We start from the raw sequence: 57,671 nt of genomic DNA, 5'->3' as shown, positions 1-57,671 counted from the left end.
CCAATTAATCCTATTATATGGTCTCCATGTAAATGAGTTATAAGTATTAAATCTATATTTTTAAATCCACAATTGTATTTTTTCATAGCAACTTGTGTACCTTCACCACAATCTATAAGTATTTTACTACCCTTATAATTTATAAAAAGGGAAGATAGAAATCTATTAGGCATAGGAACATTGCCACCACATCCTAGTAAAGTTAAATCAATCATTTAAATCTCCTTTTAAATTAGTATTTAGAGGTATTTCTTAAAAAATATTTAAGAAATTTTATATAATATGTAAAAATAAATAGTAAAATCTATTGTAATATTAATATTATATATATTTTAACCATTTAGTATAGTATTAGTAAATAGAAAGGGGAGTATTATGCAAAAAAGAAATGCTTTGGGATTTATTTTGTGTGCTACTTTATTTATATGTTGTGGGTGTAGTAGTGAAATAAATAAAAGTAGTACAACTTCTAAAATCAATACAGTAGGCAAAACTGAAACGATTTTAGTAAATAAGGAGAAAAATACAATAAAAGAGAGGTATGACGTACCTAAGGGATATGAAAGGATAAGCGTAGAAGAAAATAATTTTGGGGAATTTTTAAGAAATAGCAAATTAGAAAAATACGGCGAGAAGGTAAAGTATTATAACGGAAAAACAAAAAATAAAGAAAATGTATACGATAGTGTTTTCGATGTAGATATAGGAGATAGAGATTTACATCAATGTGCAGATGCTGTGATGCTTTTGAGGGCTGAATATTTATATCAAAACGAAAGATATGATGAAATAAGTTTTGAGTTTGTAAATGGATTTAAGGCTGAATACAGTAAGTGGAGAATGGGGTATAGAATAAATGTCGGTGAAAATTCGTGTTCATATTATAAAGGTGCACAACCTGATAATTCATATTCGACTTTTAGAAATTATATGGATTTAGTTTTTGCATATAGCTCTACATTATCTTTAGAAAAAGAATTAAAAAGTGTAGATATAAATGATATGCAAATAGGAGATGTATTTATAAAGGGAGGTTCTCCAGGTCATTGTGTAATAGTAGTAGATATGGCGCAAAATAAATCTACAGGAGAAAAAGTATTTATGCTAGCACAAAGTTATATGCCAGCACAACAAACACAACTTCTTATAAATCCAAACGACAAAAATTTAAGTCCATGGTATAGCTTAGATTTTGGAGATACTTTAAATACACCTGAGTGGACTTTTAAAAAAGATCAATTAAAAAGATTTTAATACAAAAACTGATTTTCTATTTTATTTGTAGGAAATCAGTTTTTAATTGCACCCATACAATTACTAATTTATACTAAACTGTATTGAAATAAAGGCCATATAATATATAATATGCTTATATGATTGTTAAAAATTATATAATTTTTATTATAATTAATAATACAATACAAATTTATACATTAAAAATAGGGGGACAAAATGGAGAAAATGAATAACAAAACAGTTTACACACCAGGGCCATCAGAAGTTAGAGAAAATGTAAGATTAAAAAGAGCAGAAAAGACTACTAATCCTGATGTAGACGTAGATTTCTGTGAGTTTTATAAAAATACATGTGACAAAATGGCGAAAATCTTAAAAACACAAAACGATGTTTATATTTTAAGTGGAGAAGGTATTTTAGGATTAGAAGCAGCGTGTGCATCACTTACAGAAAGCGGAGATAGAGTTTTAGTAATTGATAATGGTATTTTTGGAAAAGGATTTGACGATTTTGTAAAAATGTATGGAGGAGAAGTAGTTTATTTCTCTGATGATTATCATAAAGCTATTGATGTAGAAAAATTAGAACAGTTCTTAGAAAAAGATCACGATTTTAAATACGCAACAGTAGTACATTGTGATACTCCTACAGGAGTTTTAAATGATTTATCAAAAATAGGACCATTACTTAAAAAATACAACATACTTACAGTTGTAGATTCAGTTGCCGCTATGGTTGGAGAAAATATCGAAGTAGACAACTGGCAACTAGATATAGTTTGTGGTGGGTCACAAAAGGCTATTTCAGCTCCAACAGGTCTTACAATTCTGTCAGTTAGTGAAGATGCTAAAAAATCTATGAAAAGTAGAAAAACACCTATTGTAGGATTTTATTGTAACTTAACAATATGGGAAAATTATTATAGAGATAAATGGTTCCCATATACAATGCCAATAAGCGATATTATGGGGCTTGATGTAGCATTAGACAATATATTAGAAGAAGGCATTGAAAATGTTCAAAATAGACATTTTAAAATAGCAAATGCGACAAGAAATGCAGTAAAAGAATATGGACTTAATTTATTTTTAGAAGATGGATATTCAAATACTGTAACAGTAGTTGATATTGAAGAAGAAATTGGTGCAGGAAACTTAGTAAAACATCTACTAGAAAAATATAATGTAGTCATGACGACTTCATTAGCTAAATATACTGGTAAAATACTTAGAATTGGGCATATGGGAGAAAATGCAAAATACGAAGCTATAGTACCTATTCTTAATTATGTAGATTTAGGCCTTAAAGACTTAGGATTTAAAACAGATAAAAATTTAGTAGATTTATTTAATAAATATTATAATGCATAGAAAATAAATTTAAAATATATATAAAGGGGAGAGGAAAATGCAACAAGTAGAACAAACAAAAGTCAATACTAAAGACTTAGTAGAAACGGCGCTTTTAGTTGCGCTAGTTTATATAGCGACGAGATTTATAAATATAAGACTTCCAATAGCGGCATCTGGAGGATTAGTTCATCTGGGAAATACAATGTTGTTTATTTCAGCAATAGTTTTTGGACCTAAAAAAGGAGCAGCAGCAGGGGCATTTGGAATGGGTCTATTTGATTTATTATCAGAATGGGCAATGTGGGCTCCATTTACATTTGTAGTAAGAGGAATTATGGGATATATAATAGGAAAAATAGCTTGGTCTAATGGAAGAAACGGCGATAATATGCTTGTAAATATTGCAGGAATATTAGTATCAGGAGTTTGGATGATAATAGGATATTATATAACAGAAGGTGTTTTATATGGAAACTGGGTATCTCCAGTTATGTCAATACCGGGAAATATAACTCAAATAGTAGTTGGATTAGTAATTGGAGTTCCAGTTGCTAAAGCATTAAAAAGATATATTAAATAAAACGATTTAAAATACCTTAAGAAAGGTTATACTTATTTACAGTTTAAAAAATAGAATTATTTATGTGAGAATTTAAAAAGGAGGTAAATACCTCCTTTTTGAATTTTGAAATAAAAATGTTTTTATTTCATTCTATCTTGTTTATATAAATTTCTAATATTGTAACAACCAAGAATTACACAAAATATTGCAATAGCTATCTTTGCCATACCTTACCTCCAAATATAATTAACAAGAATACTCATCAACATCATTAAATAATTTGTTTAATACTTTTTTTATTATATCATAATTAAAACCTTTATAAGCCAAATGATTGCCTATTTTTTGATATGCTTTTCTTGGATCTTCATTTTTTAATCTATCGTATCTTTTTTTACCTAGATAAAGAGCATTTTCAAATTCTTTATCTATATCTATTTCATCTATTGCATTTTCAATAATATTTTTATCTATACCTTTGTTGTATAAATTTTGTTTTATTTTATTTTTTCCGTATTTGTTTAAATTGACATTAGTATTTACTATTCGACTTGCTAAATCTTCATCGTCTACAAATTTGTATTTTTGTAAAAATTCAATAACCATATCTATAGTATCTTCTTCGTAATCTGAAGATAGTTTTTGTCTTATTTGTTTTTCTGATTGACTTGCCTTTGAAAGTATTGATAATGCTTTATTTTTAGCTTTCATATACATTTCATTGTCTAGTATACTTTTTAAATTATTAGGGTCGATTTCTTGTCCTTTTTTTAAATTAAAAGTAAATACAAGTTCTTTATAAATTGCCATAAAGAATTTTTCATCAACATATATATTAACTCTATCATCTCTTTTTTTCTGAGATTCTATTTTTGTTATAATTCCCATGTTTATTCTCCTTAATTTTTGTTAATATTTATATTATACTACAGAAGATTATTGACAAAAAACAATCATTTTAAATAATAATTTATGAAATAGTAAGATAATAAAGATTTTTGTACCCGACATAATTAAAAATGATATAATACTATTATATTTGTAAAAAAAGGAGAGTATTGATGAGTATTTACGATTTAGTTATCGAATCTAAATTTTATAATAACGATAAGATAGCAGATTTTGAAAGAGATTGCGAGGGACTAAGAGTAGGGGTTTTGGGAGGGACTTTTGATCCAATACATTATGCCCATTTGGCAACTGCAGAATTTATAAGATGTAAATATAAATTAGACAAAATTATATTTATACCATCTGGGGACCCGCCACATAAATTATGGAATATTACTAACAAATACGATAGATATAATATGGTATTATTATCAATTGCTAAAAATAAAGATTTTATAGCATTTAATACTGAAATGGAGAAAAAGGGAAAAACATATACTGTAGATACACTTAGACATCTAAAACAAAATTATCCGGGGGCACAATTTTTCTTTATAACAGGGGCAGATGCTATATGTGATATAGAAGAGTGGAAAGATGTCGAAGAAAACTTTAAATTAGCTACATTTATAGCAGCTACTAGGCCGGGAATAAGCCTGCTTAGAGCACAAGAACAAATTGAAAAACTTGAAATAAAATATAATGCAAACATAATAAGCGTATATGTTCCATCTTTAGATATTTCTTCTACATACATAAGAGACCAATTAAAAAGAGGTAATTCAGTAAGGTATTTAATCCCTGAAAATGTAGAAAAATACATATATGAGAAAAACTTATACGGGGTTGGAGATGAATAATTTGGATATACATAATATAGATAAAGACAAAATAATAGAAAAATTAAGCACAATGCTAAAACCAAATAGACTACAACATTCGATTAATGTTGCAAATTGTGCAGTTAAACTGAGCGAAATATACAGCTATGATAAAGATAAAGCTTATTTAGCTGGGCTTGTGCATGATTGTGCAAAATACTTTACAAAAGATCAAGTAGATTTTTATGTAAAAAAATATAACATAAAATTAGACCCACTAGAAACAAACAAGATAGCACTATCTCATAGTGTTATAGGGTCTTTTGTAATTCAAGATGTATTTAATATACAAGATATGGATATAATAAATGCAGTGAGATATCACACGACAGGAAGAGAAAATATGTCTACACTAGAAAAGATAATATTTATGGCAGATATGATAGAAGAAGGTCGTAATTTTCCAGGAGTTGACGAGCTTAGAAAGCTATCATTTAATGGACAGCTAGATAAGGCATTGATTACTTCATTAAACAACACAATAAAATTTGTAATAGAAAACAATCAATTAATTCATCCAAGAAGTGTAAGCGCTAGGAATTATCTTATGCAAGAAAATATTTAAATTTGTTGGTTCAAGTCTAAATATATGATATAATAGATGAATATGTTGTTTTATAATGTATGAATTATACATTATATATATAAAAACAATTTTTTTGAAAGTGAGGTAACTAAATGACAGTTGAACAAATGGTCAAAGTTGCGTACGATGCAATTGACGATAAATTAGGCCAAGATATATCGATAATTAATATAGGAAAAGTTTCTAGTCTTTGTGACTATTTTATAATAGCTACAGCTTCTTCATCTAGACAAGTAAAAGCTATAGCTGATAGTGTACAAGATGCATTCACAGCAGAAGGTATAGAACCAAGAGCTAAGGAAGGATACGACACACAAACTTGGATATTACTTGATTATGCAGATATAATAGTACATGTATTTGATGAAGAAAATAGAGAATTCTACAACTTAGAAAAACTATGGAAAGATGCTCCATACGTAGATGTTGACACATTAAACTAAAAATGATAATATATTGAATTATAGCGAAAAATTTGAAATTTTGTGTATAAACTGAAAATTTTATCAAATAAACTAAAGTAGTAGGTAATAGAATTTATTCAGAGAGCTAATGGTAGGTGTGAATTAGTTAAATAATATTTCCGAACTTGTTAGTATTAAATTATTTGGCCGTAGTTGGCTTAAAGACTATCTAAGTGAGTCTTTTTATAGGCTAATTAGGGTGGTACCGCGAAGAATATATCCTCGTCCCTAAACAAATTTTGTTTAGGGCGAGGATTTTTTTATTATACAAATAACTTGGAAATAAAAAACATTATATTTATTAAACAAATCAGAATTAGGAGGTAACATAATGAGCGTTTACAAGTTTAAAGATGTTGAAACTAAATGGCAACAAAAATGGGAAGAAACAAACCAATATAAAACAGATACAAGAGATACATCAAAACCTTTATACTACACATTAGAGATGTTCCCTTATCCATCAGGGAAAATACATATGGGTCACGTTAGAAACTATTCAATAGGTGACGTTGTAGCGAGATTTAAAAAAATGGAAGGATACAATGTTCTACATCCAATGGGATGGGACTCATTCGGTCTTCCAGCAGAAAATGCTGCTATAAAACACGGAATACATCCAGCAAAATGGACTTATGAAAACATAGATGACATGAAAAACCAATTAAAATTATTAGGTTTAAGTTATGACTGGGAAAGAGAAATAGCAACTTCTAATCCAGATTACTACAAATTTACACAAGAAATATTCTTAAAATTCTTAGAAGCAGGTCTTGCATATAAGAAAAAATCTTTCGTAAACTGGTGTCCATCTTGTGAGACAGTTCTTGCAAATGAGCAAGTTGTTGGTGGACAATGTGAAAGATGTGACGCTGTAGTAGTTAAAAAAGAATTAGAACAATGGTACTTCAAAACAACTGAATTTGCTGAAGAATTATTAAATGACTTAGACAAATTAGAAGGTTGGCCAGAAAAAGTTAAAACAATGCAAAAAAACTGGATAGGAAAATCTCATGGTGCTGAAATAGTATTCGATATAGATGGTTCAGATGACCAAATGATCGTTTATACGACTAGACCAGATACAGTTTATGGAACAACTTTCATGGCATTAGCTCCAGAAAACCCACTAGTTAAAGAATTAGTTGCTGGTACTGAATATGAAGCTGATGTAGATAAATTCGTACAAAAAATGCATACTCAAACTGAAATAGAAAGAACTTCTACTGATACAGAAAAAGAAGGTATGTTCATAGGAAAACACGTAATAAACCCTATAACAGGAAGAAAAGTTCCTCTATGGATAGCAAACTATATATTAATGGACTATGGTACTGGTGCAATAATGGGTGTTCCAGCTCATGACGAAAGAGATAAAGAATTTGCTACAAAATACGGTATAGAAATAATAGACGTTATAGATGAAGACGGTAAAATGATAAATTCTGAAGAATTCAATGGAATGGATGCTACAGAAGCTCAAGATAAAATAACTGAAAAGTTAGCTAAAGAAGGAAGAGGTAAAAAGACTGTTAACTACAGACTTAGAGACTGGTTATTATCAAGACAAAGATATTGGGGTGTTCCAATACCAGTTGTTTACTGTGAAGAATGTGGTATAGTTCCAGTTGACAAAAAAGATTTACCAGTATTACTTCCAACAGATGTTGAATTTACTGGAAAAGGTGAATCTCCACTTACAACTTCAAAAACTTTCGTAAATACTACTTGTCCAAAATGTGGTAAACATGCGACTAGAGATGTAGATACAATGGATACATTCGTTGACTCATCTTGGTATTTCTTAAGATATATAGACAACAAAAACCAAGAAGCTATGTTCGATTCAGAAGTAGTAAACAAATGGATGCCAGTTGATCAATATATCGGTGGTGTAGAACATGCTATAATGCACTTACTTTACGCTAGATTCTTTGTAAAAGCATTAAAGAGAGTTGGCATGGTAGACTTTGACGAACCATTCAAAAACTTACTTACTCAAGGTATGGTATTAATGGATGGTAGCAAAATGAGTAAATCTAAAGGTAATACAGTATCACCTCTTGAAATAATAGACAAATACGGTGCTGATACTGCTAGATTATTCGTATTATTCGCAGCTCCACCAGAAAGAGACTTAGACTGGTCTGAACAAGGTGTTGAAGGATGCTTCAGATTCTTAAACAGAGTTTATAGATTAGTTGATGAATTAAAAGATATAGCTAAATCAGATGCAAAAGTAAATGTTGCAACTAAAGAAGATAAAGCGATGAGATTTACTATACATTCAACACTTAAAAAAGTTACAGATGATTTAAGCCATAAATTTGGATTTAATACAGCAATAGCTTCATTAATGGAGTTAATAAACGAAATGTATAAATACAAAGAATTAGATACTAGAAATGACGGAATAATCAAAGAAGGTATCGAAACTATAGTAACTATACTTGCTCCATTTACACCACATGTAGGTGAAGAATTATGGCAAATGATAGGTAAAGAAGGAAGTATATTTGATATAAACTGGCCACAATTTGACGAATCTGCTTTAGTTAAAGATGAAGTAGAAGTAGTAGTTCAAATAAACGGTAAAGTTAGAGCTAAATTAAGCGTAGGTGCAAACATGACTAAAGAAGAAATGGAAAAAGTAGCTTTAGAAAATGATAAAATACAAGCATCTATAGGCGACAAAACTGTAGTTAAAGTTATAGCTATACCTAAAAAATTAATAAACATAGTTGTAAAATAATCTTTTAAACTTAAATAATTAAATAGATTAACTATATAAATCAAAAGGATGTCATATATAATGGCATCCTTTTTTTGTTAAAACTGAAATTTTATAAAAAATCATAAAAATATATAATGAAAAATAAAATATGGGCAAACTAGAAATGAAATCAATTTTTAAGAATAAAAAATTGTCATAGAAAATAGAAAGAAAAGAGGTTCTAAAATGAAAAAAATCCTTTACACATTAGTAATCATCTTATTTATAGCAGGATTTTCGGGAGTTTGCTCAGCTGACAATGATAAAGATGTATCTGCAGATAGTTATAAATACGACTATGAAGATATTATAATAAAAAAGGGTAATAAATCTGAAAAAGTTGTTGCACTTACATTTGACGATGGTCCTGATGAAGTATTTACTCCACAAGTTTTAGATATCCTAAAAAAATACGATGTAAAAGCGACGTTTTTCTTAATAGGAGAAAAAGTTCCATACAATAAACAAATAGTTAAAAGAGAAAAAGAAGAGGGGCATGAAATAGGAAACCACACATACACACATATAAATGCAGCTAAAAAAACAAAATCAGAAATTGAATCAGAAGTTACAAAAACTCAAGAAGCAATAAAAGAAATAACAGGAGAATATCCGACATTATTTAGACCACCATACAGAGCGCTAAGTAGAGACTTATGTCAGGTGGTAAAATCTAAAAATATGAATATAATACTATGGTCTAATATAGACGTAAGAGATTGGTCTAATCCAGGGGTAAATACAATAGTGAGCACTATAGATGAAAAAGTCGAAAATGGAAATATAATAATTTTACACGACTACAACACTGTTAGAAACGACAAATCTCAGACAATACAGGCTTTAGATATAGTAATTCCAAAATTAAAAGAAAAAGGATATAAATTCGTAACTATTTCACAATTGATGGAACATATAGATAAATAAAACTAAATATATAAAATAATATAAAAAGAGATGTTGGATAATTAAATTCTGACATCTCTTTTATAAAATGCATTTTTTAGGTATAATGTAGAAAAATACTTTTTTAGGAGGCAGATATGTATGAATTAATGATAATACTTTTAATAGGTATTGATCAAATTGTAAAGAATTGGGCTTTAAATGAATTAAAATATAAAGGGGCTATTACTGTAATAGAAAATGTATTTAACTTGACTTATGTTGAAAATAGAGGGGCAGCATTTGGATTATTTGAGAATAATCAAATGATATTTGTAGTAGTTGCACTAATTGCATCTATTGCTGGACTTTATATGTTACATTCTAAAAAAATAAATTCAAAGATATGTAAGTTCTCGATTGTATTAATTATAGCAGGGGCTTTGGGGAACTTAATAGATAGAGTTAGATTAGATTTTGTCGTAGATTATTTTGATTTTGTATTTATATGGAATTATGTTTTCAATTTAGCAGATTGTTTTATAGTAGTAGGTACAATATTACTTTGTATATATGTAGTATTATTTGACTCAAATACAAAAAAACAATAAACTAGATAAGTATTAAAAATAAAATTTAGATGTATATTTAAATAATATACAATAAATATTAAAAAGAAAGTGAAATAAATATGAACAATAAAGAAAATATTCAAGATGAAATAAGAGAATTCTTAGTTCTAGGAGACGAAGAAGGAGATAGACTAGATGTTTATTTATCTTCACAATTAGGAGATATGTCTAGAAGCTATATTCAAAAGATAATAAAAGATAAAAAAGTAAAAGTAAATAATAAAATAGAAAAAGCAAAATATGCTGTAAAAGAAGACGACCATGTTGTTATAGAAATACCAGCACCAAAACTTTTAGAAATAGTACCACAAAATATACCGATAGATATAGTATATGAAGATGACGACTTACTAATAGTAAATAAACCGCAAGATATGGTAGTTCATCCTGCACCGGGAAATTATGAAAACACTTTAGTAAATGCAATCTTATATCACTGCAAAGACAACTTATCATCTATAAATGGAGTAATAAGACCTGGTATTGTACATAGGATTGATAAAGATACTTCGGGAATTTTGATGATAGCTAAAAATAATAATTCACACAATTGTCTAGCAGAACAACTAAAAGACCATTCAATAACTAGAGAATATGAATTTATATGTCATGGAGTTGTAAAACAAGACAAAATAACTGTAGATAGACCAATAGGAAGAAACCCAAAAGATAGACTTAAGATGGCAATCGTAAAAGATGGAAAAAGAGCAGTTACTCACTTTGAAGTTATACAAAGATATGATAACTTTACACACATGAAAGCTAGTTTAGAGACTGGTAGAACTCATCAAATAAGAGTTCATGCAGCTAGTATAGGGCATCCACTTTTAGGGGACCCTATATATGGACCTAAAAATTCAAAAATAAAATGTAGTGGTCAGACACTTCATGCAAGAAAATTAGGATTTATACATCCAACAACTAAACAATACGTCGAGTTTAACTCTGAATTGCCAAGTTATTTCGTGGAAATACTTAATAAAATAAAATAACTATTGAAATAATAAACTTAAAATTATATAATGTTATTTAAGTAATAAAGAACTCGATTAAAATTAAAATTTAACATAAACGTAAAAATATAGATATACCTTTAATTGATACAGAGAGATCATAAGGCATAGATGTACTTTTGATGCGCGAAAGTATAACTTCCTGTCTTGTGCAGGAAGTTTTTTTTGTTGAAATAAAGATTCTCATATTTATACGGTAATACTAAAGAAAAGGAGGCAGACATGATAGAAAAAGCTAGATTAATGGATGAAAAAGCAATCGCTAGGGCTATAACTAGAATAAGCCATGAGATAATAGAAAAGAACAAAGGTGTTGAAGATGTTATCTTAATCGGTATAAAAACTAGAGGTGTACCTATAGCAAATAGAATTGCGACAAGAATAGAGCAAATCGAAGGACACAAAGTGTCAACTGGAGAAATGGACATCACATTATACAGAGATGACCTAAAAGAAATCCAACATGAACCTGTAATAAACGGTACAAATATAGACGTAGACATAAACGACAAAATAGTAGTTTTAGTAGACGATGTTTTATATACAGGAAGAACAGTTAGATCAGCTCTAAATGCTATTATGGACTTAGGAAGACCAAAAGCTATACAATTAGCAGTATTAGTAGATAGAGGTCACAGAGAGTTACCAATAAGAGCAGATTATGTAGGTAAAAATGTACCAACATCAAAACAAGAAATAATCTCTGTTGAGTTATTAGATATAGACGGAGAAGATTCTGTAAAAATAAAAGAATAATAAAAATAATAAAATTTGAGAAATAATAAACGGAATTAAATTTATATAATATTTGGAGGTATATATATGAGAAAAGCGGCTTTATCACTTCAACATTTACTTGCGATGTTTGGATCGACAGTATTAGTTCCACTATTAACAGGATTTGACCCATCAGTGGCAATATTCTGCGCAGGTATAGGAACATTAATATTCCATTTTTGTACAGACTGGAGAGTACCAGTATTTTTAGGTTCAAGTTTTGCCTTTATAGGTGTAATAAATCAAGTTTCAGATGCATTTAACGGAGATTTAGCTTATGCACAAGGAGGAATTATAGTAGCAGGATGTTTATATATCATAATGTCTTTAATTGTTAAATTCATAGGTGTGGAAAAAGTAAAAAAATATTTCCCACCACAAGTTACAGGTGCAATGATAGCAGTTATAGGTTTAAACTTAATTCCTTCAGCAGTAGATATGGCAATGACTTATTTACCAATTGCAATAATTACTTTAGCAGTAGCAATAGGAATAAATCAATTTGCAAAAGGTAGCATAAAACAATTTGGTGTAATAATAGCAGTATTTACAGGATTAGCACTTAGCTTCATATTAAAACAAGTAGATATTACAACAGCAAGTCAAGCTAGTTGGTTTGCAATACCAAACTTTAGACTACCAAAATTCAGTTTAGAGGCAATTTTAATGATAGCACCAGTAGTTCTTGCAACATTTATGGAACATATAGGTGATATAACTACAAATGGAACAGTTGTTGGACAAAACTTTATAGAAAATCCAGGTCTTAATAGAACTTTATTAGGTGATGGACTTGCAACAATATTTGCAGGATTTGCAGGTGGACCTGCTAATACTACTTACGGTGAAAATACTGCACTTTTAGCAATAACTAAAAACTACGACCCAAGAGTTTTAGAGTTAACAGCAGTATTCGCAATAGTATTATCTTGTGTAGGTAAATTCGGAGGCTTTTTACAAAGTATACCACAAGCCGTTATGGGTGGAATAAGTATATACCTATTCTCTATGATAACTTATGTAGGGGTTAAGAGTATAAAAGACAGCAAATGCTATGAAGGAAATATAAAAAATGTGATAATAATGGCAATAGTACTTATAATAGGTCTTGGAACTTCATACTTAAGTACTTTTGCAGGAATAGAAATCGGAATACCACTATCACAAACTTCAAGCTTAACAGGACTTAGCTTAGCTGCTATAGTCGGGGTTATTTTAAATAGAGTTTTAAACAATTCAGAGTTTAAAGACCAAGAAGTAGAAGTAGAGACAGCAATAGCTGAAAGTAAATAATCGAGAAATAGTACTAATTAAAAATCACAAATTATACAACTTGTATAATTTGTGATTTTTTTGTGGATATTTTCATCTAATTATCATAAATAAATATTATAATTTACTTATAGATGTTAGGTTTTGTTGGGAGAGATTTAGATGAAGATAAAAAGCGTAGTGATCAGCAATTATAAATCTTTAGGAGACGAAAGAAATACTTTACTCTTAGAAGATAATATAACAGCTCTAATAGGAAAAAATGATTCGGGGAAAAGTAATATTTTAGAGGCTTTGGGCAATATGTCATTTACACATTATATTAATACGGAGTTTTTTAGCAAAAAAAATAGATATACAAAAAAGAGTATAGTTATAACATTAGAATTAAAATTTACGGAAAGTGAATGTAAAAAGTTTTCAATAGAAAATAAGAAATCAAAAACTATATTTAAGTTTTATTCGAGTGATGATATTGAGTTTGAAGGTGGATTTTCATTATTATTTGATCAGGATAATGAGCTAAAAAATGCAATTTATTATTTAGAAGATAATTTATTGAGCTACTTTAAAATTTACTCTCAATATACGACTAAAGAATTTATTGAAAGTATAGATGATAAATTGGATAAATTAATAGAGATTGACAGTAGGATTTGGACTAAATATAAAAAAAGTTTAAATGAAATACTAGAAGTATTAATTTTGCAGCAAAAAGACATGGCTTATGAAGGATATAATGAAGAATGTTACACACTTATAAGGCATATTGAGACGATAAAGAGTAAAATTAAAAAGAAATACAAAGTGCTTCCAGTATTTTATTATAGAACTAATGAGGAAGAACTACAAAGTATATATAATGTTGAAGAAATAAAATCAGCGATAAAAAGCAAAAAAGGGCTTTTATATAAATTTATGGTCATTACAAAAGCTCCATTAGATGAATTTATAAATTCTATAGATTCAAAAGATGAAAATGAGCGAAATAAGTGTAGAAGTAGTATTAAAGAAAAAGTAAAGTATAATATACAAAAACAATTCAATTATTTTTTTGAAAATAATATAGATACAAAGATAAAAGTCAACTTTGATAATGAATGTCTAAAAATATATCTAAAGACAAATGACAATCAAATTAATTTAGAAGAAGAAAGCAATGGTCTTAAATGGCTTTTCAACTTGTTTATAGAACTTTTATACGAGGATTTAGAAAATAAAACTATAATATACTTATTAGATGAGCCAGGGGTATATCTTCATGTAAATGCTCAAAGAGAATTATTAACATTATTAAAAAGTCTATGTAATAATGGAAGTCAGGTTGTTTATACAACACATTCTCCATATATGATAGACACAGAAGATATAATAAATGTCAGAGCTATAGAAAAAGATGAAAATGGAATAAGTCATATATTTAATAATGCGTATGACAATAAGTTTAACTCATCTTCAAAAAGAGAAACATTGACACCTCTTTTAAAAGCAATTGGAGCAGATATAAAATACAATTTAGGACCTCGATTAGATAAGCTAAATATAGTAACAGAGGGAATTACTGACTATATGTATTTTACAGCTATGCTAGATTATTTAGAAGTGCAAGAAGAGAAAAGGCCTTATATTTTGCCGTCAGTAGGAGCTGGCAATGTAAATGCACTAGTATCTATATTAATTGGTTGGGGATGCAATTATAAAGTTGTATTAGATTATGATAAAGCGGGTGTTATAGAGTGCAACAAGCTTATTGAAAATTTAAACTTACGATTGAATAAAGAAGTATTTTTTATAAATTGCAAAAAAACTATGGCAGAAAAAGAATTTATAAGAAATCCAGAATTTGTAGAGACTCTTATAAGTCAAGAAGATAAAAATCAACTTTCAGTAAGATATGAAGAAAACAAAACTATGGCAGCAAAAGAATTTTACGATAAAGTAATAGCAAAAGATATAGTTTTAAGTGAAAAGACTGTCAATAACTTTAGAAAATTGTTTATAAATCTGAAAATAATAGAATAAATACAAATTAACAGCTACTTAATGGTAGCTGTTTTTTGTTGACAAATAAAATGCATTATTGTATTATTATCTTAGTACAATGATTGTAAAATATTGTTGTATATATGAATAACACATAACCCCTTTGTTAAATATAATAGAGGAGAATGATATAAGAGCTTTATGTTGAATATATTAAGATGAATAGATAGAACTATATGACAAATTTGTAAGCTAATTGTAAGTTCAAAATATAGAGAGAAGTGATATATTATATATAGAAATAAATAATTAAAACGAGATATTTAAAATCTTCATAAAATTGTAAGTTTTTTATTAAGAAAATCTTATGATTGTCTATTTATAATAAATAATAGAAAGTGGATATAAGGGTAAGGATATATGGAGGTATATTTATGAAGGATTATAAAAATTTATTTTTTAAGATATTAAAAAACGGGGGATTATTTTTGATATTAATAATATTTACATTTTACTTTGTATTTAAAGATATGGATTTAAATGCAGTGGCTAAAACTATATCAAATGTAAATATAATGTATATATTAACAGCAGTTACATGTATGTGTGTATTTTTATTATGTGAAGCTAGTAATTTTAGAAGAAACCTTAGTGCTTTAGGATGTAAAACAAATCTCCTAAAATGTATTAATTATTCAGTACAAGGATTTTTCTTTAGTTCAATTACACCTTCAGCTTCTGGTGGGCAACCGATGCAAGCTTACCAAATGTATAAAGATGATATAAAAATATCTCACTCTACACTTGTATTATTTGTTGAATTTATATTTTTCCAAACAGTAACTATAATGTACGCGATAATTGGATTTATAAGCCAACGTTCGCTTTTAGCTGGAAAAGTTAATTCTCTTATGATTTTATTTACTATAGGACTTATATGTAACTTTGCTATGCTTATGGCATTAGTATTAGTTTTATTCTATAGTGAAGGTGTTAAAAAAATACTAAATGTAATAGTGGGATTTTTAAAATTCTGTAGATTTAAAAAAGCAGATGTATTAAAAGAAAAAGTAGACTCAGTAATAGATGACTATAAAGAGTGTGCTATGTATATAGTTAAAAACAAAGGAATAATGGTTAAAACTTTTATAACAAAATGTATACAAATATTTGCACTACACAGTATACCTTATTGGATTTATCGTTCATTTGGGTTTAATGAGTACTCAATATTTGTATTTATAGGAGTTCAAGCTGTATTATTTATATCAGTTTCTGCACTGCCTCTTCCAGGATCAGTAGGGGTTAGTGAAAGTGGATTCTTAACTTTATTTAAATTATTATTCCCTGTCACAGTATTAAATGAAGCTATGCTACTTAGTAGAGGGGTAAGTTTCTACTTATTTGTATTCTTGTGTGGAATGTTTATATTAGTTAAAGGATTTAAAGATTCTAGAGAAAAAAGACTTGCAAGAATACGAGCAGCAAAAGAAGCCAAAGAAAAGAAAGTATACAAACAAAGAGTTGTTCAACAAATATAATAAAAAGAGTCGGCAAATTATGCCGACTCTTTTTTTGGATAAACTAAATAAAGAGCAATATTTCTAAGTTAAAAATAACCTTAGTTTGACACAGTAATCCAAAGAGATTAAGATTTAATTATAAAGATAAAAATACAGTTCTGGTTGGTAGTCCAGACGCGGATAATCCGTCAGTAACCTGCCTCCTTGATTGTCCATTCTTTATATAAAATTTAAGGAGTATGAAAATACAAAATTATTTTTATACTCCTTTTAAAATTCTTAAATATAAATATGGATTTTGATTTTATAAATTATAAATCAAATGATATTTGCTCACTTTGGAATTTACTTTTATATTCTGAGATTATTTCCTCCATTTTATAAGTTATTTCTAACTCAGAGCATTTTTGTTCAAAATATTGTTGTAAAGATTTATAGTTTGGACTGTTACATATATATTTATCGCCATATAAATTCTGATATTTAGATACTAAATTTGGGAAATTTTCTCTTAGTTTTTTATAATAATAAAATCGTTGATTAGCTCTAAGGGTAACTCCGAACATAGGATAAATAAAGTTAGCACCTGATTTATAAGCTTGATTTATTATTTTATCGATATTATCTTTAGTATCGTTTATAAATGGAAGTATGGGCATCATAAGTATGCCTGTATAAATTCCTGCTTCTCTTAATTTTTTTATCGCCTCAAATCTCTTAGATGATACACATACATTGGGTTCGATTATTTTGCTTAAATTATCATTACCACAAGTTATACTAAACTTTACAATCACGGGAGAGTGAGTATTTATTTTTTTTAGTATATCGATATCTCTCAAAATTAAATCAGATTTTGTCGCTATAGCTACGCCAAAACCGTATTTATCGATTAATTTAAGTGATGATCTTGTTACTTCGTATTTCTTTTCAAATGGATTATATGTATCTGACATAGCTCCTATTTGAATAACTCCACTATGTCTTTTTGATTTAAGTTGCTTTTCTAAAATAGATATACAGTCTTTTTTTATTCTAACTCTGTCAAAGTCGATTATATTATAACAATTACTTCTGCTGTCACAGTATATGCAACCATGACAGCAACCTCTATATAAATTCATATTGTAGTCAGTCCCAAACCAATGGGAATTATCATATTGTATTTTTGATAAAATTTCCTTGGCAATAATAAATTCCATAATATATTTAAAGTTTTAAACTTTATATCCTTTCATAGATTTATTTATATTATAGACCAAAATATTGTTTTAAGGCAGCATTACCTCTATTTCATCATTTATGGTAATGCTTTTAATATCTTTAGGATTTAAAATCTTTGAAAAACTTGCATAAGATTGAGAATGACCAAATAAATCTCTTCCAATAGTTGAATAAGATGAAGTATTTGATATAAAGAAATCATCGCCAGAATATTCTGTTGAATCTTTCATTGTAACTTTACTTATAAAGTAATTATATTTACCATTGCTTTTAATTCTTACAGAAAGAGGTGATAAAGTGACTGTTTTAACGCGAATTCTTCTATTGTCTACTTTATAAGATTTATTGATTACATAAGTTTTTGATGTATCTTTGCAATTTAATTTAAATTTTAAAGTCCAACTTCCTTTTATTAAATTTACAAAATCGCCGTACTCATCTTTATTCTTATTATAAGGATAGTAACCAAAATCTTTAAAACTAAGTCTTATATCGCTATTGTTTATATCTTCTTCTTCCATAGTAATTAAAAGTGTAGAAGTATGAGAATCGTCATCTTCGGATTTTATAGACTCAAATGTCGCACTAGAAGAAGGTCTATAATCGCCATTTGATTTAACTTCAAAATTAAAGTCATTAAATGTTTTTAAAGAATGTGAAAATTCATCTTTTGTTTTTAACTTTAGTATTATATACAATGAGTTTTTATCACTGATGACTTGGGTAGCAGTTATTCTTAGCCCTTTGGATTCTACAGACTTATTTATATTTGCACCAGAGCCATTTATAAGAGATTCATTTTCTTTATTTATATTTAATAAATTAGCAAGTTGAGCATCAAATGAAAAGTAATCTGCAGCAAATGATAATGTAGAAATCATAAGCACAGAAGCTAAAATTATAGCTACAGTCTTTTTAAGTGATATTATTTTGCTCTTGCTTTTACTTTGATTGGATGAATTTTTAATTTTATCCATAGTCATATTAAAAATCTTTTCTTTTTCATTTTCACAAAGTGGTTTTTCATTATCTAGGTATTTGTCTTCATCTATATTATTTAATAATTTATCAATCTTTTTCATAAATAATCCCTCCCTTTATCAACTCTTCTTTTAAAATTGTTTTACTTCGATAAAGTATATTTTCAACTTTCTTTTCGCTTAAATTTAATTTTGATGCAATTACTTTTACTTTTTCAAAGTAAAAATATCTAAGTATAAAAATCGATCTATCAGGTTCTTTAAAATTATCTAATGTAGTTTTAATTATTTTCTTATTATGTAATTTTGAGTATTCATCTTCCATGTCTACATCTATACCTAAATCATTTTCTTCTATCTCAAATAGAGAAGTATTAGAGTTAGATGTTTTAAGTTTGTCGAAACAAGTGTTTCTTGCAATTGCATAGATATAGCTTTTTAATGATTTATTTTTCTCATGGTTAAAATTGTAGATATTTTTCCAAAGCTTAAAAAAAGTATCTGATATAGCCTCTTCTATGTCTTCGCTATTTAAATTTATAAGTATATTTTTACAAATTGTATTAATAGCAGGACCATAAACATCGATTGCCATTTTTATGCCGTCTTCAGGAGATTTTTTTAAAAGTTTGATGATTTTTCTCTCCTTAAATTTTTCCATTTAAAAACCTCCATTTTATTTTTATAGATACATTTTAATACAAGTATTAATTTAAGATAATTACCTTTTCATATATCAATACTTGTAAAAATAATTTTTCACTCAAAAATTTTGAAAAAAATTTAAAAATAATGTAACGAAATGTATATTTTATTATACTACTATATGAAACACAAATTTCTAGCTAGAAAGATAGGGGGATAAATGAAGCAAATTGAAAAGTTATACGATTTATATTCCAAAGATGTATATAGATTTATTTATTCACTTAGTTTTGATGAAGAAGTTGCAAAAGATATTATGCAAACAACATTTTTGGAGTGTATAAAGAGTATAAAAAACTTTAAAGGCAATTGTAGCGAAAAAACATGGTTATTATCTATATCAAAAAATCAATATTATACATATTTAAAAAAACATCCTAAAACACAATCGATTTATGAAAGTGATTTTGATGAGGTTGAGGAGTTCACACAAGATGATATGTATAAATACCGTGAGATATTAAAAGTTATAAACAGCCTAAAAGAGCCACAAAGACAGATAATGATACTTAGGCTTATAAATGATTTAACGTTTAAGGAGATAGGAAAAATTTTGGGTAAAAGTGAGAATTACTGTAGAGTTAATTTTTTTAGAGAAAAGAAAAAAATAGTGAAACGGTTTAAAGATTAAAAAATATAGCAAAAGCAGGTGATAAAATGAGTAAATTAAAATGCAATATTAGTGAAGATTTAATGCCACTTTATATAGAAGATATTTTAAGTGAAGAAAGTAAAAAAGATATGGAGTTGCATCTAGAAGAATGTGAAAATTGTAAAAAAATTTATAACGAGTTAAAAGAAGATGTAAATTTAGAATATGAAAAAAATATTGATTTAAAAGAAGATGAATACGAAAATTTAAAAACAGATACATTAGATTCTATTAAAAATTATTTAAACAAAATAAAGTATATTTTAATAATATTTTCAATGGCTGTATCTGTTGGAATAAGTATATTAGGAAATGGATTTTTAAGCACAATACCATGGATTATAATAATACCTTTTTTACTTGGACTTTTATATAAAGAAAATATTTTTATAATATCTACAGCACTTATTTTTAATATATTATTTAATATTATTTTACAAAAATCAGATTATATAATTTTTAATAGTATATTTATTTTATTGTGGACAGCTGTAGGGTTATTTTTAGCAAGTAGTATAAAAAATTTAAAAACAAATTAGTGAGGTTAGAATATGAAATATATAAAATTAATTATAGCAGTTTTTTTAAGTGGAATTGCGATATATTTTTATAGCGGATTTTTTGGAAATCCAATTGAATATATAAAAGCAAAATACGCATTTGAAGATTATATAGATAAAAATTATAATGGAAAACTTGAAATAGAATCTATTTCGTTTGATTTTAAAAGGGGAGGTTTTTTTGCACAAGTTGGGGACGGTAATTATAAAACTAAGTCATATTTAGATTACTACTATGATCGTAGTATAGGAGATGGATATTACCAAGATACAATTACTAATATGCAAGATGAGATTAATAATTATATATCTTATAATATCGAAAAAGAAACAGGGATAAAAAGATATTATATGATATTAGAACCAACAATTAATATTAAACAATATAAATATAAAGTAAATGATTTTTATAGCGGAGAAGAACCGATAGATTTAACCTTAAACCTTGGATACACATATGATTTTTATGAAAAAAAAGCAAAAAATAGTAAAAAAGATAAATTTCCATATAAAAATAAAGATGAATTTTCAAAAGATGCTTATAAAATAGTAAAAACTCTTAAAAAAATAAATTATGATTTCAGCAATATAAAAATTTATTCTTTTAAAGCAGATGGAAATAATGCATATGAGGTTAATATAAAAGATTTAAATAGTATAAAATCAGAAGCTGATTTAAATGAAATAATAAAAAATGTAGATTACAGCAAATAATAAGGATAAAATAATATTATATAAATAAAAGGGGGTGCCTACATGCAAATTAAAAATGTAGCTATAATAGGGGCAGGTGCAATAGGAGGAGTATATGCATATTCTCTACATAAACTTTTAGATTATAATTTCGCTTTTATAGCAAATGGAAAGAGAAAAGAAAGATTAGAAAAAGAAGGGCTATATTTAAATGGAGAACAATTTTATCCAAAGGTAGTATCTTCAGATGAGGATATAACTTTTGATTTAATAATAATAAGTGTAAAAAATTATCAACTTCAAAGTGCTATAGAAGATATAAAAGATTTAGTACATAAAAATACTATAATACTTCCATTATTAAATGGTATAGTTGCAAAAGATATACTGCAAGATGCTTTTAAAGATAATCAAGTTTTATATGGACTTGTTATAAAGATAGATGCTGTAAAAATAGGAAATAAAATAACTCAAACAAACAGCGCAATAATACAATTTGGAGATGCGAATAATAAAGAAATGAGCGAGGGAGTGCTTGCTGTAAAAAATCTATTAAATGATGCAAAAATAAACAATCAAGTATTTGAAGATATGATAAAGACAGTTTGGACAAAGTGGATGCTAAATATAGGATTAAATCAAGTTTCTGCTATATCAGCAGCTACATATGGAGTGATTAAGAATACGCCAGAGCTTTTAACTTTAGTAGATAAAGCAATGAAAGAAGTTATGAATGTATCACAAGTTTGTGATATAAACTTAGGAGATAGAAATTGGCAGAGTGTTCAAGATGTAATAAATACACTTAGCGGCGATGGCAAGACATCTTTATTACAAGATGTTGAAAATAAAAGAAAAACAGAAATTGAATACTTTTCGGGGACGCTTATTAAACTAGCAAAAGAGCACAATATAGAAGTTCCAGTAAATGAAGTTTTATATAATTTCATAAAGGCCAAAGAAAAATCTTATACAAAATAGATATATTGAAAAATATGAGTAAGAAACTTTTTAAACCTTATACATATAATAAATATAAAAGTTTTAAAGGAGAGAAAAGATGGATAACTCATGTCAACAATATAATTTAAATCAGCTTTTTGCACCTTATGATCCACAAAGACCGGCAGCATATGCGAGAATAAGAGGTGGGAAATTAGCACCTTGTATAGACGGAAATGTATTTTTTTATCAATTAGAAGGCGGGGTTTATATAAAAGCTTATATAACTGGTATACCAGATTCTAATAAAAATGGTCAACTAACTAGATTTCACGGATTTCATATCCATGAAAATGGTGACTGCCAAGTAGGAACAGAATATAATCCTTTCCCAAATACAGGCAGCCATTTTAATCCATCAGAAGAGAAACATCCATTTCATGCAGGGGATTTGCCTCCAATATTAGCAAGTGATGGAATAGGAATATTATCTGTATACACTTCTTATTTTACTGTAGCAGATATAATAAATAAATCAGTAGTACTTCACGAAAATTATGACGATTTTACAACACAACCTTCTGGAAATTCTGGGGCAAAAATAGCTTGTGGTAGAATACTACCTTATAATTATTAAAATAAAATTAAAAAGAAAATCTAATTCAGAAAAAATACTTATCTTATAATAAGTCTGAAATAGGTTTTCTTTATTTTTTAGAAAATTACTAATATAAATTTTAATTAAAAAGAATCATTACCTAAGCTATATTTAATAATATTGTAATATAAAAATAGTATATAATTATAAAAAGAGAGGAGTGATTGTTATTAATAATTTAAATTATGTATTGTTGAGATTAGGAGTACTTTTATTAATATTAATAGGAATATTTATATTTGTTACATTGTCGATTGTAATTTTTGCAAAAAAATTTAATTGTGAGGAAAAAGTATTTAATGGAAGAATTTTTTCTTTTTTAGGCAACAGAAAAGAGTTTAAGGAAGGCATAAAGCCTAGCATAACAGATGGGGCATTGATTTATACAATATCATTAATAGCCCTTATATATATAGGTAGCTTTATGCAATTATACTGGGGAACTATAGGACTTATAGCTACTGAAGTTATGATTTTATTAATACCAGTACTTTACGCAATTTATATAAAAGCAGATATAAAAAATACTTTTAGTTTAAGAATGATAAAAATAAGATATATTTTAGGAAGTATTATAGTATGGTTTGGTGGATATTTAATAATAAATATAACGACACAAATCTTGCTTTCGTTATTTCCAGAAGGGGCGGATGTATTACAAGCTGTAAATAGCAGTGTTATGATGGATTCGTTTATCGCAAGTTTAGTTGTAGTTGCTTTAATTCCTGCAATATGTGAAGAAGTTTTATTTAGAGGTTTTTTACTTAGCTCATTTAAAGGGAAAAGTAAAAAGTCAAAAATTTGGGCTATTATAATAGTAGGAATATTATTTGGCATAATGCATCTAAACTTTATAAGAATAGTTCCAACAGCAATGCTAGGAATATTATTTGCATACTCTGCATTAGCAACAAAATCAATTTGGACTAGTGTATTTATGCACTTCTTAAATAATGGATTTTCTGTATGTGTATTATACTTAAATGAAAATTATCTACATATACCACTAGATACACCAGTTAATTATACAATGCCACAACTATCATCAATAATAATGACAGTGTTAATAGGAGGGGCATTTATATATCTAGGAAGTTTATGCTTTAAAAATAAAAAAGATATTATAGAAGCTTAAAGTATATAATTAAAAAGGAAACTACAGTAAATAAACTGAGTTTCCTTTTTTTTAAACTTCTCTTAATTTTGATACAATTTCTTCTTCTGGTGTTACATATATAGTGTTATTTGTTTCATAAATAACCATTCCTGGTTTTGAACCGCTTGGTTTTTTAACATGTTTTTTCATAGTATAGTCTACAGGCACTTGTGAAGACATACGTCCTTTACTAAAGTATGCTGCAAGCATAGCTCCTTCAAGCAATGTATTATCCGGAACCTCGACTCCTGCACATTTTATGATAACATGAGAGCCTGGAATATTTTTTGTATGCATCCATATATCTTCAGGATCTGCAATTCTTAAAGTAAGGTAGTCGTTTTGCTTGTTGTTTTTACCTACTAAAATTGTAAATCCATCAGATGATATAAATTTATTCGGCTTAGTAGTTAAATCCATTTCCTTTTTAGCCTTAAATTTACGAGGTGCTCTCGCATACCCAAGTTTTATTAATTCTTCTTTTATATCTTCTAAATCTTCAAGATTTTCACAGTTTTCAATACTTAAAAGGACGTTTTCTAAATATTCTATTTCGTCTTTACTTATAGCCATTTGCTCAGTAAGTTCTTTTTTAGCAGTTTTTAGCTTGTTGTATTTTTTAAAGTATTTTTGAGTATTTTCTGATGGCGTAAGGTTTTCATTTAATTCAATTGTCATCTTAGCCATGTTTTCATCATAGAAGTTATCCACTTCTATGCTCTTCATACCTTTTTGTATCATATATATATATGCAGTTAGAAGTTCGCCTTTTACTTTATATATATCAGCATTATCAGCTTGTTTAAGTTCTTTTTGTTGTTTCTTTTGTTTATTATAAAGTCTATCTAATTTTATAGATATACTTTTTCTAAGGTCAGAAGTCTTTTGATGAACTCTATCTTTAAAATCTTTTGTGATGTAGTAGTCTTCTACTATTTTTGAGATACTTTCATCATGTATAAATTTAAATCCTTCATAGAAAGTTAGATCAATACAATTAAAGTCTACAACTTTATCTACTTTTTCATTTATTATCATACAAGGATTAAATTCGTTGTTTTTAACTTTAGTAAATATATCTGAGAATGTTCTGTATAAGTCAGCAAGTTCATCTCTAGATAAGTCTTCACCTTTAGCAGCAAATTTTATATTTGATCTATAACATATTTCTTTTGCAACAGTAGAACTTATTCCTAAAAATTTGCTGTAAATTGCTTTAGAAATAGGACCATCAAATTCTCTTAAAGTATTTATAAAAGATTTGATAGAACAACCTTTTACAGGGTCTATTTTATCTTGTGCAGGAGGAAGAGTATAAGTCATAGTAGGTAGAATTTGACGTGCTCTACTCACACTAGGCGGAACTCTTTTTATTGAATCTATTATAGTTGAATCTTTATCATGAGTTAGAATTATATTACTATGTCTACCCATTATTTCAACATATATATTTTTAGTACTTTTATCTTTTAATTCATCATAAGACTCAATACTTATTTTTATAATTCTTTCAAAACCAACTTGAGTTATATCAGTTATTATACCTCCTTGAAGATGTTTTCTAAGCAACATACAAAACATAGGTGCTTTTAGAGGATTTTCTTTATTATATTTATTAGCTATATAAACTCTAGGATTTGATGAACTAGAACTAAGAACAACTTTGAAGTTTTCTCTGTTATTTCTTACATAAAGAAGTATTTCATCATTTTCTGGTTGATGAACTCTATCTATTTTACCGCCAACTAATTTCGAATTTAATTCATGGGCGATTGAATTTACAACTAAACCATCTAATGCCATAGTTTCTCCTTTCATTGTTAGATAATATTCAGTTTTCTATACTACAATATATCTCAATCTATAATTATTATCTAAGTCTTTTTTAATTATGTTATTTACATAATAATTATATACATATGAATTGATATTTACTAGACTTGTTTTACTTATTTATTTAAATAAGATAAAATAAATATAGATATAAAGATAAAAAATCTAACTGCATATATACTTTAATTTGGAATTATATGAAAGCTTTAGATACTAAAAATTATAAATAAATTGATTATTATGTAGCATGATTGGAAAAAAATATAGATAGGATATTTAAATTTTTATTATTAATTTTATATTATCAAAGATGATTTAATTATTAAAAAAAGAATATATTAAATAAGAAGTTATATGTAAATATTGGCAAAGGACTAGATAAAATTTCCTAAATATTTATTTTTAAATAAAAATAAGGTATAATTATATGTTAGAAAATATCAAAGGGGAATTAAAATGAGATTTTGGAAATTACATGGAATAGGAAATGATTTTGTTGCAATAGATGGAAGAGAAGACAATATAGATAATAATGATTATGGAGATTATGCAAGACGTGCATGTCATAGAAAATTTTCTGTGGGGGCAGATGGTCTATTAGTAGTAAAAAACTCAGATATTGCAGATATTGAGATGGTATATTATAACTCTGATGGTTCTAGAGCTGCTATGTGTGGCAATGGGCTTAGATGTTTTGTAAAATTTGTTTATGATAATAAAATAATAGAAAAAGACGAGTTTGATGTATATACATTAGATGGCATTAAAAGAGTTAAATTAAATTTAAAAGATAACGAAATACAAACTATTAAAGTAAATATGGGCAAAGGAAGCTTTTTAGCTAAAGATGTTCCTGTAAATACAGAAATAGATAAATTTATAGAACAAAAAATAAACGTACTTGATAGAGAATATACAGTTTCATCAATACTTATGGGCGTTCCACATACAATTGTTTTTGTAGATGAGCTAAATATGGATGAAGTTTGTAAATATGGAGCAGAAATAGAAAATCACGAGATGTTTCCACAAAAAACTAATGTAAATTTTGTACAAATAATAGACGATAAAAATATATTAGTAAAAACTTTTGAAAGAGGATGTGGATATACATTTGGATGCGGAACAGGAATGACAGCCTCAGTAATGGTGAGTAACTATCTTGGAAAAGTAGGAAAAAGTGTAAATGTAACTTCTGAAGGAGGAAGTGTACAAATCGATTTAGAAGATGGATTTGCATATATGACAGGTCCAGCTGTGAAAATATGTGAAGGAAACTTGGAGGTATAATATGGCAATTAGTATGACCGGATTTGGAAGAGGAGAAGTAAAAAACGACAACTATCAATTTTTAGTAGAATGTAAAACTATTAACCATAGATATTGTGATATAAATATGCGTCTTCCAAGAAAAATCAACTTTTTAGAAGATAAAGCTAGAAATTTTATAAAAGATTTTGTAAAAAGAGGTAGAGTTGATTTATATGTAAAGCTTGACTTAATAGGCTCAGAGGATGTAAACTTAAAATTCGATGATAATTTAGCAGACCAATATATAAATATATTGCAAACTATTAGAGATAAATATACTTTAGCAGATGATATATCTGTTATGAATGTTGCAAAATTTCCAGATATAATAAAAACTGAGGAAAAAGAAGAAGACGAAGATGAAATGTGGGCTATGTTCAAAGAAGCTTTAGAAATAGCTCTAAATAAACTAGTCGATATGAGACAACAAGAAGGTAAAAAATTAGAAGAAGATACTCTACGAAGATGTGATATATTATCTGGTTATATAAATGAAATAGAAAGATTGTCTGATACAGTAGTTGCTGATTATAGAGATAAATTAAATACAAGAATAAAAGAACTATTAGAAAATCCAAACGAAATAGACGAAAATAGAATGGCACAAGAAGTAGCTATATATGCAGATAAAAGTTCTATAACTGAGGAAATAGTTAGATTTAATTCTCATATAACTCAACTTAAAAATACAGTAGTAAAAGATGATTCAGTTGGTAGAAAAATGGATTTTCTTATCCAAGAAATGAACAGAGAAATAAATACTATGGGATCTAAATCTTCTGATATAAATATCACTAACTTAGTAGTTGAAGTTAAAAGTGAGCTTGAAAAAATCAGAGAGCAAATTCAAAATATAGAATAGTATTTACATAGCAAAATAGAAAGGGAGATATAATAATGATTAAGAAAAAAGGATTATTATTAGTTATTTCTGGTCCATCAGGAGCAGGCAAGGGAACTGTCTGCAAAGAACTATTAGAAAGAAATCCTGAGTTTAAACTTTCAGTATCAGCTACTACTAGAGCTCCTAGAGAAGGTGAAGTAGATGGAGAAAGTTATTTCTTCTTAACAAAAGAAAAATTCAGCGAGATGATAGGACAAGGTGGGTTTTTAGAATACGCACAAATTTATAGTAACTTCTATGGAACACCAAAAGGGCCTGTAATGAAGTACTTAGAAGAAGGTAGTGACGTTATTTTAGAAATCGAAATGCAAGGTGCTAGACAAGTAAAAGAAATGTACCCAGAAGCTGTACTTATATTTGTTTTACCTCCTTCGCTTGAAGAATTAAGAAATAGACTTACAACTAGAGGTACGGAAACTGAAGAGCAAGTAAACGAAAGACTTAGTACTTCTCTTGAAGAGATAAAACAAGTAAAAGATTATAACTACTTTATATTTAATGAAAATAATAAAACGACAGAATCTGCAAAAATTATAGAAGATATAATAGTTGCAGAAAAAAATAAAGCTAGCAGATATGAAAAAGCAATAATTAAAAAGTTTGAGGAGGAATTATAAAATGGTAAAACCATCAATAAACGACGTATTAGAAAAAATAAGTAACAGATATTATTTAGTTGGGACTGTAGCTAAGAGAGCTAGAGAAATAGTAGACGGTTCTGAATTATATGTAGAAAACAAACAAGGTGAAAATAAACCAGTTTGTTTAGCAACTGAAGAAGTAGCAGAAGGAAAAATAACTTACAGATTATTAACTCCAGAAGAAATAGAACAAAAAGAATTAGAACATCATTTAGAACAAGAAAAACAACAAAAAGAATTAGAACAAGACTAATTTCAAATAAATTTTAAAATCCCTATAGAATTAACAAGGAGAAAAGTATGCTAAAAGGAAAAACTGTTGTAATAGGAGTAAGTGGCGGAATTGCAGTATATAAAGTTTGTGATGTAGTAAGCAGATTAAAAAAATTAAATGCCAATGTACATGTTATTATGACAAAAGGTGCATGTGAATTTGTAGCTCCCCTTACTTTCCAAACAATGAGTCAAAATTATGTAGTGAGCGATATGTTCCAAGACCCAAAAACATGGGATGTAGAACATATATCACTTGCAAAAAGAGCTGATTTATTTTTAGTTGCTCCAGCAACTGCAAATGTAATTGGGAAAATAGCATGTGGAATTTGTGACGATATGCTTACAACTACAGTAGCTGCTACAAAAGCAAAGGTACTTATAGCTCCAGCTATGAATACTAATATGTATGAAAATCCAATCATACAAAGAAATATATCTACATTAAAAGAATATGGATATAATTTTGTTGAACCAGCAAGTGGTAGACTTGCTTGTGGGGATATTGGAAGTGGAAAACTTGCTTCACCAGAAGATATAGTTGAAGGTGTAGTAAATCTACTTAAATATGAGCAAGATTTAGTAGGTAAAAAAATAATGATAACTGCAGGCCCAACTATGGAAAGTTTAGACCCTGTAAGATATCTTACAAATAGATCAACTGGAAAAATGGGTTATGCTATAGCTAAAGTCGCAGCAGCTAGAGGTGCTGAAGTTACTTTAGTATCAGGTAAAACAGACATTAAACCACCATCGAATTTAAAGAAATTTATAAGTGTATCATCAGCAGAAGATATGTATCAAGCTGTTATATCTAATTTAGATGAAAATGATGCAGTTATAAAAAGTGCCGCTGTTGCAGACTATAAACCAAAAACATACAGCGATAATAAAATAAAGAAAAAAGATGGAGATTTAGTTATAGAACTAGATAGAAATAAGGATATTGCCTACGAAATCGGAAAAATTAAAAATGACAAGATATTAGTAGGATTTGCAGCAGAGACAAACGACATAATCGAAAATGCAAAAGCTAAGATTGCTAAAAAGAATATGGACTTTATAGTTGCAAATAACTTAAAAGAAAGTGGAGCTGGATTTGGAACTGATACAAACATCGTAAGTATCATAGAAAAAGACGGCAGCATGAAAGAATATCCTATGATGACTAAGGAAGAAGTTGCGTCAGTAATTTTAGACAAAATTAAAACTTTACTAGACAATAAGTCTTCTCTTTAAAAGGACTAATTAATTATATAAATTTTAATAGACTATAAAGAGGAAATCATATGATTTCCTCTTTTAGTAATGAAGATAAATGAAAGGAGTGCGAGAATAAAATGTATGTAAAAGTAATAGTTAAAAATAACAGTCAATATACAGACAACCTATTTACGTATAAAGTGCCAGAATTTTTACAAGATGAAATATGCTTGGGGCATAGAATTCTTGTACCCTTTGGAAAAGGAAACAAACCTATAGAAGCATATGTATTCAGAATAATGCATAACAATGATGAAAAAGTAGAGACAAAATATATCTATGATATTTTGGACGAAAGACCAATATTAAAAAGAGAAGATTTAGAGCTTATTCATTGGATGAAAAATAGATACTTATGCACATATATGGATTGTATAAATTTAATAATTCCTAAAGGATATAAACTAAATAATTATAAATTAATAACGCTACACCCATCACTTAAAGGTATTGATGCATATGAATTATACGATTTAAGTGAACAGCTAAGTGATAACAAGAAATTTGTATTTCAAAAGGTTTTAGACAATAAAGGAAGTATAAAACTAGATAAATTAGTTGAAAAGAAAATAGAGTATTCTACACAAGTTGCAGAAGATGAAGAATTATACAACATAAAAGATAAAAAGACTTTAAAAAGAAAAGTTGCTGACAATTTAAATAGTCTTTTATATAAAATGAAAGAAGAATCACTAATAGATTTAAAATGGGAATACAAAAGCATAAAAAATGAAATAAAAATATGTTATGTGTCATTAAAAATGAATTATGTGGATATGATGTTTTATATAAAAGAAAATAAAATAAGACTTGGCGAAAAGCAAAAACAAATTTTAGAGTTCTTAAAAAATAACGAATATGTAGAGATTAATGATTTAATTGAATTATTAAAAGCATCAAAATCTAGTATAAATTCTTTAAAAGAAAAAAACTTAGTTGAATTTAAATACGAAGATTTTTACAGAAAATCAAAATCAAACTTTAATTATCAAAATAAGGATGTAGTTTTAAACGAAGAACAAAATCATGCTATAGAAAAAATAACATCAGAGATGTTCAATCAAGAGAAAAAGCCTTATATGATACATGGGGTAACAGGAAGTGGAAAGACAGAAGTTTATATGGAAATTATAGATTATGCACTAAAGCAAGGACTTGACAGTATAGTTTTAGTTCCAGAAATATCTTTAACACCACAGACTATAGCTAGATTTAAAAATAGATTTAAAGATATCGTAGGAGTATTTCACAGTAGATTATCTGAAGGTGAAAAACACGATGTATTTAGAGAAATAAAAAAGGGTAATATCAGGATTTTAATAGGAGCAAGATCTGCTATATTTGCACCATTTAATAGTTTAGGTGTAGTTATAGTAGATGAGTTTCATGAGAGCTCTTATAAATCAGATAAAAATCCAAAGTTCTCAACTCTAGAAGTAGGAAGATACTTAGTAAATAAAAGAGATATAACTTTAGTATTAGGTTCTGCTACACCATCTATAGAAGAGTACTACAGAGCGAAAAGTGGCGAATACGAGCTTATTGAGCTTAAAAAGAGAGCCAATAATAAACCTCTTCCAAAAATTGAAGTAGTAGATATGAAAGAAGAACTTAAATATGGAAATAGAAGCTTTTTAAGTAATAGATTGAGACTACAAATTGAAGAAGAAATAAAAAACAACAACCAAGTTATTTTATTTTTAAATAGAAGAGGATATTCAAGTTTTGTTTCATGTAGAGAATGTGGATATGTCTTTAAATGTAAACACTGTGATATCTCACTTACCTACCACAAAAAACAAAATATAGGTAAATGCCATTATTGCGGGTATGAAGAAGTTATACCACAAAAATGTCCAGAGTGCGAAAGCAAATACGTAAAGGCATTTGGACTAGGTACAGAAAAAATCGAAGAAGAGATAAAACAAATATTTGAAGGTGTAAGAGTTTTAAGACTTGATAAAGATACTACTTCACAAAAACACGAACTTGAAAATATATTAAATAAATTCCAAAATAGAGAAGCTGATATACTTATAGGGACGCAGATGATAAGTAAGGGTCTTGACTTTAATCATGTAACATTAGTAGGAATATTATCGGCAGACATGATGTTAAATTTCCCTGATTTTAAGAGCTTTGAAAATACATTCCAACTTGTGACACAAGTTTCGGGAAGGGCAGGGCGTTCTGAAAAAGAAGGAAAAGTAATACTTCAAACTTATGACAGTCAAAGCAGTGTTATAAAGAGAATAGTCGACTATGACTTTGAAGGATTTTACGAAGATGAAATAAAAATTAGAAAACTATTTAATTATACACCATTTAATAATATGCTCAGTGTAGTTATAAGTGGAAAAAATGAACTTATGGTAAAGAAAAATATAACAACTCTTTATAACAATATAGTTTATTTACTAAAAGAGCGTGGAATACAAGATTTTGAATTTATTTTAGGTCCAAATCCATGTTCAATATCAAAAATAAATTCAAATTATAGATGGCAAATATTATTTAAAGATGATAATATTGAAATTAATTTATTAAAGGGTATAATAAAATATATATGTATAACTAAAAGAGATGTTGTATTCGACAAAGAGGTTAACATATCAATAGATATTAATCCAAATAGTATTTTATAATTTATAAAATTTAATGGAAAATGTAGGAGGAAGAAAAATGGCATTAAGACAAATAGTGAAAATAGGGGAACCTGTTTTAAGAAAAAAATCTAAAGTAGTTAAAGAGATAAATGATAGACTTATAGACTTATTAGATGATATGGCTGATACAATGTATGAAGCTGATGGTGTAGGTCTTGCGGCACCACAAGTAGGTATACTAAAAAGAGTAGTTGTAGTAGATATAGGAGATGGACTTATAGAACTTATAAATCCAGAGATAATAGAAGCAGAAGGTGAATACCTAGACAATGAAGGTTGCTTAAGTGTTCCTGGAGAAAGTGGAGATGTATTAAGACCATACAGAGTAAAAGTTAGAGCTTTAAATAGATTTGGTGAAACTATAGAAATTGAAGGGGAAGAATTATTAGCAAGAGCTTTCTGTCACGAAATAGATCACTTAGACGGAATATTATATGTAGACAAAGTAGTAAAATAGGAGTTGATTTATTTGAAAATATTATTTATGGGAACACCTGATATAGCTAGTGGGTGTTTACAAGAACTTATAGATAAAAAATACGATATAATAGGTGTAGTTACACAACCAGACAAACAGGTTGGTAGAGGTAAAAAAATAGTATTCTCACCTGTTAAACAAGTTGCAATAGAAAATAATTTACCAGTATATCAACCGGTAAAAGCAAAAGAAGAATCTTTTATAAAAGAAATAAAAGACTTAAATCCAGATGTTATAGTTGTAGTAGCATATGGTCAAATACTATCTAAAGAATTTTTAGAAATACCTAAACATGGATGTATAAACGTGCATGTATCATTATTACCAAAATATAGAGGAGCAGCTCCTATTAACTGGGTAATAATAAATGGAGAAGAAAAAACAGGTGTTTCAACTATGTTTATGGATGAAGGGCTTGATACAGGAGATGTAATTTTACAAAGTGAATTTGCTTTAGATGATGAAATTACAGCTGGTGAACTTCACGATAAAATGACAGTAGAAGGTGCAAAAGTGCTTTGCGAAACTTTAGACTTAATAAAAGAAGGAAAAGCACCGAGAACACCACAAAATCACGATGAGTTTTCTTATGCTCCAATAATGGATAAAAATTTAGGTCACGTTGACTTCTCAAAATCTGCTAAAGAAGTACACAATTTAGTAAGGGGAGTAAATCCATGGCCAAGTGCATATACTAACTATATGGACAAAAAAATGAAAGTTTGGAAGACTAAAGTGCTAGATGAAAAGAGCTCAAAAGAGCCTGGTACTATATTAAAAGTTGACCAAGATGGTATAAAAGTAGCTACTAAAGATAATGTTATCTTAATAAGTGAAATACAAATGCCAAACAAAAAAAGAATGGAAGTAAAAGAGTTTATAAAAGGAAATACTTTAGAAGTAGGAAGCGTACTTCAATAAAGCAAGGAGTGTTTAATTATGTACTATCCATATTATTATGATCCAACATACCTAATACTAATTCCCGCTATAATACTTACGATGTACGCTCAATTTAAAGTGAGTTCAACTACAAATAAGTATTTTAGGGTTAGAACACAAAGGGGATATACTGGAGAACAAACAGCAAGAGAAATTTTAAATGCAAATGGAATATACGATGTAAGAATTGAAATGACAAGAGGTACTTTAAGTGACCACTATGACCCTAGAAATAAAGTCTTAAGACTATCACAGGATGTATATAGAGGAACATCTATAACTTCTGTAGCTGTAGCAGCTCATGAATGTGGTCATGCAATTCAACATGCGAGAGGTTATGCACCACTTACTATAAGAGGGGCTATAGTTCCTGTTGTGAATTTTGCTTCAAGTGCATCTTGGATTTTAATAATGTTGGGGTTATTTATGACTTCTTCTACATCTCTTTTAAAAATAGGAATACTTTTATTTTCAGCCACAGTAGTATTCCAATTAATAACTTTACCAGTTGAATTTAATGCATCTCACAGAGCATTAATTCAAATAGAAAATTTAGGTATAGTTAGCCGTGATGAAAGAAGAGAAAGTAAAAGAGTGCTTGATGCAGCTGCATTAACTTATGTGGCAGCGGCAGCTACTGCATTACTTCAATTATTACGATTAATTACAATTGCGAATCAAAGAGATGATTAGCATTAATATATGGTAATATAATAAGGGAATGTTACTAAGTGGAATTTAAATATAAATTTGCTATGTAACAAGCCCTTAATTTAATTAAGGAGAAAATTTTTATGAAATCAAGGAATTTAGCTTATAAGGTTTTATTTGACATCGAAAAAAATGAAAATTACTCAAATATGGCTATAAATAAGTACTTTAAAGATTGTGATTTAGATAGCAGAGATAGAGGTTTTGCGACAGAAATTATATATGGTGTTGTTGAAAATAAAATATATCTAGATTACATAATAGACAAGTTATCAAAAATAAAAAGCAATAAATTAAATCTAAAAGTAAAAATACTTCTTAGAATGGGGATATATCAAATACTATTCTTAGACAGTGTTTCTGATTATGCTGCAGTCAACGAAACTGTAAATTTAACAAAAAAACTAGACAATAGGTCTGCTGGATTTGTAAATGCAGTTTTAAGAAACGTTATAAGACAAAAAGAAGATATAGGCGAAGTTAAAATAAAAGATACTGTAGATAATTTATCTACTAAATATTCATATAACAAATGGATAGTTAGAAACTGGATAAGCAAATTTGGTAGAGAGTTTACAGAAGACTTATTAGAAGCAAATGCAGAAAGACCAAGTCTATACTTAAGAGTAAACACTTTAAAAACAAATAGAGATGAATTAATATCATTATTAGAAAAACAAGATGTACAATGTGAAAAAGTTCCTTTTATACAAGAAGCTATAAAAGTAAACAACCTTAAAAATATAGAAAACAACGAACTATACAAAAAAGGATTATTTACAGTACAAGATATAAGCTCTATGTTAGTCGGTAAAATATTAAATCCACAAAAAGACGCTAAAGTTTTAGATGTATGTAGTGCTCCAGGCGGAAAAACTACTCACATAGCGACTCTTATGGAAAATAGCGGACAAGTAGTATCAAGAGATATATTTGAGCACAAAATAAAACTAATACAAAACTCTGTAAATCGTTTAGGACTTAAAAACGTAGATGTAGAATTATTTGATGCTCTTAGCTTAGATAAAGAAAGCATCGATAAATTTGACTATGTTCTTGCAGATGTTCCTTGTTCAGGTCTTGGAATAATAAGACGTAAACCAGAAATAAAATATAAAGAAAAAGAAGAAATAAAAGATCTTCCTAAACTTCAAAAACAAATACTTCAAAATGCAGCTAAGTATGTAAAAGTAGGCGGAACTTTAATTTATAGTACTTGTACAGTACAAGATGATGAAAATATAGAAGTAGTTGAGAATTTCTTACAAAGCAACAAGAGATTCCAATTTGAAAAGATTGAAAATATAAATATAGATCTAGAAAATGAAGATAAAGGATATCTAAAAATTTATCCAAACATACACGGTATGGATGGATTCTTTATAGCTAAATTAAAAAGAGTAAGGTAGGTAGCATCATGGAAAATAAAAAAATAGCTCTAAAAAACTTTACTGAAGAAGAATTAAAAGAATTTATGAAAGAAATTGGAGAAAAACCATTTAGAGGGACTCAAATTTATTCATGGATATACAAAGGTGCAAAAACTTTTGATGATATGAAAAATATTCCTAAATCTCTTAGAGAGAAGTTAGAAAAAGTTTCTTATATAGGTAACTTAGATATTGAATTAGTGTTAAAATCTAAAGTAGATAAGACAAAAAAATACTTATTTCTACTAAACGATGGAAACATAATCGAGTCAGTAATGATGGAATATGAAGATAGAGTTACAGCATGTATATCAAACCAAGTAGGATGTAGAATGGGATGTAGATTCTGTGCATCTACAATGGATGGACTTATTAGGAATTTAGAACCATGGGAGATTTTAGATCAAATAATAAAAATCCAAGAAGATACAGGAAAAAGAGTATCAAACTTAGTCCTTATGGGAAGTGGAGAACCGCTTGATAACTTTGAAAATACTAAGCAATTTTTAAAAGTTGTAAATGATAAAAATGGTCTTAACATAGGATATAGACATATAACACTGTCTACTTGTGGAGTAATACCAAAAATGTATGAATTGGCGGATTTAAATATACCTATTAATTTAGCATTATCTCTGCATTCACCTTTTGACGATAAAAGAGCAGAAATAATGCCAGTGGCTAAAGCTTATAAAGTAAAAGACTTAATAAAAGCGTGCCAAAACTACATTGATAAAACTAATAGAAGAGTAACATTTGAATACTCTTTAATAAAAGGAGTAAATGATTCAAAGGCAGAATCTGATGAAATAAGTAAACTATTAAAAGGTATGTTATGTCATGTAAATTTAATTCCTATAAATAAAGTTGAGGAAAGAGATTTCGAAAGACCAGATAAAACTTATATTTATAAATTTAGAGATGCCTTAGAAAAAAATAATATACCAACTACTGTAAGAAATTCCATGGGTTCTGACATTGGTGGAGCATGTGGACAATTGAGAAGAAAACACAAGTAGGAGAAGGGGGTAACAATATGATTTTTAGTTTAGCGTCTGATATAGGCAAAGTTAGAAAAAATAACGAAGATTTTGTAGATGCAAAAATCATATGTAAAGATGATGAAACAAAAATAGGCATATTTGCCTTGGCTGACGGCATGGGAGGTCACAATAAAGGTGAAGTCGCTAGTCTAATGGCTGTAAATGGCATTATTGAATTTTTATCTGAAAGTTTATCTCAATCAGGAAATATAAAAATAGACTATTTTGATGACATTATAAAACAAGCATACAATCAAGTAAATTATAGCATACTTGAAAAATCCAAAGAAGATGAATCATTTAATGGTATGGGGACGACTCTTGTCACTGTAGTAATATATAACGATGATATGTATGTAGCCAATGTCGGTGATAGCAGATGTTATATAATGAGAGATGAAGAGCTAAAACGAATAACAATAGATCACTCTGTAGTAGAAGATTTAGTAAGGATGAATATTATATCAGAAGAAGAAGCTATGACACATCCAATAAGAAACCATATAACTAGAGCTATGGGAACAGATGAAATGGTTATAGTAGATATATTTAGAAAAAAGCTAAAGCCTCATGATAAAATTTTAATGGCTACAGATGGACTTACAGGATATGTTTTAGATGAAAAGATAGAAGAGATTTTGACAAGTGATGATAATATAAATGTAATAACTAATAACTTAATAGAATTTGCAAATGATGTATCTGGCAAAGATAATACATCTGTTATATTAATTGAGCAAAGTTAGGACGGTGATAATGTGGAACAAACAATTTTAGGTAATAGATATCAAATTATTAAGAAAATTGGCGATGGGGGAATGGCTTTTGTATATCAAGCAAAAGATAAGCTTTTAAATAGAATTGTAGCTGTTAAAGTTTTGAGGCCAGAGTTTGTCGATGATAAGGACTTTTTAGCGAAATTTAAAAGAGAAGCAGAAGCCGTTGCTAATATAACACATCCTAATATAGTGAATGTATATGATGTAGGTCAAGAGGGGAAAGTTCACTATATAGTAATGGAATATGTAGATGGACAAAATCTAAAAGAAATAATAAAAAACGAAGGTGTTTTAGATGAATATACTGCTCTTGATATTACAAAGCAAATAGCTCAAGCACTGAGCGCTGCTCATAAAAAGGGCGTAATTCATAGAGATATAAAACCTCATAATATATTGATTTCTAATGAAGATAGACAAGTTAAAGTTGCGGACTTTGGTATAGCTAAAGCTGTTTCAAATTCAACAATTACTAATATAGGAAGTATAATTGGTTCTGTGCATTATTTCTCACCAGAACAAGCAAAAGGTCAGCCAGTTGCTAATAATGCAGACTTATACTCTCTAGGTATAGTATTGTATGAGATGTTAATCGGAAGAGTACCATTTAGAGGTGATAGCCCAATTTCAATTGCACTTCAACATATAAATGAAGAAATTGAATTTACACAAGAAGAAAAGACTAAAATACCTCACAGCATAAGAACTTTAATAAGCAAGATGACTGAAAAATCTCCTGAAGATAGATACCAAAGTGCAGAAGAAGTAATAGAAGATATAGATTACATAGAAAAAAATATAGATTTAGATTTTATAAAAGAGTACGACAATTATGTGACTCAAAAAATAGATCAAGATAAATTACTTGCAAAATCTAAAAGATATAACACAAATAGAAACTATTATGAAGAAGATTTAGAAGACTATTCAGATGAATACGAAGATGAAGAAGATTATTACGAAGAGCAAAAGCCAGTAAGAAAAAGTAATAAAAATAATGTAAGCAAGAAAGCTAAAAAGAAAAAACGCAACAACACTAAAAAAATAATAATAGGAGTTATAGCTTTAGCAGTTGTTGTAGTAGCGTTATTTGGAGGTAAGCTAGCTATAAATGCTTTCCTTAATAACAATACAAGTAGCAACGGTCAAGTAGAATCTTTTGATGTGCCTAATTTTGTTGGAATATCAATTGATGATGCTAATAAGCAAGCAGCTAAATTAGGATTAAACATACAAACTACAGAAGAATACAATACAGAGGTTAAGGCTGGATATATAATATCTCAAAGTCCACAAATGGGAAAAGTACAAACTGGAGATACTATAAATGTAGTTGTAAGTTTAGGTGGAAAGGCTGCAACTGTACCAAATTGTGTAGGTATGTCATATGAAAAAGCTAAAAAACTTATAGAATCAAATAATTTAAAAGTTGGTTCTAGAAGTTATGAATACAGCGATTCGTATGAAGAAGGAGTTGTAATTTGGCAAAATCCTTCCTCTGGAACAAATGGCGTAATGCAAAATACAACAGTTGATTTAGTTATAAGTAAAGGTAAAAAACCAGAAGATAATACAACTAAACCAGACGACAATAATCAAAATAACTCAGGAGATAACAATAATTCAGATAACTCAGGAGATAATAATGACAGTAATACAGATAATCCAGGAGATAATAATAACCCAAATAACCCAGGAGATAGTGGTAATACTGACAATAATGGTAGTAGTGGGAATACTGAATCTCAACAAAATGCTAGTATAAGAAAAGGTGATTATTGGGTTTAGGAGTATTTAAACCAAATAATTAAAAATTTTAGGAGGGCTTTAATGATAGAAGGTAGGATAATAAAAGGTATTGGAGGCTTTTATTACGTAGATACAGATAATGGTCTGTATGAATGTAGAGCTAGAGGAATTTTTAGAAAAAATAAAATAACGCCTTTAGTTGGAGATTTTGTAAAAATAAGTGTAGTAGATGAAGAAAATAAAAAAGGTGTAGTAGAAGAAATAGCAGAGAGAGAAACAGAACTTGTTAGACCTCCTATTGCTAATGTAGATAAGGCATTAATAGTATTTGCTGTTAAAAATCCAACGCCTCATTTATCTTTATTAGATAGATTTATAGTTCTTGCAGAGAGAGAAAATTTAGAAATTGTAATAATACTTACAAAAATAGATTTAGATGATGACAATACTTTTGAAAAAATAAAAAATATCTATGAACCTTGTGGATATAAGGTTATAGGGGTTAGTAATTTAGAAAAGAAAAATATCGACAAAGTAAAAGAAGAATTAAAAGACAATACAGTTGTTTTTGCAGGACCATCAGGAGTAGGAAAATCTAGTTTATTAAACGAAATAGATAAGAACTTTAAGCTAAAAACTGGTGATGTCAGTGATAAGATAAAAAGAGGTAAACATACAACAAGACATGCTGAATTATTTGAATTAGAGTTTGGTGGTATGGTTGCAGATACTCCAGGGTTCAGTTCTTTAACACTTGACGATATAGAAGATGTAGACTTAAAAGACTATTTTATCGAATTTGACAATTATGATGATTGTAAATTTGGATCAAGATGTATACATCAGAATGAACCAAATTGTGCAGTTAAAGAAGCTGTCGAAAATGGAGAAATACCAAAAGAAAGATATGAAAGTTATATACAATTATTAAATGAAATTAGACAAGGGAAGAGGAGATATTAGATATGATTAAATTAGCACCATCGATTTTATCAGCGGATTTTGCAAGGTTACTAGAAGACGTAAAAAAAGTAGAGAAAGCAGGGTGTGAATATCTACATATAGATGTTATGGATGGGCATTTTGTGCCAAATATAACTTTAGGACCGGCTATAGTTAAATCGCTAAGAAAAGATGTCAACATGGTATTTGATGCACATCTTATGATAGAAAATCCAGACAACTATATAAAAGAATTTGCAGATGCTGGATGTGATATAATAGTAGTTCATCAAGAAGCGTGTACACATCTTCACAGAACTATTCAAAATATAAAATCACATGGAGTAAAAGCGGGAGTTGCTTTAAATCCTGCTACACCGATAGAAACTATAAAATACGTATTAGAAGATGTAGATATGGTACTTTTAATGTCTGTAAATCCAGGATTTGGTGGACAATCATATATACCAGTAGTAACAAAAAAGATAAAAGAATTAAGAGCATTAATTGATGAAATGGGACTTGATATAGATATAGAAGTAGATGGAGGAGTTAAGCCATCAAATATATCTGAAGTTGTAAATGCTGGTGCTAATGTAATCGTAGCTGGTTCTGCTATATTTAATGCAGGTGATATAGACGAAGCTGTTAAATCACTTAGAGAAAATGCTAGTAAGTAGGGTGATTAAAAGTGAAAGTTTGTATAGTATTAAATGGAAGTATCAACGACTACAATAAAACAAAAAATATAATTAAAAATCAAAACTACGATTATATTATAGGTGCAGATGGTGGATGTAATCACTTATACAAAATGGATATACTACCGAATTATGTTATAGGTGATTTGGATTCTATTAATGATAAATTAATAAAATATTATGAAGATAAAAATATAATATTTAAAAAGTTTCCAACTCATAAAGATGAAACAGACGCAGAAATATGCATATATTTAGCAAAAACATTAAATGCTACAGAAATACATTTTATTGGAGCTTTAGGCGGTCGTATAGACCATGCATTATCTAATATAGGGCTTATGTATTATGTATTAGAAATGGATATTGAACCTAAAATATTGACTAGTGAAGAAGAGATGTTTATTATACACAATAATACAAAAGTCATAAAAGGAAAAAAAGGGGATACACTTTCTATATTAGCGCTTAAGCAAGATGCTATTAATGTAACTTTAGAAAAATTAGAATATCCTCTAAACAAAGCTAGGGTTTCATATTTATCACCACTAGGGATTTCAAATGTTATGTTAGAAGATGAATGTAATATAACAGTAGAAGATGGATATTTATTAGTTATAAGAAATTTAAATGTATAGAGATAAAATAAAGGTCAGTTTAAAATAAACTGACCTTTATTTATTTGAATTTATAACTTTATCTACTAGTGGTATATCTGCAGGGGCCCAAACAAGTGATTTTAAATTTTCTTTTTTTAGATAAATCAACTTAGAATGTTCATCTGCTATAGGTTCTCCTTCTACTAAAATACATTTTAGTGCAGTTAAACTAACTATGATATTTTCATATTCATGTATATTTTTACCGATGATTTCAGTAGCTTTAACTGAGCATTTTAATTCTTCTTTTATTTCGCGCTCGATAGCCTCATGCTCACTTTCACCTTTTTCAATCTTACCTCCAGGAAACTCCCACATATTAGGAAGAACCATTATAGGGGATCTAAGGGCACATAATATTTCATTGTTTTCATTTTCAATAACTGCTGCTACGACTTCTACTAATTTTTTATCCATAATCCACCTCCATAAATAAGATAACATATAATAAATAAAACTTCTATGGTAGTAATATACAAAATCTTTGTTATAATATATAAATATACATAAATTAGAAAGAAGGGGTAGAAGTGATTAAAGCAGGTCTTGTGGTGGAAGGAGGCGGTATGAGAGGTGTTTATGCTGCTGGAGTACTTGATTTTTTTATGGAAAAAGACTTATATTTTACAAATAATTATGGCGTTTCTGCAGGAGCATGCCATCTTTGTAGTTATTTATCAAAACAAAATAAAAGGGCCTTTCGTGTAAATGTCGATTATTTACAAGATAAAAGATACTGTAGTGTTAGAAGTTTAATAAAAACTGGCGATTTATTTGGGGCAGAGATGCTTTATGATATAATACCGAATCAATTGGATTTATTTGATTATGACGCATTTAAAAACAATAATGCTAATTTTTATAGTGTAATCACAAATATAAATACAGGTAAACCTGAATATATAAAAATAAACGACTTAAAAAATGATATTATCTATATTAGAGCTTCAAGTTCACTTCCTTTTTTAGCTCAAAATGTAAAAATTAAAGATGAGTATTACCTAGATGGAGGTATATCAGATTCTATTCCAATCAAAAAATCAATAGATGATGGAAATAAAAAGAACGTAGTAATATTAACTAGAGACAAAACATATAGAAAATCAAAAACATCATTGATACCATTTATGAAGATTAAATATAAAAAATATCCTAATTTAATAAATAGTATGGCAAATAGATATATAGTATATAATCAGACTTTAGATTTTATTGAAGAATTAGAAAAATCCCAAGATGTATTTGTAATAAGACCTAAAAATCCAGTAAAGATAGGCAGAACAGAGAAAAATAAAGAAAAATTAGAAGCTCTTTATAATGAAGGATATAATGATGCAAAAGATTGTTATGAAGAATTAATAAAATATTTAAATATATAAAGAAGTTGTAGCATATTTATGCTACAACTTCTTTATATAAATTATAAAATTAATATATAACTAAAATTTATTTACATATTACAATTTGTTCTTTTATATCAGAATAGATTTCAAGTCCTTTTGTAGAGTAGACCTTGACTACATCTATATTTATTGAATTAGAAAATTCAGAAGCTATATTTTTGAGTTTTTTAAGTGAGTCTTCATTAAATACAACATTATCTTTATTGTCGAATAAAGCTACATAGAATATACCTGTTTCAACTAAGTCTTGGAAGAAATGACTTCCATAAGATAATTCAGGAACCACGTCTTTATCACTATATGCAATTTCGCACATAACAGACATATTGTTGAGTTCTGTAAAATGGACAGGTACTCCAAGTGACGGAGTAGATGTTCCCCAACGCCCTGGACCCATTAGCATAGTATTTTTATCTTTTAGTGAAGTATTTAAAATTCCTATTTGACGAGCTATTTTATATTTATCAACTTCACTTAGGCTAAGGTATTCATCTACTGATACATATACAATATAATCTATTGGAAGACGGATATTTCCGCCCATAAAATTGCCTTTAGAAGAAAATAGACAGTCTTTTTTATTTAATAATTTAGGAATTTCGATAGATTTACCTAGACCTCTAGTTTGAAGCGGTCTACATTGAACAATATTGATTTTGAAGCTACCATCTTTTTTAAAGTTAGCTGTAAACTCTATATCTACAGGATAGTCATATTCTTTTGAAATTATATGTAATGCTTTTTTCATTGCCTCTGGAAAAGATGAATATTTTAATAATTTCTTAAAATTAAGTATATAAGGCGCACTATTAGGATTTAATCCTAGTTCTTTTAGTCTTATCTGAGTATTATAATCTTTAGAGCCAAATAAATTTATATCTGTTTTTAAATCTTCATTTATTACAACATCTAAATTTACATGGATGTGTTTGTTTGTACTTAGACTCAATACATCTACGGTATGCTGAGAGTATTTTTGTTCATCATTAGAATTCATAATAGGAAGTCGCATAGGGTCATCTAAAGTAACTATTCTTACATAATCACCGATTATACGGTCTACAGCTCTTGTCCCCAATCCGAAAACTAACCTTATCATACCATCATCCATATTTACATTTTCATCATATACATATAAATTAGAAGAATTTCCTACTCCTGCTAAGTGAGGGAAGTAGTACTCGCCGTGATAATCACCAGAAACCCTTTGGACTAAAATTGCCATTTGTTCATCTTTTTTATCTAAGCCCCTAGTTTTTCTATAATTTATTGCATCATCACTCATAGTACTTGCATATACAATTTTTATTGCATTTATAAATTCATTTAGTCTTTGCTTTGGAGTACCTTGATTTACACAAAATACACTTTCGTATTTGCCGGCAAATGCATTTCCAAAGTTATCTTCTAGTAAAGAGCTGGATCTTACTATTATAGGAGATTGGCCGAAGTACTCTAACATCTGCATAAATTGGTCTTTTATATCTTCTGAAAAATCTCCATTTTCAATTTCTTTTTTTAAAATAGGAGCGTATTTAAAATATCCTTCATCAGTTTTTTGTTTACTTCTTAAATCCCATAAATTATTTTCAACTATATAAGAATAATAAATATCAGTGCCGATAAAAAATGAATCGTGTTTTTCGAGTATAGGTTTGAAGTAGTCTTTTGTATCATCTAAAGAAGTTAAAATCTGAGTTGCAAGCAACATACCGATGCTTTTTCCGCCGATATTTCCAGTCCCGATTAATCTAGAAGTTATTTTTAATATATCGCTGAGAGAAAAGTATTTCATAACCATGTTGAAAATTTTTGAATCGTTTCCAATTAAACAAGATATTAATAGTTTTTTCATATCATCTTGGTTTTCTTTATTGTCCTTTAATGCTTTTCTAGCTGCGTCAAGAGTTCGTCTCCAATATCCCATTTTTTTGCTACTTCTCCAATTTATATTTGAAAATAATTTTACTGTATCATCGCTTGAAGTTATCTGAACAGCTTGGTTACCATTTATTTGAAGAGGTAAAAACATAGTTGGAGAAAAACGGTCGGATACTTTAAGTGGATGTATATAAAATTTGTCCTTTATTGTATATATATCAAATATAACTTTTGCAATATGTCTTACCTTAGAAGGTAAAACATATGAATGAGCTTTTCTCATAATTGCAAAACACGATACAGTATTTAGTTTATGAAGATAAGAGCATATTACAGAAAAAAAGTTTAATATCATAGAGTCAGAGTGCCACATTCTCTGTAGAGATGTCAGGTTATCGAATACATAATAGCAATTTTCGCCTTGAGATTTTATAATTTCATGAACTTTTAAAGTAAAGTAGTTAAAGCCTATATTTGGATCTAAATCAAATATTTTTATATTAGTTAAATCATCACTTATAGGTTCGTTGTTGATACTATCTTTAGTGTTATCGAGTGGATTGTCAAATACGGGTTTTTTGTCTGCAAATTTGAAATATACGATAATTTTATTGTTAGCTCTAGCTCGATTTATAAATGGAGTTATAAATTTTTTATAATCGTTAATTGTACCTACTTGACATACAATGCTATCTCCAAGTCTTAGCATATTTATAGATTTATCAAAATCATCAATACCAGTACTTACAAAATTAGAATTTATCATAGGAAAAACCCCCTTAATTAAAAACATTAGAAATGAAATGTATGAATTAAAGTTTATGAAAAGATTTCTATATATATAAAAGTGTAGCATAGAATTTATATAAAATAAAACAAAAAATAGAAATCATATATCTTATAAGAAGTGAATAATATTTACTATGCGAGGAGTGATTAGTATGAAGATGATAACTATAAAAATGCCAAAATGGATATCTAACATAATATTAAAATTTATGAAAAAAAGTAAATAAGAATTTAAATAAATTAGACTCTCATAAGAAGAAAATAATAACTTTTGCAATGAAGATGAAATTTTTCGCAAAAGTTATTTTTTATGCAAATTTTTATTAATTTGTTTTTAGTGTAAAAAGAAGGTTGTAAAAAAATAATTGCATTTGGAATAATTATGAAATAAAGCTATATATTGAAAAACTATAATTTTATCTAGTTATATCAACGATGAAATGAAAAAAAATTTTTTTAAAAGTTATTTTTCTAGTAATTAAGTATAGTTTAATTTACAGAAAATTATGTTTTTTGATATTTTTATTTATTTTTTTTCATTTTGTGCTATAATATGTAATATATTAGAGTTGGAAATTGAAAAAATAATATATGATTTAATCTTAGTTCATATAAAGTAAACAATATTTTTTTACTATTTAAAATAAGAATTCAAATTATATATTTAAACAAAGATTTTACAATAGATAACAATATTAATAAACTAAAGGAGAGGTTGAAAAATGGAGAGAAGTAATAAAAAACTTGGATTGACAACAAAAATTTTTATTGGTCTTATATTAGGGGCAATATGTGGGGTGATATTATACTATTATGTTCCTAATGGAACTTTTAGGGATGATATATTAATTAATGGTGTATTTTATGTAGTAGGTGACGGTTTTTTAAGATTAATGCAGATGCTAGTTGTTCCTTTAGTATTTTGTTCATTAGTATGTGGTAGTGCAGCTATAGGTGATACTAAGACTTTAGGAAAAGTTGGGATGAAAACAGTAACTTTTTATATGCTTACAACAGCATTAGCTATAACAGTAGCTTTATCAGTTGGTAAAATTATAAATCCTGGTATAGGATTAGATATAAGTTCAGTTCAGCAAGCGGAGACTCAAGTTGCAGAAGCAACTAGTATAGCTGATACGCTTTTAAATATAATTCCTAAAAATCCAATTCAAGGATTAGCAGAAGGAAATATGCTTCAAATAATATTATTTGCATTAATAGTAGGTATATTAATAGCAAAAATGGGAGAAAGAGCAGGTTTATTATTAAAAGGATTTACTCAATTTAATGATTTAATGATGGAAATGACTTCGCTTATAATGAATGTCGCTCCATTTGGTGTATTTTGCTTAATAGCTAAAAATTTTGCTAATATAGGATTTGATGCGTTTTTACCAATGTTAAAATATATGCTTAGTGTATTTATAGCATTAGGGGTACAATGTTTTGTAGTTTATATGTTATTCCTAAAAGTAACTACTGGATTAAATCCAGTTAAATTTATCAAAAAATTTGCTCCAGTTATGGGATTTGCATTTTCAACAGCGACATCAAATGCTACAATACCTATGTCAATAGATACATTACATAAAAAAATGGGTGTTTCTAAAAAAATATCATCATTTACAATACCTCTAGGAGCTACTATAAATATGGATGGTACTTCTATAATGCAAGGTGTTGCCGTAGTATTTGTTGCACAAGCATTTGGCATAACATTAACTCCAATGGATTACTTAACAGTTATAGCTACTGCTACGCTTGCATCAATAGGTACAGCAGGAGTTCCAAGTGTTGGACTTATAACTTTATCAATGGTATTTACATCAGTTGGATTACCAGTAGAAGGTATAGCTTTAATAATGGGTATAGATCGTATATTAGATATGACAAGAACTGCAGTTAATATAACAGGGGATGCAATTTGTACAACTATAGTTGCATATCAAAATAAAGATGTAGACATAGAAGTGTTTAATGAAGAAAAAGAGGCAGTTGAAATAGATCAATCAGAAGCTATAATATAATAGCTATATATAGAAGTAATAAAAAAGATACCGTATGATTTGCGGTATCTTTTTTTTATTCTAAGGAAATTATATTTATTTATAAATTGTAGATAAGTATAATTTCCGTATATTTATTTCAAAAAATATATTTTAAAATTTTTAGGATAAATATTTTTTATATTATTTTATAATATTTAAAATACAGTTCATTAAAATATATTAACATCTAAGTAAAATAAAAAAGAGACTGTCACAAAATAATAAATATTTTGCGATAGTCTCTTAATTAATAATAATAAAATTATTAAGCTCTCTCAACTTTTCCTGAACGTAAACATCTTGTACAAACTTTAACTCTTTTTGGAGTTCCTTCTTCTACAACTCTAACGTTTCTTAAGTTAGCAGACCAAGTTCTTTTATTATGTTTGTTTGAGTGTGATACTTGGTTTCCTGAAACTTTACCTTTACCACATACGCAACATACTTTTGCCATCTTAGCACACCTCCTTAATTAATAATCTTTTTTAAGACTGAAACATATTTATATTAACACAAACATTAATATTTTGCAAGACAAATTATGATAATGATTTATTTCGTATTGAAGAATTTATCATTATCATATAAAATTATATATATAAATCGCCATAATGTAAATATTAAAATAGAAAATAATAAATTATTTTTTTAAAATTCATTTTAAAAACTGTAAATAGCAATCAAATACCCATTATGTAAAATTTTGTATATTGTCAAAATATGATAAATAATGAAAGATTTTTAAGTGTTATAAAAAAATACTAAATTGACTATAATTATTATAAGTAATACTTAAATAGAAAATTTAGTTATATTTATATTTATTAAATGTTTATTAAAACTTATTATTTTATAAATTAATATTTAATTAATATAAATATATTTTAATAATAAGTGTAAAACTTTTACTTAAATTAAATACTTAAAGTACCAAATCTATATAAATCTTGACATAAGATTTTATTATTAAATCTTTAATTTATTGAGATTTTATAGTATTATATACTAATAATTAATTATTTAAAAATATTTTGTGATAAATTTTAGATTTAAAAAGTTAAGAATATGTAAACTTTACATAGTTTTTGTACAAAATAAAATTAATAAAATAAAATTTAAGGGGGTTAAAAACCATGAGTGCAAAATTAAACAATAAATATGGATGTATAGAAATAGATAAACAAGTTATAGCTCAAGTAGTATATAGAGCAGCTATGGAAAGCTATGGTTTAGTAGGTTTTTCACAAAAAATAAAAGGTATAGTTGAATTACTAAAAGAAGGCAATATAGCAAAAGGTGTAAAAGTAGTAGAGTTAGAAGACAATACTATAGAAATAGAGTTATCAGTTATAATGCAATATGGAATCAATATAGCGACTGTTGCAAATAACATAATTGAAAGAGTTAAATATTCTGTTGAAAATGATACAGGTATAAAAGTCAGCAAAATAGACGTTAACGTTCAAGGTATTCGAGTAAAGTAATTTAGGAGGAAAGAAATGATTCAAAATATAGACGGAAAACAAGTAAGGGATATGTTTGTTTCTGGTGCAAATAACCTTAAAAATCATAAAGACTTAGTAGATAAATTAAATGTGTTCCCAGTTCCAGATGGAGATACAGGAACAAATATGTCTCTAACTATATCTTGTGCAATAAAAGAATTAAACAAAGTAGAACAAGATGACATAGGACAACTTGGAAAGGCTCTTTCTAAAGGTTCTTTAATGGGTGCTAGAGGAAACTCAGGAGTTATATTATCTCAAATAATAAGAGGTATAGCTAAATCAATAGAAGGTAAAGAAACACTTAATAGCATGGATATAGCTGAAGCATTAAAAAATGGTTCTGATACGGCTTATAAGGCTGTAATAAAACCAGTTGAAGGAACTATCTTAACAGTAGTAAGAGAAAGTTCAGACTATGCTTTAAAAGCTGCAGCATTAGAAGAAGACGTAATTGAATTTATGAAACTTCTAGTAAAAGAAGCTAACAACTCATTAGACAGAACTCCAGAATTATTACATGCTTTAAAAGAAGCTGGTGTTGTTGACTCTGGTGGTAAAGGGTTAGTTTTAGTATACGAAGGTATGTTAAAATCATTAGAAGGTCAATTTGTAGAAAGTCAAGAGATACAAACAACAGAAACTACTTCAGTACAAGTTGAAAATAGACTATCTACTGAAGATATAAAATTCCAATACTGTACAGAGTTTATACTTGAAACTGACAAAATATCTGACTTAAAAATGCGTGATATAATGATTAAATATGGAGACAGCTTAGTAGTTGTTGGTGATGACGGAATAATAAAAGTTCACGTTCATACTAATACTCCTGGTACGGTTCTTCAAGAAGCTTTAGCTTATGGTCAATTATTAACTATAAAAATAGAAAACATGAAATTACAACATGAAAACAAAGTAATAAAAGATGCACAAGAAGACAAAGAAGTTTCAGAACAAGCTGCTGTATCAGAAGAACCAAAAGAATTTGGATTTATAGCAACTTCAATGGGGCAAGGTTTAGCTAAAATATTTAAAGATTTTGGTGTTGATCACATAATAGAAGGTGGTCAAACTATGAACCCAAGTACTGAAGACTTTATGAATGCAATAGAAAAAATGAATGCACACAATATAATTATATTACCAAATAACAGCAATATAATTATGGCTGCAAATCAAGCTAAAGATTTAAGTGATAAAAATATAATAGTAATACCTACAAAAAACGTATCTCAAGCATTTGCTGCATTAGTTAACTTTGATGCTGATTTAACTATAGAAGAAAATGAAGCTAACATGGTAGAAGCTTTATCTACAGTTAAGAGTGGGCAAGTTACTTATGCTGTTAGAAACACTGTAATAAACGATGTTGAGGTAAAAGAAGGTAATATTATAGGTTTAGGTGAAGGTAAGTTATTATCAGCAGGTGATAATATAGATGAAATAACTACAAACCTTATAGAAAGTTTAGTAGATGAAGATAGTGCTATAATAACTTTATTCTATGGCGAAGATATTAAAGAAGAACAAGCAGAGGCTTTAAGAGAATCTCTAGAAGAAAAATTTGAAGATATCGACATAGAACTATACTATGGAGGCCAACCAATTTATTATTATTTAGTATCTGTTGAATAAAGAAATAAAATTATGTAAATAATGGGGGCTGTTTCAATTTTTATTGAGGACAGCCCTTTTTAAAGGTTTAAATATATTAAAATTTATCCTCTATAAAATAGAGGATTTTTTTAGGTGATGATAATGAATATATTAAATAAAGATATTCAATTTGTAAAAGGCATAGGGCCTAAGAAAGCTGCAAAATTAAATAAATTAAATATATTTACAATAAAAGATTTATTATATTATTTTCCTAGGGCTTATGAAGATAGAAGTAATGTAAAAAAGATATATCAGTTAGAACATGATGAAAAAGCATGTACAAAAGGAATAATTAGCGATATTAAAACTCATGAAGCTAGAAATAAAATTAAAGTAACAAAATTTATAATTAGAGATGAGAGTAGATTTTTATCTCTTGTATTTTTCAACCAAGAATACTTGACAAAAGTATTTAAAAAAGGAGACAGTGTAATTGCTTATGGAAAAGTAAAAAAAGAAGGTGGATTTTTAGAAATGAATTCTCCACAGATAGAACATTTTACAAATGCACCTACATCTACATGCAAATTAATACCTGTTTATCCGCTTACTTATGGAGTTACAAGTAAAGATATAATAAGTACTATAAAAAGTATCTATACAAATGAAAAGGTAATTATACAAGAATATTTACCACAAGAGATAATTAATAAATATAAATTATGTAGCATAGATTTTGCTGTGAAAAATCTTCATATGCCACAAGATAAACAATCTTTAAAAATTGCACTATATAGAATGATTTTTGAAGAATTTTTAATTTTACAGATAGGTCTTTTTTACTTTAAAAGTGGAATAGATGACTCAGAAGGTATAAAGTTTGAAAAAAAAGAAAAATTAAATGATATAATCAAATCACTTCCATTTAATTTAACAAATGCACAAAACAGAGCTCTTTCTGAGGTTATAGAAGATATGACTAGTGATAATGTTATGAATAGATTGGTACAAGGAGATGTTGGGAGCGGGAAAACTATAGTAGCAGTATTAGTACTTGCGTTATCTGTTTTAAATGGATATCAAGGCGCTTTAATGGCTCCTACAGAGATATTAGCTAGACAACATTATATATCTTTAAATGAGACGCTATCACCTTTTGACATAAAAGTAGACTTATTAGTTGGAAGTTTAACTAAAAAACAAAAAGAAAAAGTACTAGAAAGAATAAAAAACCACGAAGTAGATATCTTAATAGGAACTCATGCACTTATAGAAGATAATGTAGAGTTTAATAACTTAGGTATAGTTGTGACAGATGAACAACATAGATTTGGAGTAAGACAGAGAGCAAAACTATCTTCAAAAGGTAGCAATCCAGATATTTTAGTTATGACAGCCACACCAATACCTAGAACATTAGCACTTATACTTTATGGTGATTTAGATATATCTATAATAGATGAGCTTCCACCAGGAAGACAACCAATAGACACAAGAGCTTTTGAATCTAAAAAAAGAGACTTTATCTACACTAACTTTATAAGAGACGAAATAACAAAAGGAAGACAAGTTTATGTAGTCTGTCCATTAGTAGAAGAAAGTGAAGCTATAGAAGCAAAAGCTGCAGAAGATTTAAGAGATGAATTAAAAGAAAAGTATTTTTCTGATTTAAATGTAGAAGTTTTACATGGAAAAATGAAGCCTAGTTTAAAAGACAAAATAATGAATGACTTTAAAAATAATAAAATTCAAATATTAGTATCTACAACTGTAATAGAAGTTGGAGTAAATGTTCCAAATGCAACTTTGATGATTATCGAAAATGCAGAAAGATTTGGACTTGCACAACTTCACCAGCTTAGAGGTAGGGTCGGTAGAGGTTCACATAAATCTCATTGTATATTAATATATTCCTCAAAGACGAATGTATGTAAGGAACGTATGGAGATTATGGAAGAGACTAACGATGGATTTAGAATTTCTGAAAAAGATCTAGAAATTAGAGGTCCAGGTGAGTTCTTTGGAACTAGACAACATGGTATTCCAGAATTAAAAGTAGCCAATATTTTTAAGCATATAAAAGTTTTAAAATTGGCACAAGAAGAATCAAAAAATATTTTTAGAGAAGATAAAAATTTAAATAAAAAAGAACATATTTTGTTAAAAAAAGAAATGATTGAAAAATTTAGTAATATTAACAAAGAAATCTCATTAAACTAAGAGATTTTATGTTAGAATATATTTATTGAAGGGAGAATAAAATTTGAGAGTTATATCAGGAAAAGCAAGAGGATTAAAATTAAATACTCCTAAAAATGAAGATGTTAGACCGACAACAGATAGAGTAAAAGAATCATTATTTAATATAATAAATCCTTATGTTATGGACAATAATGTTTTGGATTTATTTGCTGGAACAGGTTCTTTAGGTATAGAATGTTTATCAAGAGGAGCACATAAATGTGTTTTTGTAGATAAAAGCAAGGAAAGTATGGCTATAGTTAAATCTAATATTAAAAAGGCCAGAGTTGAAAATGAAAGTACTACTTTAAATATAGATTTTAAAAGTGCTGTTACATCTTTAGGCAGACAAGGTGAAAAATTTACAATAATATTTATGGATCCACCTTACTATAAAAATATGTTTATAGATGCATTATCATCAGTAGATGAAAATAATTTACTTGAAGAAGATGGCATAATCGTTGTAGAGCATGATACAAAAGATAGCTTCCCAGAAAATGTTGGAAGACTATATAAAAGTAGAGAAAAAAAATATGGAAATACAACACTAACATTTTATAAGATGGAGGAAGCGTAATGAATAAAAAGTTTACAAAAGCTATGTTTGCGGGTAGTTTTGACCCTATAACTAATGGACACTTAGATATAATATGCAGGGCCTCAAAAATCTTTGATGAGTTACAAATAGGCGTACTTCACAACCCAAATAAAAAGGGGCTTTTTAATTTTGACGAAAGAGTGGAGTTAATTAAATCTTGTACATCTCACCTAGACAACATTAAAATAGTTAGCTTTGATGGGCTATTAGTAGATTATTGTCATGCAAATGATATAGGTACACTAGTTAGAGGCGTTAGAAGCGAAGCAGATGTAAACTATGAGCTTCAAATGGCACATATGAATAGAGAGTTAAATCCAGATATAGAGACAATATTTTTACCTACAAATACAAAGTACTCATTTATAAGTTCTTCATTAATAAAAGAAGTGCTTGCATTTGATGCAGATGTTAAAAATTTAGTGCCAAAACAAGTTTTAATAGCATTAAAAAACAAGAGTAAGGGGAGATAAAAATGGTTGAAATGGAACTGATTGATTTACTAAGACAACTTGAGATGATTGTGGAGGAGGCTCCTGCAAAGGCATTTTCACATAAAGTAGTTGTAGATAGAGAAGAAATTTTAAGTTTAATAAAAGAAATGAAGTCTGTTATTCCAGAAGAAGTAAAACAAGCATCTTGGATAAATACTGAAAGAGTTAAAATTATAAGTGATGCTAAAAGAGAAGCTGAAGAAATAGTTTTACAAGGTGAAAAAGAAGCAGAAAGATTATTAAAAGAAAACCAAAGAAATCTTGAAGACTTAGATAAAGAATACCAACAAAAAATTGAGTATATGATAGAAAATAATCAAGTAGTTCAAAGAGCAAATGAAAGAGCAGATGAAATAAAAGAAAAAGCTGAAAAATATAAATATGAGATGATTGAAAGGTCAAATCAATATGCAGAAGATGTTTTAAGCTTTTTAGAACAAAAACTAGAAGAAACACTTGAAGAAGTTAAAAACAATAAAAGAGAACTTAATCCTAGAATGTAGGAATGAAAACATCTGATAAATTATATCAGGTGTTTTTTATTTTAAGGAAATTAGACATTATCTGGTTTGTAGATAATGTCTAATTTCCAACTTATTAACTAAAGCAACGGAATCTCCGATTCGTTGGCGCCATGAGCGAAGCGAATTTTTTTGTTATATAAAATAAATATTTAGGCTTTATTGAGAATATAATTTATATTGATAATATATGAAATAAAGTAATAATTTGGTATAATGAAAAAGAAATTAGGGATAAAATGAGGGAATGGGTATATTTATACCAAGATATAAGGAGGAGTAATATGATATGTAATAATTGTCATAATAAAAATGACAAAGATGCAAAATTTTGTAGGGTTTGTGGAACGCCATTAAACACTGAGAATACATATGATAATAAACATTTAAAGTATTCAAATAAAAAAAGTTCAACAAGTTTAAAATTTGTGGTGGCATTATCGTGCATAGTTGTTTGTTTGGGGATTTTTGTGATTTTTAAAACAGGAGTTTTTAGTGGAGGGGAAAATGATTTTTCGTCTTCTACAAAAGATCAAGGCTCAAACCAAGTGTCAAGTCAAACATCAAATGTAGAGAAAGATGAAAAAACTGATACTACTATTAATAAAGAAGTTTCTAAACTGTATATATCTAATACTGACTGTAGTTCAATACTTCACGACTCTACAAGTATAAACTATGGTTCAAGTAAAGCTATAGATGGAGATTTTTCTACAGTTTGGTCTGAAGGAGTTTCAGGATTTGGCCAAGGTGAATGGATAAGACTTGATCTTGATTCTACTTACACAATTGAGAAAATAAAAATAGTTAATGGTCTTGTAAATAATAAAAATGGATATTACAACAATAATCGACCAGAATCAATTACACTTAGTTTTTCAGATGGAAGTAGCCAAAGTATTAAATTAGAAGACAATAATACAGGATATCAAATAGTAAATATAGAACCAGTTAAATCAGAATACGTTAAATTCACAATAGACTCTGTTTATTATGGACAAAAATACAATGATACTTGTATAGCAGATATAGAGGTATTAGGTTATTAAAATAATTATAAATGGGAGATAAGGATGTATATACTTATATTTGAACCTCACAAAGGTTGTAGAAAGGTTTTATTAGACAAGAGAGCAGAAAAAATAAATTTAGGTAGAAGTTTAAGAGATGGATATGGAAATATACAAATGAGTACAGACTTTTTACCAGATTATGTTGGAGTAATAATTTATAAAGACGACAAATTTTATTTTAGAAATTATGGCAAAATAAAAATTTTTGTAAATAACAACCAGCTTAATGATTCGACTACAGCAGTTAGGTTAACTCATGGAAGTATGATTAGAATAGAACACGGTATTAGTAGCGGAGTATATATAGGAGTTGTAGATGGAGAAATAGAAAATAAATGGAAGATCTTCAATCCAGAAGAACATAGATTTTTAAACGTTCAAAAAGATAGAAGAGGATATATAATAAGAAATACAGAAAATATAATTTATAAAGGCAAAAAAATAAATACAGATTACTTTATCCCTAGAAATGGAGATATATTTATCAATCAAAATTATATATTCTGTTGCTTAAAAAACAACTTATTTTTTGAAAAAATTAAAAATACAGTCTCACAAGAACACGTAAAATTTATAAATAATACAAGTGTAGAAAATAATATAAAAAATAAATCTAACTTAAATAAAGTAAATAATCCTAATAAAAATTATATTTCAAATAATAAACCAGCTATACTTATGTCTAATGTAACTAGATATGATAAAAAGAAAAAGTGGTATAGATTAAAAGATGTCAACTTGAAAATCAATTCGGGAAGGCTTGTAGCTATTATGGGAGTTTCGGGTG

55 protein-coding genes and 1 other annotated feature (2 of these 56 cut by a window edge) are annotated in these 57,671 nt (G+C 27.9%); of the genes, 46 read left to right on the top strand and 9 right to left on the bottom strand.

Annotated elements, in window-relative coordinates; translation table 11 throughout:
* A protein-coding gene (locus tag ABCM86_RS06810; RefSeq protein ID WP_195930478.1) for a ribonuclease Z crosses the window boundary here: on the bottom strand, positions 1-215 show its beginning. 703 nt of this gene lie to the left of the window's left edge; the window shows 215 of its 918 coding nt (coding positions 1-215); it begins with the start codon at positions 213-215; the stop codon falls past the left edge of the window.
* Positions 216-375: 160 nt separating this feature from the next.
* On the opposite strand from ABCM86_RS06810, the gene ABCM86_RS06805 reads away from it, so the two are divergent.
* From ABCM86_RS06805 to ABCM86_RS06795, 3 genes are all read left to right on the top strand, one after another.
* Complete coding sequence (locus ABCM86_RS06805) at positions 376-1,254, top strand: DUF4846 domain-containing protein (RefSeq protein WP_195930479.1); 879 nt, start codon at positions 376-378, stop codon at positions 1,252-1,254.
* Between the two features lie 207 nt (positions 1,255-1,461).
* The gene (locus ABCM86_RS06800; protein ID WP_343003731.1) at positions 1,462-2,607 is read left to right on the top strand and encodes an alanine--glyoxylate aminotransferase family protein; all 1,146 of its coding nucleotides are present in this window, start codon (positions 1,462-1,464) and stop codon (positions 2,605-2,607) included.
* A 37-nt stretch (positions 2,608-2,644) separates the two neighbouring features.
* Positions 2,645-3,169 (top strand): ECF transporter S component, encoded by a 525-nt coding sequence (locus ABCM86_RS06795; RefSeq protein ID WP_195930483.1) that lies wholly within the window; start codon positions 2,645-2,647, stop codon positions 3,167-3,169.
* A 228-nt stretch (positions 3,170-3,397) separates the two neighbouring features.
* On the opposite strand, the gene recX is transcribed toward ABCM86_RS06795, so the two are convergent.
* Entirely contained in the window at positions 3,398-4,039 is a 642-nt protein-coding gene (gene recX / locus ABCM86_RS06790) for a recombination regulator RecX (RefSeq protein WP_195930484.1), read from the bottom strand.
* A 173-nt stretch (positions 4,040-4,212) separates the two neighbouring features.
* Between recX and nadD the strand changes: the two genes are divergently transcribed.
* From nadD to ABCM86_RS06735, 11 genes are all read left to right on the top strand, one after another.
* Positions 4,213-4,902, top strand: coding sequence for a nicotinate-nucleotide adenylyltransferase (gene nadD, locus ABCM86_RS06785; RefSeq protein ID WP_195930485.1), 690 nt, complete (start codon positions 4,213-4,215; stop codon positions 4,900-4,902).
* Positions 4,895-5,488, top strand: coding sequence for a bis(5'-nucleosyl)-tetraphosphatase (symmetrical) YqeK (gene yqeK / locus ABCM86_RS06780; RefSeq protein ID WP_295571559.1), 594 nt, complete (start codon positions 4,895-4,897; stop codon positions 5,486-5,488). The genes nadD and yqeK overlap by 8 nt, the downstream gene beginning before the upstream one ends.
* Positions 5,489-5,601: 113 nt before the next feature.
* The gene (gene rsfS, locus ABCM86_RS06775) at positions 5,602-5,952 is read left to right on the top strand and encodes a ribosome silencing factor (protein WP_295571558.1); all 351 of its coding nucleotides are present in this window, start codon (positions 5,602-5,604) and stop codon (positions 5,950-5,952) included.
* A gap of 62 nt (positions 5,953-6,014) precedes the next feature.
* Positions 6,015-6,206, top strand: a binding site (T-box leader).
* A 98-nt stretch (positions 6,207-6,304) separates the two neighbouring features.
* Positions 6,305-8,725 (top strand): leucine--tRNA ligase, encoded by a 2,421-nt coding sequence (gene leuS / locus ABCM86_RS06770; RefSeq protein ID WP_195930510.1) that lies wholly within the window; start codon positions 6,305-6,307, stop codon positions 8,723-8,725.
* A gap of 207 nt (positions 8,726-8,932) precedes the next feature.
* Complete coding sequence (locus ABCM86_RS06765; protein ID WP_195930511.1) at positions 8,933-9,673, top strand: polysaccharide deacetylase family protein; 741 nt, start codon at positions 8,933-8,935, stop codon at positions 9,671-9,673.
* Between the two features lie 116 nt (positions 9,674-9,789).
* The gene (gene lspA, locus ABCM86_RS06760; RefSeq protein WP_195930521.1) at positions 9,790-10,242 is read left to right on the top strand and encodes a signal peptidase II; all 453 of its coding nucleotides are present in this window, start codon (positions 9,790-9,792) and stop codon (positions 10,240-10,242) included.
* An 80-nt stretch (positions 10,243-10,322) separates the two neighbouring features.
* Positions 10,323-11,255, top strand: a complete 933-nt coding sequence (locus ABCM86_RS06755; RefSeq protein ID WP_195930526.1) for an RluA family pseudouridine synthase — start codon at positions 10,323-10,325, stop codon at positions 11,253-11,255.
* Positions 11,256-11,498: 243 nt separating this feature from the next.
* The gene (gene pyrR / locus ABCM86_RS06750) at positions 11,499-12,032 is read left to right on the top strand and encodes a bifunctional pyr operon transcriptional regulator/uracil phosphoribosyltransferase PyrR (protein WP_195930530.1); all 534 of its coding nucleotides are present in this window, start codon (positions 11,499-11,501) and stop codon (positions 12,030-12,032) included.
* A gap of 66 nt (positions 12,033-12,098) precedes the next feature.
* Positions 12,099-13,346 (top strand): uracil-xanthine permease family protein, encoded by a 1,248-nt coding sequence (locus ABCM86_RS06745; protein ID WP_343003729.1) that lies wholly within the window; start codon positions 12,099-12,101, stop codon positions 13,344-13,346.
* Positions 13,347-13,487: 141 nt separating this feature from the next.
* Positions 13,488-15,347: an ATP-binding protein gene (locus ABCM86_RS06740; protein ID WP_295675284.1), complete on the top strand. Its 1,860-nt coding sequence runs from the start codon at positions 13,488-13,490 to the stop codon at positions 15,345-15,347.
* 395 nt (positions 15,348-15,742) lie between these two features.
* A complete protein-coding gene (locus ABCM86_RS06735; protein WP_343003728.1) occupies positions 15,743-16,849 on the top strand; it encodes a lysylphosphatidylglycerol synthase transmembrane domain-containing protein in 1,107 nt (368 codons plus the stop codon).
* Positions 16,850-17,142: 293 nt separating this feature from the next.
* On the opposite strand, the gene ABCM86_RS06730 is transcribed toward ABCM86_RS06735, so the two are convergent.
* The 3 genes from ABCM86_RS06730 to ABCM86_RS06720 form a co-directional block, all read right to left on the bottom strand.
* Positions 17,143-17,955, bottom strand: coding sequence for a radical SAM protein (locus ABCM86_RS06730; protein ID WP_343003727.1), 813 nt, complete (start codon positions 17,953-17,955; stop codon positions 17,143-17,145).
* Between the two features lie 147 nt (positions 17,956-18,102).
* The gene (locus tag ABCM86_RS06725) at positions 18,103-19,137 is read right to left on the bottom strand and encodes a DUF4179 domain-containing protein (RefSeq protein ID WP_195929547.1); all 1,035 of its coding nucleotides are present in this window, start codon (positions 19,135-19,137) and stop codon (positions 18,103-18,105) included.
* Positions 19,124-19,696, bottom strand: a complete 573-nt coding sequence (locus tag ABCM86_RS06720; protein ID WP_343003726.1) for a sigma-70 family RNA polymerase sigma factor — start codon at positions 19,694-19,696, stop codon at positions 19,124-19,126. The genes ABCM86_RS06725 and ABCM86_RS06720 overlap by 14 nt, the downstream gene beginning before the upstream one ends.
* 204 nt (positions 19,697-19,900) lie before the next feature.
* Here ABCM86_RS06720 and ABCM86_RS06715 point away from each other — a divergent pair, with 204 nt between their 5' ends.
* The 6 genes from ABCM86_RS06715 to ABCM86_RS06690 all read left to right on the top strand — a co-directional run bounded on the left by ABCM86_RS06715 (position 19,901) and on the right by ABCM86_RS06690 (position 24,380).
* Positions 19,901-20,371 carry a sigma-70 family RNA polymerase sigma factor gene (locus tag ABCM86_RS06715; protein ID WP_295762333.1) on the top strand — a complete coding sequence of 157 codons (471 nt, stop codon included), beginning with the start codon at positions 19,901-19,903 and terminating at the stop codon, positions 20,369-20,371.
* Between the two features lie 26 nt (positions 20,372-20,397).
* Positions 20,398-20,931, top strand: coding sequence for a zf-HC2 domain-containing protein (locus ABCM86_RS06710; RefSeq protein WP_343003725.1), 534 nt, complete (start codon positions 20,398-20,400; stop codon positions 20,929-20,931).
* Between the two features lie 12 nt (positions 20,932-20,943).
* Positions 20,944-21,666, top strand: coding sequence for a hypothetical protein (locus ABCM86_RS06705; protein ID WP_343003724.1), 723 nt, complete (start codon positions 20,944-20,946; stop codon positions 21,664-21,666).
* Between the two features lie 42 nt (positions 21,667-21,708).
* Entirely contained in the window at positions 21,709-22,626 is a 918-nt protein-coding gene (locus tag ABCM86_RS06700; protein WP_343003723.1) for a ketopantoate reductase family protein, read from the top strand.
* Between the two features lie 79 nt (positions 22,627-22,705).
* Positions 22,706-23,224: a superoxide dismutase family protein gene (locus tag ABCM86_RS06695; RefSeq protein WP_343003722.1), complete on the top strand. Its 519-nt coding sequence runs from the start codon at positions 22,706-22,708 to the stop codon at positions 23,222-23,224.
* Between the two features lie 181 nt (positions 23,225-23,405).
* Positions 23,406-24,380, top strand: coding sequence for a type II CAAX endopeptidase family protein (locus ABCM86_RS06690; RefSeq protein ID WP_343003721.1), 975 nt, complete (start codon positions 23,406-23,408; stop codon positions 24,378-24,380).
* Positions 24,381-24,431: 51 nt separating this feature from the next.
* On the opposite strand, the gene ABCM86_RS06685 is transcribed toward ABCM86_RS06690, so the two are convergent.
* Complete coding sequence (locus tag ABCM86_RS06685; RefSeq protein WP_343003720.1) at positions 24,432-26,204, bottom strand: NFACT RNA binding domain-containing protein; 1,773 nt, start codon at positions 26,202-26,204, stop codon at positions 24,432-24,434.
* A 486-nt stretch (positions 26,205-26,690) separates the two neighbouring features.
* Here ABCM86_RS06685 and dapF point away from each other — a divergent pair, with 486 nt between their 5' ends.
* The 16 genes from dapF (at position 26,691) to ABCM86_RS06605 (ending at position 42,705) form a co-directional block, all read left to right on the top strand.
* Positions 26,691-27,524, top strand: a complete 834-nt coding sequence (dapF, locus tag ABCM86_RS06680; RefSeq protein WP_295733091.1) for a diaminopimelate epimerase — start codon at positions 26,691-26,693, stop codon at positions 27,522-27,524.
* Position 27,525: 1 nt separating this feature from the next.
* Positions 27,526-28,407: a YicC/YloC family endoribonuclease gene (locus tag ABCM86_RS06675; protein WP_295675298.1), complete on the top strand. Its 882-nt coding sequence runs from the start codon at positions 27,526-27,528 to the stop codon at positions 28,405-28,407.
* Between the two features lie 35 nt (positions 28,408-28,442).
* Positions 28,443-29,066, top strand: a complete 624-nt coding sequence (gene gmk, locus ABCM86_RS06670) for a guanylate kinase (protein WP_195929557.1) — start codon at positions 28,443-28,445, stop codon at positions 29,064-29,066.
* Position 29,067: 1 nt separating this feature from the next.
* A complete protein-coding gene (gene rpoZ / locus ABCM86_RS06665; RefSeq protein ID WP_195929558.1) occupies positions 29,068-29,343 on the top strand; it encodes a DNA-directed RNA polymerase subunit omega in 276 nt (91 codons plus the stop codon).
* Positions 29,344-29,390: 47 nt separating this feature from the next.
* A complete protein-coding gene (gene coaBC / locus ABCM86_RS06660) occupies positions 29,391-30,602 on the top strand; it encodes a bifunctional phosphopantothenoylcysteine decarboxylase/phosphopantothenate--cysteine ligase CoaBC (RefSeq protein ID WP_295675300.1) in 1,212 nt (403 codons plus the stop codon).
* 101 nt (positions 30,603-30,703) lie between these two features.
* Positions 30,704-33,271, top strand: coding sequence for a primosomal protein N' (gene priA, locus ABCM86_RS06655; protein ID WP_343003719.1), 2,568 nt, complete (start codon positions 30,704-30,706; stop codon positions 33,269-33,271).
* A 37-nt stretch (positions 33,272-33,308) separates the two neighbouring features.
* Complete coding sequence (gene def, locus ABCM86_RS06650; RefSeq protein ID WP_195929561.1) at positions 33,309-33,749, top strand: peptide deformylase; 441 nt, start codon at positions 33,309-33,311, stop codon at positions 33,747-33,749.
* 12 nt (positions 33,750-33,761) lie between these two features.
* Positions 33,762-34,691 carry a methionyl-tRNA formyltransferase gene (gene fmt / locus ABCM86_RS06645; protein WP_195929562.1) on the top strand — a complete coding sequence of 310 codons (930 nt, stop codon included), beginning with the start codon at positions 33,762-33,764 and terminating at the stop codon, positions 34,689-34,691.
* An 18-nt stretch (positions 34,692-34,709) separates the two neighbouring features.
* Positions 34,710-35,405, top strand: coding sequence for a zinc metallopeptidase (locus tag ABCM86_RS06640; RefSeq protein ID WP_195929563.1), 696 nt, complete (start codon positions 34,710-34,712; stop codon positions 35,403-35,405).
* Positions 35,406-35,506: 101 nt separating this feature from the next.
* Positions 35,507-36,832, top strand: a complete 1,326-nt coding sequence (gene rsmB / locus ABCM86_RS06635; RefSeq protein WP_195929564.1) for a 16S rRNA (cytosine(967)-C(5))-methyltransferase RsmB — start codon at positions 35,507-35,509, stop codon at positions 36,830-36,832.
* An 8-nt stretch (positions 36,833-36,840) separates the two neighbouring features.
* Positions 36,841-37,872: a 23S rRNA (adenine(2503)-C(2))-methyltransferase RlmN gene (rlmN, locus tag ABCM86_RS06630; RefSeq protein ID WP_195929565.1), complete on the top strand. Its 1,032-nt coding sequence runs from the start codon at positions 36,841-36,843 to the stop codon at positions 37,870-37,872.
* A gap of 17 nt (positions 37,873-37,889) precedes the next feature.
* On the top strand, positions 37,890-38,642 hold the full coding sequence (locus tag ABCM86_RS06625; protein WP_195929566.1) for a Stp1/IreP family PP2C-type Ser/Thr phosphatase: 753 nt from the start codon (positions 37,890-37,892) through the stop codon (positions 38,640-38,642).
* Positions 38,643-38,654: 12 nt separating this feature from the next.
* Positions 38,655-40,463 (top strand): Stk1 family PASTA domain-containing Ser/Thr kinase, encoded by a 1,809-nt coding sequence (gene pknB, locus ABCM86_RS06620; protein ID WP_195929567.1) that lies wholly within the window; start codon positions 38,655-38,657, stop codon positions 40,461-40,463.
* A gap of 42 nt (positions 40,464-40,505) precedes the next feature.
* Complete coding sequence (gene rsgA, locus ABCM86_RS06615) at positions 40,506-41,387, top strand: ribosome small subunit-dependent GTPase A (RefSeq protein ID WP_343003718.1); 882 nt, start codon at positions 40,506-40,508, stop codon at positions 41,385-41,387.
* 2 nt (positions 41,388-41,389) lie between these two features.
* The gene (gene rpe, locus ABCM86_RS06610; RefSeq protein WP_195929569.1) at positions 41,390-42,046 is read left to right on the top strand and encodes a ribulose-phosphate 3-epimerase; all 657 of its coding nucleotides are present in this window, start codon (positions 41,390-41,392) and stop codon (positions 42,044-42,046) included.
* 11 nt (positions 42,047-42,057) lie between these two features.
* Positions 42,058-42,705 carry a thiamine diphosphokinase gene (locus ABCM86_RS06605; protein WP_295777360.1) on the top strand — a complete coding sequence of 216 codons (648 nt, stop codon included), beginning with the start codon at positions 42,058-42,060 and terminating at the stop codon, positions 42,703-42,705.
* A gap of 36 nt (positions 42,706-42,741) precedes the next feature.
* On the opposite strand, the gene ABCM86_RS06600 is transcribed toward ABCM86_RS06605, so the two are convergent.
* Complete coding sequence (locus tag ABCM86_RS06600; RefSeq protein WP_243269541.1) at positions 42,742-43,143, bottom strand: (deoxy)nucleoside triphosphate pyrophosphohydrolase; 402 nt, start codon at positions 43,141-43,143, stop codon at positions 42,742-42,744.
* Between the two features lie 113 nt (positions 43,144-43,256).
* Between ABCM86_RS06600 and ABCM86_RS06595 the strand changes: the two genes are divergently transcribed.
* Positions 43,257-44,105 (top strand): patatin family protein, encoded by an 849-nt coding sequence (locus ABCM86_RS06595; RefSeq protein ID WP_295675307.1) that lies wholly within the window; start codon positions 43,257-43,259, stop codon positions 44,103-44,105.
* Between the two features lie 67 nt (positions 44,106-44,172).
* Here the strand turns inward: ABCM86_RS06595 and ABCM86_RS06590 are convergent, their stop codons facing one another.
* Positions 44,173-46,776 carry a PEP/pyruvate-binding domain-containing protein gene (locus ABCM86_RS06590; protein ID WP_295777370.1) on the bottom strand — a complete coding sequence of 868 codons (2,604 nt, stop codon included), beginning with the start codon at positions 46,774-46,776 and terminating at the stop codon, positions 44,173-44,175.
* Positions 46,777-47,521: 745 nt separating this feature from the next.
* Between ABCM86_RS06590 and ABCM86_RS06585 the strand changes: the two genes are divergently transcribed.
* Positions 47,522-48,826 carry a dicarboxylate/amino acid:cation symporter gene (locus ABCM86_RS06585; RefSeq protein WP_343003717.1) on the top strand — a complete coding sequence of 435 codons (1,305 nt, stop codon included), beginning with the start codon at positions 47,522-47,524 and terminating at the stop codon, positions 48,824-48,826.
* Between the two features lie 286 nt (positions 48,827-49,112).
* Here ABCM86_RS06585 and rpmB read toward each other — a convergent pair whose 3' ends face one another.
* Entirely contained in the window at positions 49,113-49,301 is a 189-nt protein-coding gene (gene rpmB / locus ABCM86_RS06580) for a 50S ribosomal protein L28 (protein ID WP_007286525.1), read from the bottom strand.
* A gap of 679 nt (positions 49,302-49,980) precedes the next feature.
* Here rpmB and ABCM86_RS06575 point away from each other — a divergent pair.
* From ABCM86_RS06575 to ABCM86_RS06540, 8 genes are all read left to right on the top strand, one after another.
* Positions 49,981-50,331: an Asp23/Gls24 family envelope stress response protein gene (locus ABCM86_RS06575; protein WP_295572457.1), complete on the top strand. Its 351-nt coding sequence runs from the start codon at positions 49,981-49,983 to the stop codon at positions 50,329-50,331.
* A gap of 15 nt (positions 50,332-50,346) precedes the next feature.
* A complete protein-coding gene (locus tag ABCM86_RS06570) occupies positions 50,347-51,990 on the top strand; it encodes a DAK2 domain-containing protein (RefSeq protein WP_195931353.1) in 1,644 nt (547 codons plus the stop codon).
* 123 nt (positions 51,991-52,113) lie between these two features.
* Positions 52,114-54,174, top strand: a complete 2,061-nt coding sequence (recG, locus tag ABCM86_RS06565; RefSeq protein WP_343003716.1) for an ATP-dependent DNA helicase RecG — start codon at positions 52,114-52,116, stop codon at positions 54,172-54,174.
* A 43-nt stretch (positions 54,175-54,217) separates the two neighbouring features.
* Positions 54,218-54,775: a 16S rRNA (guanine(966)-N(2))-methyltransferase RsmD gene (gene rsmD, locus ABCM86_RS06560; protein ID WP_195931351.1), complete on the top strand. Its 558-nt coding sequence runs from the start codon at positions 54,218-54,220 to the stop codon at positions 54,773-54,775.
* On the top strand, positions 54,775-55,269 hold the full coding sequence (coaD, locus tag ABCM86_RS06555; protein WP_195931350.1) for a pantetheine-phosphate adenylyltransferase: 495 nt from the start codon (positions 54,775-54,777) through the stop codon (positions 55,267-55,269). The genes rsmD and coaD overlap by 1 nt, the downstream gene beginning before the upstream one ends.
* A gap of 2 nt (positions 55,270-55,271) precedes the next feature.
* Positions 55,272-55,793 carry a hypothetical protein gene (locus ABCM86_RS06550; protein ID WP_195931349.1) on the top strand — a complete coding sequence of 174 codons (522 nt, stop codon included), beginning with the start codon at positions 55,272-55,274 and terminating at the stop codon, positions 55,791-55,793.
* 302 nt (positions 55,794-56,095) lie between these two features.
* Positions 56,096-56,860: a discoidin domain-containing protein gene (locus ABCM86_RS06545; RefSeq protein WP_295777713.1), complete on the top strand. Its 765-nt coding sequence runs from the start codon at positions 56,096-56,098 to the stop codon at positions 56,858-56,860.
* Positions 56,861-56,884: 24 nt separating this feature from the next.
* Positions 56,885-57,671: the 5' portion of an ABC transporter ATP-binding protein gene (locus ABCM86_RS06540; protein WP_343003714.1), read on the top strand. Its footprint extends 638 nt past the window's final position; only the first 787 of its 1,425 coding nucleotides appear in the window; its start codon is at positions 56,885-56,887; its stop codon lies beyond the right edge, outside the window.

Source organism: Clostridium sp. 2218st1_F5_2218SCRN_220325 (genome assembly GCF_039062665.1).
In the GTDB taxonomy this organism is placed as follows: Bacteria; Bacillota; Clostridia; order Peptostreptococcales; family Peptostreptococcaceae; genus Intestinibacter.
Note: the sequence above shows the minus strand (reverse complement) of the source record. Positions and strands in the feature narration are given on the sequence as shown.

What these genes read in the sequence shown, in the direction of transcription:
- coaD (WP_195931350.1), top strand. Translation starts at nt 54,775, where the DNA reads ATGAATAAAAAGTTTACAAAAGCTATGTTTGCGGGTAGTTTTGACCCT.
- leuS (WP_195930510.1), top strand. Translation starts at nt 6,305, where the DNA reads ATGAGCGTTTACAAGTTTAAAGATGTTGAAACTAAATGGCAACAAAAA.
- recG (WP_343003716.1), top strand. Translation starts at nt 52,114, where the DNA reads ATGAATATATTAAATAAAGATATTCAATTTGTAAAAGGCATAGGGCCT.
- ABCM86_RS06745 (WP_343003729.1), top strand. Translation starts at nt 12,099, where the DNA reads ATGAGAAAAGCGGCTTTATCACTTCAACATTTACTTGCGATGTTTGGA.
- def (WP_195929561.1), top strand. Translation starts at nt 33,309, where the DNA reads ATGGCATTAAGACAAATAGTGAAAATAGGGGAACCTGTTTTAAGAAAA.
- ABCM86_RS06730 (WP_343003727.1), bottom strand. Translation starts at nt 17,955, where the DNA reads ATGAATTTATATAGAGGTTGCTGTCATGGTTGCATATACTGTGACAGC.
- ABCM86_RS06590 (WP_295777370.1), bottom strand. Translation starts at nt 46,776, where the DNA reads ATGATAAATTCTAATTTTGTAAGTACTGGTATTGATGATTTTGATAAA.
- ABCM86_RS06675 (WP_295675298.1), top strand. Translation starts at nt 27,526, where the DNA reads ATGGCAATTAGTATGACCGGATTTGGAAGAGGAGAAGTAAAAAACGAC.
- dapF (WP_295733091.1), top strand. Translation starts at nt 26,691, where the DNA reads ATGAGATTTTGGAAATTACATGGAATAGGAAATGATTTTGTTGCAATA.
- ABCM86_RS06720 (WP_343003726.1), bottom strand. Translation starts at nt 19,696, where the DNA reads ATGGAAAAATTTAAGGAGAGAAAAATCATCAAACTTTTAAAAAAATCT.
- rpe (WP_195929569.1), top strand. Translation starts at nt 41,390, where the DNA reads ATGATTAAATTAGCACCATCGATTTTATCAGCGGATTTTGCAAGGTTA.
- ABCM86_RS06710 (WP_343003725.1), top strand. Translation starts at nt 20,398, where the DNA reads ATGAGTAAATTAAAATGCAATATTAGTGAAGATTTAATGCCACTTTAT.
- rsgA (WP_343003718.1), top strand. Translation starts at nt 40,506, where the DNA reads ATGATAGAAGGTAGGATAATAAAAGGTATTGGAGGCTTTTATTACGTA.
- priA (WP_343003719.1), top strand. Translation starts at nt 30,704, where the DNA reads ATGTATGTAAAAGTAATAGTTAAAAATAACAGTCAATATACAGACAAC.
- rpoZ (WP_195929558.1), top strand. Translation starts at nt 29,068, where the DNA reads ATGGTAAAACCATCAATAAACGACGTATTAGAAAAAATAAGTAACAGA.
- ABCM86_RS06600 (WP_243269541.1), bottom strand. Translation starts at nt 43,143, where the DNA reads ATGGATAAAAAATTAGTAGAAGTCGTAGCAGCAGTTATTGAAAATGAA.
- ABCM86_RS06625 (WP_195929566.1), top strand. Translation starts at nt 37,890, where the DNA reads ATGATTTTTAGTTTAGCGTCTGATATAGGCAAAGTTAGAAAAAATAAC.
- ABCM86_RS06570 (WP_195931353.1), top strand. Translation starts at nt 50,347, where the DNA reads ATGATTCAAAATATAGACGGAAAACAAGTAAGGGATATGTTTGTTTCT.
- ABCM86_RS06740 (WP_295675284.1), top strand. Translation starts at nt 13,488, where the DNA reads ATGAAGATAAAAAGCGTAGTGATCAGCAATTATAAATCTTTAGGAGAC.
- recX (WP_195930484.1), bottom strand. Translation starts at nt 4,039, where the DNA reads ATGGGAATTATAACAAAAATAGAATCTCAGAAAAAAAGAGATGATAGA.
- ABCM86_RS06575 (WP_295572457.1), top strand. Translation starts at nt 49,981, where the DNA reads ATGAGTGCAAAATTAAACAATAAATATGGATGTATAGAAATAGATAAA.
- ABCM86_RS06800 (WP_343003731.1), top strand. Translation starts at nt 1,462, where the DNA reads ATGAATAACAAAACAGTTTACACACCAGGGCCATCAGAAGTTAGAGAA.
- ABCM86_RS06705 (WP_343003724.1), top strand. Translation starts at nt 20,944, where the DNA reads ATGAAATATATAAAATTAATTATAGCAGTTTTTTTAAGTGGAATTGCG.
- yqeK (WP_295571559.1), top strand. Translation starts at nt 4,895, where the DNA reads ATGAATAATTTGGATATACATAATATAGATAAAGACAAAATAATAGAA.
- nadD (WP_195930485.1), top strand. Translation starts at nt 4,213, where the DNA reads ATGAGTATTTACGATTTAGTTATCGAATCTAAATTTTATAATAACGAT.
- rlmN (WP_195929565.1), top strand. Translation starts at nt 36,841, where the DNA reads ATGGAAAATAAAAAAATAGCTCTAAAAAACTTTACTGAAGAAGAATTA.
- lspA (WP_195930521.1), top strand. Translation starts at nt 9,790, where the DNA reads ATGTATGAATTAATGATAATACTTTTAATAGGTATTGATCAAATTGTA.
- gmk (WP_195929557.1), top strand. Translation starts at nt 28,443, where the DNA reads ATGATTAAGAAAAAAGGATTATTATTAGTTATTTCTGGTCCATCAGGA.
- ABCM86_RS06700 (WP_343003723.1), top strand. Translation starts at nt 21,709, where the DNA reads ATGCAAATTAAAAATGTAGCTATAATAGGGGCAGGTGCAATAGGAGGA.
- ABCM86_RS06585 (WP_343003717.1), top strand. Translation starts at nt 47,522, where the DNA reads ATGGAGAGAAGTAATAAAAAACTTGGATTGACAACAAAAATTTTTATT.
- ABCM86_RS06805 (WP_195930479.1), top strand. Translation starts at nt 376, where the DNA reads ATGCAAAAAAGAAATGCTTTGGGATTTATTTTGTGTGCTACTTTATTT.
- ABCM86_RS06545 (WP_295777713.1), top strand. Translation starts at nt 56,096, where the DNA reads ATGATATGTAATAATTGTCATAATAAAAATGACAAAGATGCAAAATTT.
- rsmB (WP_195929564.1), top strand. Translation starts at nt 35,507, where the DNA reads ATGAAATCAAGGAATTTAGCTTATAAGGTTTTATTTGACATCGAAAAA.
- ABCM86_RS06725 (WP_195929547.1), bottom strand. Translation starts at nt 19,137, where the DNA reads ATGAAAAAGATTGATAAATTATTAAATAATATAGATGAAGACAAATAC.
- ABCM86_RS06735 (WP_343003728.1), top strand. Translation starts at nt 15,743, where the DNA reads ATGAAGGATTATAAAAATTTATTTTTTAAGATATTAAAAAACGGGGGA.
- ABCM86_RS06715 (WP_295762333.1), top strand. Translation starts at nt 19,901, where the DNA reads ATGAAGCAAATTGAAAAGTTATACGATTTATATTCCAAAGATGTATAT.
- ABCM86_RS06685 (WP_343003720.1), bottom strand. Translation starts at nt 26,204, where the DNA reads ATGGCATTAGATGGTTTAGTTGTAAATTCAATCGCCCATGAATTAAAT.
- ABCM86_RS06640 (WP_195929563.1), top strand. Translation starts at nt 34,710, where the DNA reads ATGTACTATCCATATTATTATGATCCAACATACCTAATACTAATTCCC.
- rsfS (WP_295571558.1), top strand. Translation starts at nt 5,602, where the DNA reads ATGACAGTTGAACAAATGGTCAAAGTTGCGTACGATGCAATTGACGAT.
- pyrR (WP_195930530.1), top strand. Translation starts at nt 11,499, where the DNA reads ATGATAGAAAAAGCTAGATTAATGGATGAAAAAGCAATCGCTAGGGCT.
- ABCM86_RS06795 (WP_195930483.1), top strand. Translation starts at nt 2,645, where the DNA reads ATGCAACAAGTAGAACAAACAAAAGTCAATACTAAAGACTTAGTAGAA.
- ABCM86_RS06755 (WP_195930526.1), top strand. Translation starts at nt 10,323, where the DNA reads ATGAACAATAAAGAAAATATTCAAGATGAAATAAGAGAATTCTTAGTT.
- ABCM86_RS06765 (WP_195930511.1), top strand. Translation starts at nt 8,933, where the DNA reads ATGAAAAAAATCCTTTACACATTAGTAATCATCTTATTTATAGCAGGA.
- rpmB (WP_007286525.1), bottom strand. Translation starts at nt 49,301, where the DNA reads ATGGCAAAAGTATGTTGCGTATGTGGTAAAGGTAAAGTTTCAGGAAAC.
- ABCM86_RS06550 (WP_195931349.1), top strand. Translation starts at nt 55,272, where the DNA reads ATGGTTGAAATGGAACTGATTGATTTACTAAGACAACTTGAGATGATT.
- ABCM86_RS06695 (WP_343003722.1), top strand. Translation starts at nt 22,706, where the DNA reads ATGGATAACTCATGTCAACAATATAATTTAAATCAGCTTTTTGCACCT.
- coaBC (WP_295675300.1), top strand. Translation starts at nt 29,391, where the DNA reads ATGCTAAAAGGAAAAACTGTTGTAATAGGAGTAAGTGGCGGAATTGCA.